The sequence below is a fragment of the Microbacterium sp. NPDC089189 genome (assembly GCF_040685095.1).
In the GTDB taxonomy this organism is placed as follows: domain Bacteria; phylum Actinomycetota; class Actinomycetes; order Actinomycetales; family Microbacteriaceae; genus Microbacterium.
This window is the reverse complement of sequence record NZ_JBFBHG010000024.1, coordinates 1-50654: the sequence shown is the minus strand read 5'-3', so window position 1 is coordinate 50654 and position 50654 is coordinate 1. Positions and strand designations below refer to the sequence as shown.

At 71.6% G+C, this 50654-nt stretch carries 42 protein-coding genes; 27 read left to right on the top strand and 15 right to left on the bottom strand.

Annotated elements, in window-relative coordinates; all coding sequences use genetic code 11:
* The 3 genes from rpoA to AB0N73_RS13435 form a co-directional block, all read left to right on the top strand.
* On the top strand, positions 1-738 hold a 738-nt coding region (rpoA, locus tag AB0N73_RS13445), incomplete at its 5' end, for a DNA-directed RNA polymerase subunit alpha (RefSeq protein WP_363564282.1).
* A gap of 44 nt (positions 739-782) precedes the next feature.
* Entirely contained in the window at positions 783-1418 is a 636-nt protein-coding gene (locus AB0N73_RS13440; RefSeq protein ID WP_363564280.1) for a TetR/AcrR family transcriptional regulator, read from the top strand.
* A gap of 268 nt (positions 1419-1686) precedes the next feature.
* The gene (locus tag AB0N73_RS13435) at positions 1687-9132 is read left to right on the top strand and encodes a leucine-rich repeat protein (RefSeq protein WP_363564278.1); all 7446 of its coding nucleotides are present in this window, start codon (positions 1687-1689) and stop codon (positions 9130-9132) included.
* 158 nt (positions 9133-9290) lie between these two features.
* Here the strand turns inward: AB0N73_RS13435 and AB0N73_RS13430 are convergent, their stop codons facing one another.
* Entirely contained in the window at positions 9291-10184 is an 894-nt protein-coding gene (locus AB0N73_RS13430) for an aldo/keto reductase (protein ID WP_363564276.1), read from the bottom strand.
* A 178-nt stretch (positions 10185-10362) separates the two neighbouring features.
* On the opposite strand from AB0N73_RS13430, the gene ddaH reads away from it, so the two are divergent.
* The 3 genes from ddaH to AB0N73_RS13415 all read left to right on the top strand — a co-directional run bounded on the left by ddaH (position 10363) and on the right by AB0N73_RS13415 (position 13295).
* Positions 10363-11229, top strand: coding sequence for a dimethylargininase (gene ddaH, locus AB0N73_RS13425; protein WP_363564274.1), 867 nt, complete (start codon positions 10363-10365; stop codon positions 11227-11229).
* On the top strand, positions 11226-12440 hold the full coding sequence (rocD, locus tag AB0N73_RS13420; protein WP_363564272.1) for an ornithine--oxo-acid transaminase: 1215 nt from the start codon (positions 11226-11228) through the stop codon (positions 12438-12440). Before ddaH ends, rocD begins: the two co-directional genes overlap by 4 nt.
* A 63-nt stretch (positions 12441-12503) precedes the next feature.
* Complete coding sequence (locus AB0N73_RS13415; RefSeq protein WP_363564270.1) at positions 12504-13295, top strand: IclR family transcriptional regulator; 792 nt, start codon at positions 12504-12506, stop codon at positions 13293-13295.
* Positions 13296-13299: 4 nt separating this feature from the next.
* Here the strand turns inward: AB0N73_RS13415 and AB0N73_RS13410 are convergent, their stop codons facing one another.
* From AB0N73_RS13410 to AB0N73_RS13385, 6 genes are read right to left on the bottom strand one after another with little or no spacing between them, the layout of a single operon-like run.
* Entirely contained in the window at positions 13300-14475 is a 1176-nt protein-coding gene (locus tag AB0N73_RS13410) for an acyl-CoA dehydrogenase family protein (RefSeq protein ID WP_363564268.1), read from the bottom strand.
* On the bottom strand, positions 14472-15341 hold the full coding sequence (locus tag AB0N73_RS13405; RefSeq protein WP_363564266.1) for an amidohydrolase family protein: 870 nt from the start codon (positions 15339-15341) through the stop codon (positions 14472-14474). The genes AB0N73_RS13410 and AB0N73_RS13405 overlap by 4 nt, the downstream gene beginning before the upstream one ends.
* On the bottom strand, positions 15338-16954 hold the full coding sequence (locus tag AB0N73_RS13400; protein WP_363564264.1) for an AMP-binding protein: 1617 nt from the start codon (positions 16952-16954) through the stop codon (positions 15338-15340). Before AB0N73_RS13400 ends, AB0N73_RS13405 begins: the two co-directional genes overlap by 4 nt.
* Positions 16951-17865 (bottom strand): SDR family NAD(P)-dependent oxidoreductase, encoded by a 915-nt coding sequence (locus tag AB0N73_RS13395; RefSeq protein ID WP_363564262.1) that lies wholly within the window; start codon positions 17863-17865, stop codon positions 16951-16953. The genes AB0N73_RS13400 and AB0N73_RS13395 overlap by 4 nt, the downstream gene beginning before the upstream one ends.
* Positions 17862-18317, bottom strand: coding sequence for a MaoC family dehydratase (locus tag AB0N73_RS13390; protein WP_363564260.1), 456 nt, complete (start codon positions 18315-18317; stop codon positions 17862-17864). The genes AB0N73_RS13395 and AB0N73_RS13390 overlap by 4 nt, the downstream gene beginning before the upstream one ends.
* Complete coding sequence (locus AB0N73_RS13385) at positions 18314-19459, bottom strand: alcohol dehydrogenase catalytic domain-containing protein (RefSeq protein ID WP_363564258.1); 1146 nt, start codon at positions 19457-19459, stop codon at positions 18314-18316. Before AB0N73_RS13385 ends, AB0N73_RS13390 begins: the two co-directional genes overlap by 4 nt.
* A 154-nt stretch (positions 19460-19613) precedes the next feature.
* On the opposite strand from AB0N73_RS13385, the gene AB0N73_RS13380 reads away from it, so the two are divergent.
* From AB0N73_RS13380 to AB0N73_RS13340, 9 genes are all read left to right on the top strand, one after another.
* Positions 19614-20156, top strand: coding sequence for a UGSC family (seleno)protein (locus tag AB0N73_RS13380; protein ID WP_363564256.1), 543 nt, complete (start codon positions 19614-19616; stop codon positions 20154-20156).
* Positions 20157-20158: 2 nt separating this feature from the next.
* Complete coding sequence (locus AB0N73_RS13375; protein ID WP_363564254.1) at positions 20159-21268, top strand: hypothetical protein; 1110 nt, start codon at positions 20159-20161, stop codon at positions 21266-21268.
* Positions 21265-21513: a hypothetical protein gene (locus AB0N73_RS13370; protein ID WP_363564252.1), complete on the top strand. Its 249-nt coding sequence runs from the start codon at positions 21265-21267 to the stop codon at positions 21511-21513. The genes AB0N73_RS13375 and AB0N73_RS13370 overlap by 4 nt, the downstream gene beginning before the upstream one ends.
* An 11-nt stretch (positions 21514-21524) precedes the next feature.
* On the top strand, positions 21525-22805 hold the full coding sequence (locus AB0N73_RS13365) for an aconitase X catalytic domain-containing protein (RefSeq protein WP_363564250.1): 1281 nt from the start codon (positions 21525-21527) through the stop codon (positions 22803-22805).
* Positions 22802-23215 carry a DUF126 domain-containing protein gene (locus AB0N73_RS13360; RefSeq protein ID WP_363564248.1) on the top strand — a complete coding sequence of 138 codons (414 nt, stop codon included), beginning with the start codon at positions 22802-22804 and terminating at the stop codon, positions 23213-23215. Before AB0N73_RS13365 ends, AB0N73_RS13360 begins: the two co-directional genes overlap by 4 nt.
* 110 nt (positions 23216-23325) lie before the next feature.
* On the top strand, positions 23326-24405 hold the full coding sequence (locus AB0N73_RS13355; protein WP_363564246.1) for an ABC transporter substrate-binding protein: 1080 nt from the start codon (positions 23326-23328) through the stop codon (positions 24403-24405).
* A gap of 23 nt (positions 24406-24428) precedes the next feature.
* Positions 24429-25262 (top strand): ABC transporter ATP-binding protein, encoded by an 834-nt coding sequence (locus AB0N73_RS13350; RefSeq protein WP_363564244.1) that lies wholly within the window; start codon positions 24429-24431, stop codon positions 25260-25262.
* A 4-nt stretch (positions 25263-25266) separates the two neighbouring features.
* Positions 25267-26127 carry an ABC transporter permease gene (locus AB0N73_RS13345; protein WP_363564242.1) on the top strand — a complete coding sequence of 287 codons (861 nt, stop codon included), beginning with the start codon at positions 25267-25269 and terminating at the stop codon, positions 26125-26127.
* Positions 26128-26193: 66 nt separating this feature from the next.
* Complete coding sequence (locus AB0N73_RS13340) at positions 26194-26979, top strand: IclR family transcriptional regulator C-terminal domain-containing protein (protein WP_363564240.1); 786 nt, start codon at positions 26194-26196, stop codon at positions 26977-26979.
* Positions 26980-26993: 14 nt separating this feature from the next.
* Here AB0N73_RS13340 and AB0N73_RS13335 read toward each other — a convergent pair whose 3' ends face one another.
* Both AB0N73_RS13335 and ilvD read right to left on the bottom strand, forming a co-directional pair.
* Positions 26994-28376 (bottom strand): FAD-dependent oxidoreductase, encoded by a 1383-nt coding sequence (locus AB0N73_RS13335; RefSeq protein WP_363564238.1) that lies wholly within the window; start codon positions 28374-28376, stop codon positions 26994-26996.
* Complete coding sequence (gene ilvD, locus AB0N73_RS13330; RefSeq protein WP_363564236.1) at positions 28373-30103, bottom strand: dihydroxy-acid dehydratase; 1731 nt, start codon at positions 30101-30103, stop codon at positions 28373-28375. Before ilvD ends, AB0N73_RS13335 begins: the two co-directional genes overlap by 4 nt.
* A gap of 90 nt (positions 30104-30193) precedes the next feature.
* Between ilvD and AB0N73_RS13325 the strand changes: the two genes are divergently transcribed.
* From AB0N73_RS13325 to AB0N73_RS13310, 4 genes are all read left to right on the top strand, one after another.
* Entirely contained in the window at positions 30194-31387 is a 1194-nt protein-coding gene (locus tag AB0N73_RS13325) for a Bcr/CflA family efflux MFS transporter (protein ID WP_363564234.1), read from the top strand.
* A 108-nt stretch (positions 31388-31495) separates the two neighbouring features.
* Positions 31496-33250 (top strand): circularly permuted type 2 ATP-grasp protein, encoded by a 1755-nt coding sequence (locus tag AB0N73_RS13320; protein WP_363564232.1) that lies wholly within the window; start codon positions 31496-31498, stop codon positions 33248-33250.
* Complete coding sequence (locus AB0N73_RS13315; protein ID WP_363564284.1) at positions 33244-34176, top strand: alpha-E domain-containing protein; 933 nt, start codon at positions 33244-33246, stop codon at positions 34174-34176. The genes AB0N73_RS13320 and AB0N73_RS13315 overlap by 7 nt, the downstream gene beginning before the upstream one ends.
* A complete protein-coding gene (locus tag AB0N73_RS13310) occupies positions 34173-35018 on the top strand; it encodes a transglutaminase family protein (protein WP_363564230.1) in 846 nt (281 codons plus the stop codon). The genes AB0N73_RS13315 and AB0N73_RS13310 overlap by 4 nt, the downstream gene beginning before the upstream one ends.
* A 30-nt stretch (positions 35019-35048) precedes the next feature.
* Here the strand turns inward: AB0N73_RS13310 and AB0N73_RS13305 are convergent, their stop codons facing one another.
* The 4 genes from AB0N73_RS13305 to AB0N73_RS13290 all read right to left on the bottom strand — a co-directional run bounded on the left by AB0N73_RS13305 (position 35049) and on the right by AB0N73_RS13290 (position 39938).
* The gene (locus AB0N73_RS13305) at positions 35049-35921 is read right to left on the bottom strand and encodes a sugar phosphate isomerase/epimerase family protein (protein ID WP_363564228.1); all 873 of its coding nucleotides are present in this window, start codon (positions 35919-35921) and stop codon (positions 35049-35051) included.
* Between the two features lie 15 nt (positions 35922-35936).
* Positions 35937-37364 carry a rhamnulokinase family protein gene (locus tag AB0N73_RS13300; protein ID WP_363564226.1) on the bottom strand — a complete coding sequence of 476 codons (1428 nt, stop codon included), beginning with the start codon at positions 37362-37364 and terminating at the stop codon, positions 35937-35939.
* A gap of 139 nt (positions 37365-37503) precedes the next feature.
* Complete coding sequence (locus AB0N73_RS13295; RefSeq protein WP_363564224.1) at positions 37504-39543, bottom strand: bifunctional aldolase/short-chain dehydrogenase; 2040 nt, start codon at positions 39541-39543, stop codon at positions 37504-37506.
* A complete protein-coding gene (locus tag AB0N73_RS13290; protein ID WP_363564222.1) occupies positions 39540-39938 on the bottom strand; it encodes an L-rhamnose mutarotase in 399 nt (132 codons plus the stop codon). The genes AB0N73_RS13295 and AB0N73_RS13290 overlap by 4 nt, the downstream gene beginning before the upstream one ends.
* A 197-nt stretch (positions 39939-40135) precedes the next feature.
* On the opposite strand from AB0N73_RS13290, the gene AB0N73_RS13285 reads away from it, so the two are divergent.
* From AB0N73_RS13285 to AB0N73_RS13250, 8 genes are all read left to right on the top strand, one after another.
* Positions 40136-40948 (top strand): DeoR/GlpR family DNA-binding transcription regulator, encoded by an 813-nt coding sequence (locus AB0N73_RS13285; RefSeq protein ID WP_363564220.1) that lies wholly within the window; start codon positions 40136-40138, stop codon positions 40946-40948.
* Between the two features lie 75 nt (positions 40949-41023).
* Complete coding sequence (locus tag AB0N73_RS13280) at positions 41024-42055, top strand: autoinducer 2 ABC transporter substrate-binding protein (protein WP_363564218.1); 1032 nt, start codon at positions 41024-41026, stop codon at positions 42053-42055.
* Between the two features lie 61 nt (positions 42056-42116).
* Positions 42117-43691 (top strand): sugar ABC transporter ATP-binding protein, encoded by a 1575-nt coding sequence (locus tag AB0N73_RS13275; RefSeq protein ID WP_363564216.1) that lies wholly within the window; start codon positions 42117-42119, stop codon positions 43689-43691.
* Positions 43688-44707 carry an ABC transporter permease gene (locus AB0N73_RS13270; protein ID WP_363564214.1) on the top strand — a complete coding sequence of 340 codons (1020 nt, stop codon included), beginning with the start codon at positions 43688-43690 and terminating at the stop codon, positions 44705-44707. The genes AB0N73_RS13275 and AB0N73_RS13270 overlap by 4 nt, the downstream gene beginning before the upstream one ends.
* Positions 44704-45804: an ABC transporter permease gene (locus AB0N73_RS13265; RefSeq protein ID WP_363564212.1), complete on the top strand. Its 1101-nt coding sequence runs from the start codon at positions 44704-44706 to the stop codon at positions 45802-45804. The genes AB0N73_RS13270 and AB0N73_RS13265 overlap by 4 nt, the downstream gene beginning before the upstream one ends.
* Before the next feature lie 2 nt (positions 45805-45806).
* Positions 45807-46583 carry a class II aldolase/adducin family protein gene (locus AB0N73_RS13260; protein WP_363564210.1) on the top strand — a complete coding sequence of 259 codons (777 nt, stop codon included), beginning with the start codon at positions 45807-45809 and terminating at the stop codon, positions 46581-46583.
* Complete coding sequence (locus tag AB0N73_RS13255) at positions 46546-47280, top strand: HAD family hydrolase (RefSeq protein WP_363564208.1); 735 nt, start codon at positions 46546-46548, stop codon at positions 47278-47280. The genes AB0N73_RS13260 and AB0N73_RS13255 overlap by 38 nt, the downstream gene beginning before the upstream one ends.
* Before the next feature lie 4 nt (positions 47281-47284).
* Positions 47285-48655 carry an FGGY-family carbohydrate kinase gene (locus AB0N73_RS13250; RefSeq protein ID WP_363564206.1) on the top strand — a complete coding sequence of 457 codons (1371 nt, stop codon included), beginning with the start codon at positions 47285-47287 and terminating at the stop codon, positions 48653-48655.
* 13 nt (positions 48656-48668) lie between these two features.
* Here AB0N73_RS13250 and AB0N73_RS13245 read toward each other — a convergent pair whose 3' ends face one another.
* Positions 48669-50054, bottom strand: a complete 1386-nt coding sequence (locus tag AB0N73_RS13245) for an MFS transporter (protein WP_363564204.1) — start codon at positions 50052-50054, stop codon at positions 48669-48671.
* A 5-nt stretch (positions 50055-50059) separates the two neighbouring features.
* On the bottom strand, positions 50060-50497 hold the full coding sequence (locus AB0N73_RS13240) for a MarR family transcriptional regulator (RefSeq protein WP_363564202.1): 438 nt from the start codon (positions 50495-50497) through the stop codon (positions 50060-50062).
* Between the last annotated feature and the right edge of the window lie 157 nt (positions 50498-50654).

The window sequence follows — 50654 nt, the reverse complement described above, 5'->3', positions numbered from 1 at the left end:
CTGAACATCAAGCAGCTCGTCGTCTCGAGCGAGCGTGACGAGCCCATCACGGCGTACCTGCGCAAGACCGGCGCCGGTGAGGTCACCGCCGCCGATATCTCGGCTCCGGCCGGTGTCGAGGTGCACAACCCTGAGCTCGTGATCGCCACGCTCAACGACACGGCTCGTTTCGAGCTGGAGCTCACCATCGAGCGCGGTCGCGGTTACGTGTCGGCGACTCAGAACCGTAACGAGTACGCCGAGGCGGGTCAGATCCCGATCGACTCGATCTACTCGCCGGTGCTCAAGGTCAGCTACCGTGTCGAGGCGACTCGTGCCGGTGAGCGCACTGACTTCGACAAGCTGGTGCTGGATGTCGAGACGAAGTCCTCGATCGCTCCGCGTGATGCCGTCGCGTCGGCCGGTCGTACGCTGACCGAGTTGTTCGGTCTGGCGCGCGAGCTGAACGTCGAGGCCGAGGGCATCGAGATCGGTCCCGCGCCGGTCGAGACCGTCCTCTCCAACGAGCTGTCGATGCCGATCGAAGACCTCGATCTGTCGGTGCGTTCACGCAACAGTCTGAAACGCGCGGGGATCCATAGCGTGGCGGATCTGGTCGTGCTCTCGGAGGCGCAGCTCGCCGGCCTGCGGAACTTCGGCCAGAAGTCCATCGATGAGGTGCGTGGCAAGCTGGCCGATCTGGGTCTTGCCCAACGGATGCCGCTCTCGGACGCCGACGGTGCGCTCCGGGCGGGCTGAGCGGCCAGACTGGACGCCCTGCATCCATCAACCGAGGAGGACACATGGTGCGCTACGCCGCCGATCATAAGAGCGCGACGCGGCGCCGCATCGTCGAACGCGCGGGTGCCCGGTTCAAAGCCGGCGGCATCGACGGGTCGGGGATCTCCGCGGTCATGGGCGACGCGGGCCTCACCAACGGCGCCTTCTACGCTCACTTCGACTCGAAGGATGCGCTGGTCGCAGAGGTTCTCGCCGACCAGCTGCAGGCCCAGCGGCACGTCTACGGCGATGGCCCGTTCGACCGTGCCGGCTTCGAACGGTTCGTGCGCCACTACCTGTCGGCGCAGCATCGAGACAACCCCGCCGATGGCTGCCCGACGGCGGCGCTCGTCGGCGAGGTCGCGCGGGCGGACGCGGCGATACGAGAGAGCTACACGCGCGGGCTGGTCGCCGTGATCGACGACATCGCGGTCATGCTGCCTCATGCCGACGAGGGCGCGAGGAGGGCGGCGGCGGCCGGCGTGTTCGCGTGTATGGTCGGCGCACTGCAGCTGTCGCGGGCGATCAGTGACCGCGCGCTCGCCGACGCCGTGCGCGCGCAGGGGGTCGCGAACACGCTCGCGCTGCTCGACCTGCACCGCGGCGTCGGTGCCGGAGGTGCGGCATCCACCGCCTCGGTCATCGACCCCGCCGAGTGACGCACCCCCTCCCGAACGCCGAGACAGCACTTTCGCGCCGAGACCGTGGGTTAAACCCGCCGTCTCGGCGCGAAAGTGCTGTCTCGCGGGTCCGGGCGGGCGCGGGTTCGGGGCGGCGCCGGGGGCGGATGGGGTGAGTTGCGGCGGGGGTGGGGGATGCGGTTAGCTTAGGTAAGCCTCACTTAACCTTTTGATGGAGGGTTGTCGTGCCGGCGCCTACGTGCGCCGCATCCGCACGGCGGGGCGCTCGACGACCGAAAGCACCGCTATGCCCTCCCTTCGCCGTTCCCTGCCCACGCGCGCCCTCCTCGCGGGTGCCGTCATCGTTCCGCTCGTCCTCGTGCCGAGCGTCGCCTTCGCCGCGGTGCCCGACGCGCCGGACGCCCCGGCGGCGACCCCGGCTCCGACCGGCACGGGCTTCACGGACGAGCAGCTGCTCACGCGGGTGGGTGAGGATGCTGCCGCCCGGGACGCCGGGATCGAGACGCAGGAGGAGGTCGTCTCGGGCAACGTGACGATCATCGTCCGCCTCGGCGACGGAGACGTCGGCATCCCGTGGTGGCAGAGCCTGTTCGGGACGAGCGGCGAGCAGCGGCGCGACCACGTGCGCGGCGAGGTGCGTCGGCTCGTCGACGCACTGCCCGACAGCATCCCGAGCGAGGAGCCGGGCGAGGCCGACTACTCCCCGGAGTTCGTCGAGGTCGCCGATTACAGCGAGGCGCTGGACGGCTTCGCCGTGACCGCGCCCGCCGCGCTGCTGGAGCGGATCGAGGCGCTTCCCGGGGTCGACGCGGCGTTCGTCGAACGCCTCACCGACGTGCCCGCGCCCATCGCCGTCGATGCGCCGGCGCTCGGCAACGCGGCGGCGCTGGGTATGACGCGGGCCGACGAGGCGTCGCAGACCGGCGCGGGCCAGGTCGTCGCCGTGATCGACTCGGGGCTCGAGGTCACGCACGAGGCGTTCTCGGGCGCGGTCGAGAATCCGGCGTTCAGCGAGGCCGACATCGCGGCGCTCGCCCCCACGCTGCCGACCGGCGCCGAGGGCGCGTACATCAGCGACAAGATCCCGTTCGTCTACGACTACGCCGACCGCGATGCCGACGTCGTGCCCGGCTCCAGCACCGACCTCTCGCACGGCACCCACGTCGCGGGCATCGCCGTCGCGAACGGCGGCGACCGCATCCGCGGCACGGCGCCCGGCGCGCAGCTGGTGATGATGAAGGTCGCCCGCGACGTCGACGGAGCGATCCCGGACTCGGCGCTGCTGGCGGCCCTCGACGACGCGGCCGTGCTCCGCCCCGACGTCATCAACCTGTCGCTCGGGGTGGACGCGGGCTTCTCGGACCCGGCGGGCACGGTCTTCGCCGACGTCTACCGCGAGCTCGAAGACCGTGGGGTCACGATCAACGCCGCCGCGGGCAACGCCGCGAGTTCGGCCGAAGGCAACGCGAGCGGCGTGGATCTCCCCTTCGCCACCGACCCCGACAGCTCGACCCTGAACGAGCCCGCCGCCTACGGCCCCTCTCTGGCGGTCGCCAGCGCCGACGCGGTCGAGGGGCTCGCGTACGTCACCGCGGCCGACGGGCGGGTCGTACCGTACGTCGAGGCGGCACACGCGACCGGGGGACAGGTCGCGTCGTTCTCGCAGCTTGCCGATGGCGCGTACGCGTACGTCGACGGCGGCACGGGGAGCCCCGCCGACCGCGAGCGGCTCGAGGCCGAGTACGGCCTCGACGGCTGGAGCGAGCGGATCATCCTGATCCAGCGGGGCGGGATCGGTGCCGACGGCGCGGGCATGACCTTCCAGGAGAAGATGGCGAACGTCGCCGACTGGCTGTTCCCGGCCGCCGTCGTCTTCCACGACGACGTGGACTCCGCGACGCTCGTACAGCCGGCGATCACGAGCGAATGGGTGCCCGCCACGATGATCTCCCGCGCCGACGGTGCGGCACTGCTGACCGCATCCGACCGCACGATCGAGGTCGTGCAGGGGAGGACGGGAGAACCCGGCGACGACTACCGCATGAGCGGTTTCTCGAGCTGGGGCGCCACCCCCGATCTGAAACTCAAGCCCGAGATCACCGCGCCCGGCGGTGGCATCCTCTCGTCGCTGCCCGGCGGCACCTACGGCGAGAACAGCGGAACCTCGATGGCGACTCCGCAGATCGCGGGGATCACGGCCCTCGTGCGCGAACGCGTCGCGAACGACCCGGCCTTCGCCGACCTCGACGAGCGGGCGCAGGCCGACGTCGTCGAACAGCTGCTGATGGGAACCGCGGTGCCCGTGGTCGATCTGGACGCGGGTGCGCAGGACGGCTCCCATCAGCTCCCGCCGCTCGTCTCCCCGCGCAAGCAGGGTGCCGGCATGGCGGATGCGGTCGCCGCGACCACGTCGCTCGTGTACCCGAGCGTCGTGGGCGCCGCGGACGCGTCGCGCCCCAAGGTCGAGCTCGGTCAGAGCGCGGACGGCGCATTCTCGTTCACGATCCGCCTCCGCAACGTCGCCGACGAGGCGCGCTCCTTCGGTCTGAAGACGGCCGCTCTCAGCGAGCAGATCGCCGACGGGCTGTTCCAGGAGCAGTCGCGCGACTGGGCCGGCCGTGGCATCCGCATCGACTACGCCGGTGACGAGGTCGCCGAGCAGGACGGCGGGATGGTCGTCGAGGTGGCGGCCGCATCCGTCGCCGAGGTGACCGTGTCGGTCAGCGTCGAGGACGCGTTCGCCGCGTACGTCGCAGAGAACGCGCCGAACGGCACCTTCGTCGACGGCTTCGTCGTCTTCGATGCGCTCGACGTCACCGAGTCGGATGCCGTGGACCTCTCGGTGCCGTTCCTCGGCTTCTACGGCGACTGGGGTGCCGCCCCGGTCTTCGACGCGACCCGCTGGAGCGGCGAGGCGCACATCTTCGGCTCGGCGCTCGTCAACTCCAACACGGGGATGCCGCTGGGCATCAACCCGCTGGACGAGATCGCCCTGGCGGACCCGACGTTCTCCGGCATCGACCCCGAACGCTTCGTCGTGTCGGCCCGGAGCTTCAGCAGTGCGCCGAGCTCGGCGCAGCCGGTGACCGGGACGCTGCGCAGCACCGACGGCCTGAGCTACGTCTACCGTGACGAGACCGGCGAGCCGGTGCGCACCTACGCGTTCGACGACGCCTACAAGTCGCTGTTCGATCCGCGGATCGGCGACGTGCTCTACGCCGAGGCGAAGCTCGGCGCCGCCGCGTTCACCGGTCTCGACGCGGCCGGCGAGCGGCTTCCGGCCGGCCGGTACAGCCTGGACATCAGCGCCACGACCGCGGGTCCCGGTGCGCGCGAGCACAGCCAGCAGTACGCCTTCACGTACGACCTCACGCCGCCGGTGATCTCGGATCTGCGCACCGAGGGGGATGCGGTGAGCTTCACCGTCACCGACGACACCTACCTCTCGGCGATCGACTTCCACGAGCCGACCTTCGGGGGATGGTTCTACCGTGCCATCGCGCCCGCCGCGGAGGACGAGATCGGCGCCGACGGACGGCGGGTGTACCGGTTCTCGGTGCCGCTCGCCGACATCCAGTCCGCCTGGACCGAGATGGGACTCGAGGGTCGCGTTCCGCAGACCGTGCCGCTGTACGCCTGGGACTACGGTCTCAACCCGAGCCGTCCGTCCAGCGCCGTCATGCAGCCGGTCGGCCTCGCCGGGCTGACGCTGAGCCCGTCCGCGCTGAGTCTCGTGCCGGGTCAGTCGGGCGCCCTCGTGCTCGGCGTCGAGCCCGCGGATGCGACCGACACCGCGGTGACCTGGGCGTCGTCCGACGAGGCCGTCGTGACCGTCGCCGGCGGAGCGCTGCGCGCCGTCGGTGCGGGTGAGGCGGTCGTGACCGCGACCTCGACGACGGATGCGGCGATCCGCGCCGAGGCCGTCATCACGGTCGCGCCCGTCACCGAGGCGACCGGCATCGTCCTCTCCGAGCAGAGCCTGGCGCTGGTGCCCGGATCGAGCGCCGAGGTGCGGGCGTTGCGCGCCGAGAGCCTCGGGCAAGCGGAGGTCACGTGGGCCAGCTCGGACCCGGAGATCGTCGTGGCGACCGCATCCGAGGACGGGGTGGGCGTGCTCTCCGCCGGCCAGGCGCAGGGCGAGGCGACGGTCACGGCCGCGGTCGAACGCGCCGACGGGTCGATCGCGAGCGCCCGTCTGACCGTGACGGTGCGCCCGAGTAACTACCTCGACTTCGACATCGACGAGAACGGCGTGCTGCGCGGTTACCGCGGGTCGGACGCGTTCGTCGAGATCCCCTCCGACGTCGTGGAGATCGCGGACGAGGTGTTCGCGGGACGCTCGATGCAGCGGGTCGCGATCCCCGCCTCCGTCGAGCGCATCGGCGCCCGGGCGTTCATCGAGACCCCGGTCCTCGAGGTCGTCACGTTCGAGGACGACGAGGAGGATCCGTCGCGTCTCGTCGAGATCGGCGAGGAGGCCTTCGCGCAGACGTTGTCGCTGCGCGAGATCGTGCTGCCGCGTGCGGTCGAGACGGTCGGCGCCGGGGCGTTCTCGTCGTCGACGATCGAGCGCGCCGTGCTGCCGGACGGCCTCACGGTCATCCCGGACGCGCTGTTCCAGACCAGCTCGCGACTCGCCGAGATCACCCTCTCTGACGACGTCACCGAGATCGGCGCCAACGCGTTCCTGACGGCGCCGATCAGCGCGCTCACCCTGTCGCACCCGGACGGCGGCGAACCGACTACCGGTCTGCCGTCCCGTCTCGTGCGCATCGGCGACGGTGCCTTCGTCGGCACGCAGCTGAGCGAAGCGGTGCTGCCCGACGGCGTGACCGAGGTGGGCTCCAGCGCGTTCGAGGGTGCGCCGCTGCGGCGCCTCACGCTCAACGAGCAGCTCGCCGCGATCGGTGGGAGGGCCTTCGCCGCGACGCGCATCACCGAGGTGCGGATCCCGGACGCCCTCGTCGAGGTGGGCGCCGGCGCGTTCGCGAACAACGCCGAGCTGCGCGAGGTGCGCATCGGGCGCGGCGTCGGCGAGGGGGACCTCATCGGTGCCTTCACGCAGACTCCGTCGCTGCGCGGGTTCGTCGTCGACGCGGATGCGGCGCACTACACCCAGCGGGACGGTGTGCTGTTCGACCGTGCTGCGCGCGTGCTCGTGGCCTACCCGGCCGCCCGCCCCGGCGGCGCGCAGGGCTACGCCGTGCCGGACGGGACGGAGCGGGTCGCCGCCCAGGCGTTCTTCGCCTCGCCGTTGCGCACCGTCACCCTTCCGGCGTCGCTCGTCGCGATCGACAGGGAAGGATTCGCCGAGTCGCGGCTCACCGAGCTCGTGCTTCCCGACACCTTCCAGACCGTCGGCGACTCGGCGTTCCGAGGCAACGGCGATCTCGCCCGCGTCGACCTGGGCGGCACGGTTGTGGTGGGTGCCAGCGCGTTCGCGACCGCGGCCGCGCTCACGGATCTCGACATGCGCCCCGACCTGGCGCGGCTCACCGAGATCCGGGCGAACGCCTTCGCCGAGCTTCCGCTCACCGCGATCATCCTGCCCGACTCGGTCACGACGCTCGGCGAGCGCGCGTTCATCAACAACCCGGGGCTGACCACCGTGCACATCGGCGCGGGCCTCACCCGGATGGACGACGCGATCTTCACCGGCGCCAACCAGCTCTCGACGCTCACCGTCTCCGAGGCGAACCCGGTCTACGTCGCGGATCGCAACGTGCTGTACGGGCGTGAAGACGACGGGCTCCACCTCATCCTGTCGCTGCCGACGAACACCTTCACCGAGTACGAGGTGCTCGCCGGCACGGTGCAGATCGACCAGCAGGCGTTCCGCAACAACACGCGTCTCGAGCGGGTCGTGCTGCCCGAGGGGCTCAAGCGCCTCGACGTCGGCGCGTTCAACTCGGCGAGCAGCCTGGCGGAGGTGGTGTTCCCGGACAGCCTCGAAGACGTGAACGGGCTGTACTTCACCGACCTCGCCGTCGCCGACTTCGGCACGCGGATCGTGTCGATCGCCGACAACGCGTTCATGGGACGGATGCCCGACCATGTGATCGTCCGCGGGGGGCAGGAAGGCTCGTTCGTCGACTCGATGCACTTCGCGGACACGGTGCACCGCTCCGCCTACTTCGGTCCGGGGATGACGCGGGTCGCGTACGCGTGGAGCCGCCTGCCCGAGGTGCTCGTCCTGCCGGCCGATCTCGCGTCGCTCGAGGTCGAGGCCTGGAACGGCGTCGCCGTCGGCGGTACGACCGTTTACATCGCGGCGGGCGAGGGGCGCACCGCCGAGCTCGTGGCGGAGGCCGCCGCGACACTCGAGGGGCAGCAGCTGGACGTGCGCGCGTACGAGCCGCTCACCGCATCCCTCGACTCCACCGCAACGGCCTTCCAGGCCGGTGACCGGGTGACGGTGACCGCGCACGTCGAGGGCGGCGTCGACGGTGTGCGGCAGGTGCAGCTGATCCAGGTGAGCGCAGACGGTGCGACGAGTCTCGTGCAGGACTGGCAGCCGGCCGTGGTCGACTCCGAGACGGGCGTCGCGTCGCTCGATGCGGCATGGACCGTTCCGGCCGGCGGCGGCACGCTGCGCGCCGTCGTGCGCGATGCGACCCAGCTGACCGCGTCCGCAGACCTCGGTTTCGCCGCAGCCCCCGTGCTGACGCGCGACCTCGACACGACCGAGCGCGTCGTCCTCCGCGGCGATGCCCTGCCGACCTACGACGTCGCGGTGGCCGAGCGCTCCGATGGCGCGACGGTGGCGTACCAGTGGCACGTCGACGGCGCTCCCGTCGCCGGCGCGACCGGCGCCGCCTTCACGCCGGAGGCATTGGATGCGGGGACGCACCGCATCCACGTCGTGGTCACCGCCTCGCTCGGTGCGCTGACGAGCACGACCGTGAGCGCGGTCGCGACGCTGCGTGTCGACCCTCGCGCGGTGACTCCGGAGCTCACCGCGGATCTGCCCGCCGAGCGCTCCTACGTCGTGGGCGCTGCGGCCGACCCGCTGGCGGTCGCCGCCCTCGCGCCCGACGGCGGCACGCTGTCGTACCAGTGGCTCCGTGACGGAGCGCCGATCGACGGTGCGACGGGGCCGAGCCTCGTGCCCGACACGGCCGCCGTGTCGACGGCGAGCTACTCCGTGGTCGTCACGAACACCCGCGGCGCCTCGCAGGCGACGACGACGAGCGCGGTGACGGTCGTCACGGTGACCGCCGCGCCGGGAAACCCCGGAAACCCGGGAAACCCCGGCACGCCGGGAACGCCGGGAACGCCGGGAACCCCGGGAACGCCGGGCGGGTCGCCGTCCTCGCCGTCGCTGCCCGGCTCGCTGCCGTTCCCGGGGGTGGCAGCGCTGACCGATGACGCTCGCGGCTCGATCGTGCTGCGCGAGACCAGCGCTCCGCTCCGCGGATCGGTGACCGTCCAGGGGCTGGATGCCGGTAAGGCGTACTACGTGTGGATGGCCTCGTCGCCGGTACCAGTCGGGTGGGTGACGGCGGATGCCACCGGTGCGGCCTCGTTCGTGCTGCCCCGTGCGGTGCCGGCGGGCGACCATCGGGTGGTCGTGCTGGCCGCGGACGGTTCGCTGACCGGCTGGGCGCCGCTACGGGTCGGTGACGCTCAGGCGCTGCCCGCGACGGGTGGGACGGCCCCCTGGACCACCCTCGTGGCGGGTCTGCTGATCGTCGCGATCGGGGTGATGGCGGTGCGCCGCCGCCGAGCCTGAGCCCCGGCATCCCTCGCGCCTGGTGGCCTCGCCGAGTGAGCACCCGTTGCGTGAGCGAGCATCCGATCGGGTGCTCGCTCGCGAAATGGGTGCTCACTCGCGGGGAAGAGCGGCGCGGCGCGGCACGGCACGGGCGCGGGGCGGGGGGATGCGGCGGGTCAGACCTCGAGGCCGAGGGCGGCGCTCGCGCGGGCGAGCTCGTCGGGGGTCAGCACCAGGTCGCCCGCGGCGGCGGAGTCGACGATGGATGCGGCGCGCCGGGCCCCGGGGATGGGGATGACGGTCGATCCGAGCGAGAGCTCCCAGGCGAGAACGGCCTGCTGCGCGCTGACGCCGTGCGCGGCACCGATCTCGGCGAACACGCCGAAGCGCTCGCCGACCGAACGCCCGGGGCCGCCGGTGCCGCCCAGCGGGCTCCAGGGCAGGAACGCGATGCCCTGCTCGTCGCAGTAGCGCAGCTCGTCGAAGCTGCCGGGATGACGCGGGGAGAACTCGTTCTGCACGCTCACGAGCCCGCCGTCGCCGAGCACCTGCTGGGCGATCTTGATCTCCTCGACGCTCGCGTTCGAGATGCCGAGCGCCTTGACCTTGCCCTCGTCCTGCAGCGTCTTGAGGTTCTCCATGATCTCGCCGTAGACGATCCAGCGGTCGGGACGGTGGTAGTGGTACAGGTCGATCACGTCGACGCGCAGGCGCCGCAGCGACGCCTCGACGGCGCTGCGGAGGTAGGGCAGCGAGCCGTCGCGGCCGAAGTCCGTCTCGGCCGAGCGGCGCGTGATGCCGCCCTTGGTGCCCACGACGATCGTCGACCGGTCGCCGCCCCAGCGCGCGAGAGCGTCGCCGATGATCTCCTCGTTGTGCCCCATGGTGTCCCAGCTGGGCGCGTAGATGTCGGCGGTGTCGATGAACGTGACGCCCGCGTCGAGGGCGGCGTGCACGGTGGCCACGGCGTCGTCGCGATCGGGCACCTGCTTGTCGCTGTTCATCGACAGGGGCATGGCGCCCAGGCCGATGGCCGAGACGGTGAACGGTCCGAGGGTGCGCTGCTGCACGGGGTCTCCTTCGACGGGGGTGAGCCTCCAGCCTGGCACGCGGCACGACGGCGCCGCAGTTCTTCGCCCGGCGCGTCCGGGCGTGCGAGAATGAGTGCCGGCGTGCCCGGGTCGTCGGCTTTCTGACAGCTCCGCCGGGCCTGTAGGACAGCGTCCGCCGCCGTGTCGAAGGAGCCGTATGTCCACCGCAACCGCCCCCGCCCGCATCGCCCAGCACCGCACCTACCTGATGTGCCGCCCCGAGCACTTCACGGTGAGCTACTCGATCAATCCGTGGATGGAGCCCGCCCGCCCCACCGACACGGCGAAGGCCGTGGCGCAGTGGCAGGTGCTTCACGACGCATACGTCGCCCTGGGGCACGAGGTGCTGCTCGTCGACCCCGTCGAGGGCGCCCCCGACATGGTCTACACCGCCAACGGCGGCTTCGTCATCGACGGCGTCGCGTACGGCCCCAAGTTCCGCTTCGTCGAACGCGCGGTCGAGGAGGAGCCGTTCATGGACTGGTTCGCCGCGAACGGCTTCCGCCTCGCGCGGCCGATCGAGGTCAACGAGGGCGAGGGCGATTTCCTGCTCGTCGGCGACGTCATCCTCGCCGGCACGGGGTTCCGCTCCACCGGCGACAGCCACCGCGAGGTCGGCGAGCTCTTCGGCCGCGAGGTGCTCTCGCTCACCCTCGTCGACCCGCGGTTCTACCACCTCGACACGGCGATCGCCGTGCTCGACCCCGTGCAGGGCCCGGGCGGCGTCGACAAGGCCAACATCGCCTACCTGCCCGGTGCGTTCGACGACGCGAGCCGTGCCGTGCTCGAGCAGCGCTTCCCCGACGCCATCCTGGTCTCGGATGAGGACGGCGACGTCTTCGGGCTCAACTCCGCCAGTGACGGCTACAACGTCTTCATCTCGCCCCGGGCCACGGGCTTCGAGGCGCAGCTGCGGGAGCGCGGGTACAACCCCGTGACGGTCGATCTGTCGGAGCTCCTTCTCGGCGGCGGCGGCATCAAGTGCTGCACGCTGGAGCTCCGTCGCGACGAGGCCGGCGCATGAGCGCGCTCGACGGCCCCACCGGCGACATCATCGCCGCCGAGGACGCCCACCTCTCACGCAACTACTCGCCCCTGCCGGTCGTCGTCTCGCGGGGCGAGGGATCGTGGGTGACCGACGTCGAGGGCAAGCGCTACCTCGACCTGCTCTCGGCGTACTCCGCGCTCAACTTCGGGCACCGGCATCCGGCGATCGTCGCCGCGCTGCAGGAGCAGCTGGGGCGGGTCACCCTCACGAGCCGGGCCTACCACAACGACCAGCTCGGAGCCTTCGCGGCCGGGCTCGCCGAGCTCTGCGGCAAAGACCTCGTGCTGCCGATGAACACCGGTGCCGAGGCGGTCGAGACGGCCATAAAGGTGGCGCGGGCGTGGGCGTACCGCGTGAAGGGCGTCGCGGCCGGGACGGCCGAGGTCATCGTCGCGGGCGGCAACTTCCACGGCCGCACGACGACGATCGTCGGTTTCAGCGACGACCCCGAGGCCCGCGGCGACTTCGGCCCCTTCACCCCGGGCTTCGTGTCCGTGCCCTTCGGCGACGCGGCGGCGCTCGACGCGGCGATCGGCGAGAGCACGGCGGCCGTGCTGATCGAGCCGATCCAGGGCGAGGCGGGCGTGGTGATCCCGCCCGAGGGCTATCTCACGGCGGTCCGCGAGATCTGCACGCGGCGCGGCATCCTGTTCATCGCCGACGAGATCCAGTCCGGGCTCGGACGCGTGGGCCACACCTTCGCGTGCGAGCGCGAGGGCGTCGTGCCCGACATGTACGTGCTCGGCAAGGCGCTGGGCGGCGGCATCCTGCCCGTCTCTGCGGTCGTGGCCGACCGCGAGGTGCTCGGGGTCATCCGCCCGGGCGAGCACGGTTCGACCTTCGGCGGCAACCCGCTCGCGGCGGCCGTGGGCCTGCGCGTGGTCGAGATGCTCGCGACGGGGGAGTTCCAGGAGCGCGCCCGCGTGCTCGGCGAGCACCTCGAGACCCGGCTCGCCGACCTCGTGGGGCACGGCGTCACGTCCGTGCGCGTCGCGGGACTCTGGGCGGGCATCGACATCGACCCGGCCTTCGGCACGGGACGCGAGATCGCCGAGCGCCTTCTCGCGCGCGGGGTGCTCGTGAAAGACACCCACGGTCAGACGATCCGCATCGCCCCGCCTCTGGTGGTGCGCTCGACCGAGCTCGACTGGGCCGTCGAGCAGCTCAAGCTGGTGCTCGCGGCCTGATCGGCGCGCACGCGCGGCGCGTCGCCCGTAGCGGCCGACGCCGCCATCGATGATGATGGAGCGATGGCGACGGCGCTGGAGGGAACGGGCGACGACGGCGCGCGCTCCCTGATCGACCGGGCCTTCGCCATCCTCGCCACCTTCCAGGGCGGACGTGTGCGGCAGTCGCTCTCCGACATCTCGCGTCGGACAGGGCTGCCCATCGCCACGTGCCATCGCATCGTCAAGCGCCTGACCGAGTGGGGTGCGCTGGAGCGCGACGGCGACGGCCGGTACAACATCGGTCTGCGGCTCTGGGAGACCGCATCGCTCGCGCCACGGTCGGTCGGTCTGCAACGACTCGCCCGCCCCTACCTGCTCGATCTCTACGAGACGACCGGCTACGCCGCGCATCTCGCGATCCGAGAAGGTCTCGAGCTCGTCTCGATCGAGCGACTGCAGAGCCCCCGACGACAAGTGCGCCGGCCCCTGGTCGGCAACAGGTATCCGCTGCACGCCACGGCGATCGGTCTGGTCCTGCTCGCCTACGCCCCCGACGACGTGCGCGCCGAGGTCCTCGCGCGTCCGCTCACCGCCTTCACCTCGCGCACCTACACCGATCCCGTGCTGCTGGAGCGCCTGCTCGGCGACATCCGTCGCAGCGGCTACGCGGTCAGTGACCGCCAGGTCGACAACGTCCACATCAGCGTGGCGGCGCCCGTCTACGCGGCTGACGGCTCGGTGGTCGCCGCCTGCTCGCTGGCGCTCACCGAGCAGGATGTGGACGGCAAGAACATGATCCACCTCGTGCGGCTGACGGCCACATCCATCTCGCGGCAGCTGGCCGCCGCGGGCTACGCGCGACCCGAGGCGTGACGGATCATCGGGTGAAGGCGCTCAGCCCCGTGACCGCGCGGCCGACGATCAGCGCGTTGATCTCGCGGGTGCCCTCGAACGTGTAGAGCGCCTCGGCGTCGCCGAAGAAGCGGGCGACGTCGTTGTCGACGCGGATGCCCTCGGCCCCGCAGATCTCCCTCGCGAGGGCGACGGTCTCGCGTGCACGGTCGGCGCTCCACCCCTTGACCAGGGCCGCCTGCATCTCGTCGGCACCGCCGTCGTGCCGGGCGTCCGTGATCGCGACCGCCAGCGCCAGGGTCGCCGTCGCATTGCCGAGCATGCGCGCCAGTTTCTCCTGCACGAGTTGGAAACCCGCGATCGGACGGCCGAACTGCCGCCGCCGCGTCGCGTAGGCGAGAGCCGCCTCGTAGGCGCCGATCTGCAGGCCCGCGGCGTTCCAGCCGACGACGAAGCGCAGGTCGGCGAGGATGGCCGACAGGTCGGCGAAGGAGTCGATGCGCTGCAGCCGATCGCTCTCGGGAACGCGCACATCCTGCAGCGTGATGTCGGCGTTTCGCACCATCCGCAGCGCGATCTTGCCGGTCACGTCGCGGACGGACACCCCCTCCGCCTCGCGGGGCACGAGGAACGCCTTGACGCGGTCGTCGGCGGTGTCGCGGGCGACCACGACGATCACGTCGGAGAGGGCGGCGTTGCCGATCCAGCGCTTGCGCCCGTCGATGCGCCAGGTGTCGCCCTCCCGCGTGGCCGTGGTCTCGAGCCCGCCGGCGACGTCGGAGCCGTGGTCGGGTTCGGTCAGGGCGAAGCATCCGGTGAGATCGAACGAGCGGATGCGGGGATCCCATCGCTCGACCTGCTCCGGTGAGCCGCCCCGGCGAACGAGCGTGCGGAACATGCCCACCTGCCCGCCGTAGAGCGTCCCGATGGACATGTCGAAGCGGGCGAGCTCGAGGTGGCGGAAGCCCACGTAGACCGGGCGCGGTTCGCCGTCCTCGGTGAGGATCGCGGGATCGTCCTCGAGGCGGAGGGCCGCGATCTCGCCGCGCAGGTGGGCGGGGCAGTGCGCGTCCTCCCACCAGGCGGCGAGATGCGGGCGGGCGCGCCTCTCCAGCAGCTCCCGGAGGTCGGCGAGCTTCGCCGCCTCGGCGGCGGTGAGGCGTGCGGCGTATCCGAAGACGTCGGTCGGCGCGGACGTCACGACAGCCCCAGCAGCCGGGCCGCGTTCTGCTTCACGATCATCTCGTGCACCTCGGGGGGCAGCTCCAGCGTCTGCACGTCGTTCAGCCAACGGTCGGGGGTGAGCGCGGGGAGGTCGGATCCGAACAGCATCTTGTGCTTCAGGTAGGTCCGCGCGGCACGCACGAGTGCCGGCGAGAAGTACTTCGGCGACCAGCCCGACAGGTCGATCCAGGTGTTGAGCTTGTGCGTCGCGATCGAGAGCGCTTCGTCCTGCCAGGGCACGCTCGGGTGCGCCATGATGACCTGCAGGTCCGGATGCCGCGCCGCCACGTCGTCGAGGAGCATGGGGTTCGACAGCGACAGGCGGAAGCCCCAGCCGCCGGGTGTGCCGGCGCCGGCGCCGGTCTGGCCGGTGTGCACGATGATCGGCACGCCGAGTTCCTCGATCGTCGTCCATAGCGGGTCGAACTCGTCGGCCGAGGGGTCGAAGCCCTGCACAGAGGGATGGAACTTGAACCCGCGCACCCCGAGCTCCAGCGCCTGACGGCGGGCCTCCTCGACGGCCGCTTCGCCCTGCAGCGGATCGACGCTGCCGAACGGGATGAGCACGTCGGCGTTGCGGTGGGCCCCCGCGGCCAGGTCGTCGATGCTGTTCGGGGCGTGGCCGAGGTTGGTCGTGGCATCGACGGTGAACACGACGGCCGCCATGCGGCGCTCGCGGTAGTAGTGCGCGGTGGCGTCGACGGTGCGCGGCGGCTCGCTGCTGCCGAAGTAGGCGGCCATCGCGGCCGTCAGCGCCGGCGGCGAGGCGGTTCGGCCGCTGTCGTCGATCTGCACGTGGACGTGCACGTCGATCGCGGTGACGGCGTTCAGATCGATGGTCATCGTGCTCCCTGCGTCCGTTCGGCCTGTTCGGCGGCGGCGTCGGCTATGACGCGCGCGAGTTCGATCTTGCCGGTCTGACTCCGCGCGAGTGTCGGCCGGACGAAGACGTGTCGAGGTTTCTTGTACCCGGCGAGACGCTCGTCGAGGTAGGCCGCGAGGGCGTCCAGATCGATGTCGACGCCGGCGGCGGGCACGATCATCGCCGAGACGACCTCCCCGAAGCGCGGATGCGGCAGCCCGAACACCACGGCGTCGTCGATGTCGGGGTGCGCGAGAAGCTGTTCCTCGACCTCGGCGGGGAACACCTTCTCGCCGCCGGTGTTGACGACCGCGCTGAGCCGACCGAGCAGTTCGATCGAGCCGTCGCCGCGCGCCCGGGCCCAGTCGCCCGGCATGACGTAGCGGTGCTCTCCGATCGTGGGGAACGTGCGCGCGGTCTTCTCGGGATCCCCGTAGTAGCCGCGGGGAAGAACGCCCCGGAACGCCAGGATGCCGCGCGCTCCGGCCACGGGCGGGACCTCGGTGAGCTGCTCGTCCAGGAGCACGGTGCCGGGGGTGAGCATGAGCTTGGCGGGCAGGTCGCCGGCCGCCCGCGTGATGCCGAAGGCGAACGGGCCGCCCTCGCTGGAGGCGAGCAGATCGACGATCATCACCTCGCCGTGCGCATGAAGGCGTCGCTTGACCTCGTCGCTGAAGCGCATGCCCGAGCTCATGATCGAGTCGACCGCGCCGAGCCCGCGTCCGTCGGCCTCGACCGCCTCGACCAGGGGCAGCGCCACGGCGTCGCCGGCCACGACGAGGCGGGTCACGCCGTGCGCGTGTACGAGGCGCAGCGCGTCGGCCACATCGAGGTGCGCGCTCTCGAGCAGGACGATCGTGCCGCCGAGGGCGAGGGTCCCCATCGTGGTGGACTGCGCGGTGCCGTGGAGCATCGGCGGCAGGGGGAGGGTCACCACGCGCGGCGTACGCGGGTCGGTGGCGATGCGCGCCGCCTCGGCGAGATCCTCCGGCGGCTCGATCCCGATCACGCCCCACGTCGATTGACGTCGTGCCTGCAGCAGGGTGTCCATCTCCCAGACGACGGCTTTGGGCGCGCCGGTGGTGCCGCCGGTGTACAGGCGAAGGTCGGCTCCGCGCGGCGCCGCGGCCGGCATCTCGCCTCCGGCGGCGATGATCGCGTCGTAGGACAGCGCGCCGGGGATCTCCTCGCCGCCGTCGTCGACCGAGATGAGCTGCACGGCGGGGTCGAGGCCGGCCACGGCGTCGGCGGCGACGGCCCCGAGCGAGGTCGGTGCGATGAGCACCTTCGCGTCGCAGTCCTCGAGCAGCGCCCGCACCTCGCCCGCCCGGTAGCGGTAGTTGATGGCGACGGGTGAGGCGCCGACGGCGAGGCACGCCCAGAAGAAGGTGAGGTACTCGACGCGGTTGTACAGCAGCAGGGCCGCGGCGTCGCCGAGCCCCACGCCGCTCTCGCGCAGGTGCCGGGCGAGCGCCCCCGCCTCCGCGGCGAACCGCGCGTAGTCGATGCGTCGCGTCGCCGTGACGATCGCCGTGCGCTCGGGGTCCGCCTCCGCGATCCGCGCCCACAGGTCGCTGTAGTGGATGCCGCTCATCCCTGCTCCCTCCGCGACGGCGGACCGGACGGCTGGGCCTGCGCGTCGAAGCGCTCCGCCCAGGCGCGATCGATTTCCTCCGCGCTCCACCCGCCGTCGCGATGGTCGGTGTCCAGCACCTGCGGGTGGGCGTAGAGGGTGAGGCGGTCGCCGCCGATCCCGATGGCCTGGCCCGTCACGTGCGCCGCGCGGGCCGAGGCCAGCCACACGACGAGGGGCGCCACGTCCTCCGGCGTGCCGAGCGCCTTCTCCCGGCGCAGTTCGCCGGGCACCGGGAGCCCGGCGAGATGGTCCTCGTAGGCCTGCGCGTAGGCGGGGATCGTCGCGGTCATGGGCGACAGGGCGGTGGGCACCACGGCGTTCACGGTGACCTCGGCTCGGGCGAGCTCGAGCGACCAGGTGCGGGCCATCGCCACGATGCCGGCTTTCACCGCCGCGTAGTTGGTCTGCCCGAAGCTGCCGAACTGCCCGGCCGGCGAGCCGATCAGGATGATCCGTCCGCCCTCGCTCTGCTCGCGCAGCAGGGATGCGGCCGCGCGGGCGCAGGTGAACGTGCCGCGCAGGTGCGTCTCGACGACGAGGTCGAACTCCTCGTCGCTCATCTTCCAGAGCACCCGGTCGCGCAGGACGCCCGCGTTGGCGACGAGGATGTCGAGGCGCCCGAAGCTCTCCACGGCCGTGCGGACGAGCTCCTCGGCCGCCGGCGTCGAGCCCACTGCCGCCACGGCCGCCGTCGCCGATCCGCCCGCGGCGCGGATCTCGTCGACGACGGCTCCGGCGGATGCCGCATCCACGTCGTTGACGACGACCGCCGCACCCGCCGCAGCGAGCGCGAGCGCGTAGGCCCGGCCGAGGCTCCTGCCCGCGCCCGTGACGATGGCGACCCGTCCGTCGAGTCGGATGCCGCTCATCGGAAGTGCCTCAGGATCAGCTCGGCCACGACCCCCGGTTTGGCGGAGCCCTCGACCTCGAAGGTGAGCGCGAGCGTGACCTGGATCGCGTCGCCGCGGTCCTCGACCTCGGCGATCCGGCCGACGAGGCGGATGCGCCCGCCCGACGGCGTCGGGGCGGGGAATCGGATGCGGTCGAACCCGTACACGATGCCGGCGCTGGCCCCGCTCACGCGGTAGATCTCGCGCAGCGGCAGCACGACCATGCTGAGGGTCAGCATGCCGTGCGCGATACGCCCGCCGAACGGCGAGGCGGCCGCGGCGGCCTCATCGACGTGCAGCGGGTTGTCGTCGCCGGTCAGATCCGCGTAGACGTCGATGTCGTCCTGCGTGATTGGCACCCAGGACGACGGGCCCAGCTCTCTGCCGCGCGCGGCGGGAAGGTCCTCGATCGCAATGGCGTCGGTCGTCATCGGGTCTCCTCTTCTCGGATACGTCGGGGGATGATGATGGCCCGGCCGGTGATCTCGCCCCGCGCGAGTGCCGCGTAGGCGGCATCCGCGTCCTCGAGATCGAAGCGGCGGGTCACGAGTCGGTCGGTGTCGAAGGCGCCGTCTGCGGCGAGGCGGACGACGGCGGGCAGGTCCTCGCGGGTGCGGGCGCCGAACGAGCCGACGATCTGCTGTCCGCGGCGCACGAGAGGGGTGATCTCCACCTGTGCGCGGGTTCCGGCGGCGGCGATGCCGATCGCCACGAGGCGCGCGCCGTCGGCAAGCATCCCGAGCCCCTGCTCCAGGGTCTCGGCGCGGCCCAGCGCCTCGAACACGACGTCGGCGCCGCCCGACAGGGCCCGGACCGCCTCGACCGGGTCCTCCACCGAGGCGTCGAGGGTGGCGGTCGCGCCGAGCTCGCGTGCGCTGCGGAGCTTGTCGGCCGCGATGTCGACGGCGATGACCTCGCGCGCACCCGCGGCGAGACACAGCGGGATGAGGCTCGACCCGATCCCGCCCACGCCGATGATCGCGACCGTCGACCCCTCGGCCACCTCGCCGGCACGGAACACGGCGCCGTAGGAGGTCAGCCCCGCGCAGCCGAGGATGCAGGAGGTCGCCGCGTCCAGTCCCGGCGGCAGCGCCGCCAGCGCGGAGACGGGGACGACGCAGTACTCCGCAAGCCCGCCCATCGAATACATCGCGAGGAAGGAGCCGTCGGGCATCCGCAGTCTGCTGCGCCCGTCGAACAGGGTCCCCTCCAGGCGATTGCGTCGGAAGAACTGCTCGCACAGATCGTCGCGTCCGCGCCGGCAGGCCGCGCACGTGCGGCAGGGCATGATGAACGCGGCGACGACGGTGTCGTCGAGCTGGAACGCCGTCTCGCTGCCGGGGCCGATGGCGACGATGCGTCCGCTGACCTCGTGGCCCATCACAGCGGGCCGCGGGAAGGCGACCTCGCCCTTGATGACGTGCAGGTCGGTATGGCACACGCCGCAGGCGATGACCTCGAGCAGCACCTCGTCGGGGCCGGGCTCCGGCACGTCGATCGTCAGCATCCGCATCGCCGCGCGATCGTCCTCGAGCACCGCGGCCCGCATCGTCGCGGGGATGGGCTTCAACACGGATCGTCCTCGTTCCTGTGGTCTGTGAGCATCCTGTCCGGTGGCCCCCGAGCGGGCACGCACCCTTCCGCGCAGTGAAAACCGCCCTGCTGTCGCCGCGACGGCGCGTGTCATCCTGACCGCCGCGTGAACCACACGACGAGGGGAGAGCGAGATGGCACCGCACGAAGCGCTGCTGGATCCGACCGGGATGAGCACGGGCACGGACGACGGCACACTGGCCGCGCGTCCGGTGAGCCTGCGCGATCTCCGGGTCGGACTGCTGGACAACACGAAACCCAACGCCACGATGCTGCTGGAGGAGATCGCCGCCATCCTGCAGCGTGATCACGGTGCGGGAGAGGCGACGCTGTACACGAAGGACTACTTCGGCACGCCGTTGGCGCCGTCGCTGCTCGAGCGGATCGCCGCCGAGAACGACATCGTGATCACAGCCGTCGGGGACTGCGGCAGCTGCTCGGCGGCTACCGTCGCCGACGGCATCATGTTCGAACGTGCCGGGGTGCCGACCGTCTCGATCACATCGGACTCGTTCTTCATGTCGGGCCGTGCGATGGCTTCGGTGCAGGGGTTCCCCGGTTTCGAGTTCACCGCCGTCGCGCACCCGATGGCGAGTCTGACGCAGGCCGAGGTGCACGAGCGCGCGGCCACGGTGATGCCCGAGGTCCTGCGGATCCTCGGTGTCGAGGAGGGATGACGATGACGCTTCTGACGGACGAGACCCCCACGGTCGATGCGGAACGAGTGCGCGCGCTGGTCGAGTACTACTACGAGAACGACTGGACCGACGGCCTGCCGGTCGTGCCGGTCACCGCCACGCTGCTCGACGAGTTCCTGGCCACGACCACGCGCGATCCCGACGACGTGCTCTTCACGATCGCGCACCTGAACCGTCGCATGACCGTCCGGCTGGCCGCGATCAACGCCGCGATGGCCGGATGCCGGGCGGACTACTTCCCGACGGTCGTCGCGGCCTGGGAGGCCATCGCGAAGGAGCCCCATCCGGCGCGCGGCATCTGGCAGTCGACGACCGGCACCGCGCCGATGCTCGTCGTGAACGGGCCCGTGCGCGAGCGGATCGGGCTCAACAGCCGCGGCAACGTGTTCGGATCCGGATTCCGCGCGAACGCCACGATCGGCCGCGCGATCCGACTCGGCTGCATCAACGTCTTCGGCCTGCACCCCCACAAGCTCGACCAGGCCACGCAGGGCACGCCGGCGAAGTACTCGGCCTGCATCGCCGAGAACGAGGAGCAGAGCCCCTGGGAGCCGTTGCACGTCGAGCACGGCCACGCGCCTGACGACGACGTCGTCACCGCGTTCGTCATCCGCTCGGTCGTGCACATCGAGGCCCGGCATACCCAGGAGCCGGAGCAGCTCGCCCGCGACCTCATCGACACGATCGCCCGCACCGGCGCGCTGATCCACGAGTACACGAGCGCCCTGCTGGTGCTGACACCGGAGCACGCGCAGGTCTTCGCGCGCGCCGGCTGGAGCAAGGAGGATCTGCGCACCTTCGTGTTCGAGAACGCACGTCGCAGCCGCGATGCGCTCGCCGCCGTCGGGAAGGACGCCCTGTCGCACAAGACGCGATGGCGACTGCCCGCGGCGCATCCCGACTCGATGCCCGACAGCGCGAGCACCACCGACGCGCCCGACACGGTCGCGTCGCTCCACAACGCCCGCTCCGTGCAGATCATGGTCGCCGGCGCCGACAACGCGGGCGTCTCGGCGGTCGTCGAGATCTTCACTCTCAACCCGCCGCGGGAGATCCCCTTCTCGCAGAGCGTGATCGGAGACCGGCCATGAGCGGCACGATGTCGGTCGACGACGCCCTTGCGCAGTTCACCGAGATGATGGCCACCGACGGCTACGTGCTGAGCTGGGAGAACTCGAGCCCGGATCGCATCGTGGTGCGGATCGCGGCGGGGGAAGGGGCGTGTGCGGACTGCCTCGTACCCCAGGTCGTCATGGAGGCGATCATGGGCCAGGCCCTGCAGCAGACGCCCTACGAGCTCGATCGCGTCGAGTTGCCCGAGGGCGCCGCGCACTGACGGGCCGCCCCATGCAGCTCACCGATGAGGAGAAGCGCATGCGCGACGGCGCCGAGGGCGACGCCGTCGCGGTCGCGATGGACCTGCTGATCCGATACGGCGATGCGCTCGAGGCCGAGCGACTCGTCGAGACCCGCAACGTCGCGGGGACGATGACCCAGCCCTCGCCGGCGAAGGCCGCGCTCGTCGCCGAGGGCGGGTGGGCGAAGGCCTTCGCCGTCATGAACCTCGACAGCGACCGGGAGCTCGAGATCCCCGACGTGCGGGTGCCGACCTGCCAGCTCCAGCACGGCTTCGCCGCCGATGCCGAGGGGCTCACGCGGTACCCGGCCGACAGCATCCGGTTGCAGGAGGACGCGGAGTCCTACTTCACCGCGCGCGGGGTGCGCGTGCTGGGCACCTGCACCCCCTACCAGGTCGGCAACCTGCCGGTCTTCGGCCAGCACTGTGCATGGATGGAGTCCTCGGCCGTCGTCTATGCGAACTCCGTGCTCGGCGCGCGGACGAACTGCGAGGGCGCAGCATCCACGGGTGCGGCCTCGCTGACCGGTCGCATCCCGTACTGGGGCAATCACCTCCCCGCCAACCGGCTCGCCACCCATCTGATCCGCGCCGACACCGAGATCTCGGGCTTTCGCGAGTGGGGGCTCCTCGGCTACTTCGTGGGCGAGCTCGTGCAGGAGGCTCGGCCCGCCGTGATCGGTGCGCTCGCACCGGCGTCGGATGCGGATCTCAAGCACTTCGGGGCGGCGACGGCCACATCCGGCGGTGTCGAGCTGTACCACCTTCCCGGCGTGACCCCTGAGGCGCCCACGCTCGAGGCGGCGTTCGGATCCGCGGATCCGCCCGAAGCGATCGAGTACGGCGCCCGGGAGCGACGGCAGACCTACGACACCCTCAATGCCCGGGGCGAGAGCACGGAGGTGGACTTCGTGCTGCTCGGGTGCCCCCACGCATCCCTGGCCCAGGTGCGCGAGATCGCGGGGCTCCTGGAGGGGCTCCGCCTCGCCGACGGCACCCAGCTGTGGGTCATGCTGCCGCGGGCGCTCGCCGTCGAGGCGCTGCGGCAGGGGTGGACGCGCACGATCATGCGTGCGGGCGGGCGGGTGCTCACCGACTCCTGCCCCGCGATGTCGCGCGCCGCCCCGCCGGGGACGCGGGTCATGGCGACGGACTCCGCCAAACAGGCGCACTATCTGCCGGCCATCCTCGGCATCGAGGCGTGGTTCGGCACCACGCGCGAGTGCGTCGACGCGGCGGTCACCGGCCGCTGGCGGGGCGAGCTGACGTGATCGAGCTGACCGGGCGCGGGATCGTCCCCGGACGCGCGCGGGCGCGGGCGCTCGTGACCCGGGATCCGATCTCGGGCTTCGGGGGGATCGACGTCGCCACCGGCACGGTGATCGAACCGCGTCACGAGCTGTTCGGTCAGTGCTTCACGGGGCGCGTGCTCGTCTTCCCCGGAGCGAAGGGATCGTCGGGGTGGTCCGGGTTCTTCCAGAGCACACGGCTGATGGGAACGGCGCCCGCGGCGATGGTGTTCGACGTGGTCACCACCAAGGCGGTGCTCGGGGCGATCGTCACCCGCGTGCCGACCGTCGTCGGCGCGTCGCCGGCGCCCCTCGACACGATCAGGACCGGCGATCTCGTCGACGTGGACGGCGACACCGGCCGCATCGTCGTGATCCGGAGCGATGGGTAGCGGTGCGTTCCGGTGAGTGGAAAGGTGGTTGGACCCCGGCGGACTGGTTCGCAGACTCGTCGTGTCGCTCGCAATGGCGTGAGCGGATCATCCCGACACAGGAGTCAGACATGATCACAGCAGTTCGTCCTTCGAGACGCCCCCGTCTCGCGCTCATGGCCGCCTCGCTCGCCGTAGGCGCCCTCGCGCTCAGCGGATGCGGCGGCGGCGCCGACACGGCGACCAGCCCGGGTGAGGGCGGCGAGCTCTCGAGCATGACGGTCGTCACGTTCCTGCCGCTGGAGTCGTTCAGCTTCGCACCCGAGATGTTCGCCTACTCGGGCGGCTACTTCGAGAAGCACGGTCTCGATGTCACCCTGCAGCCCGTGCAGGGCACCTCGGCCGCCATCCAGTCCCTGCTCGGCGGCGCGACGACGCTGACGCGTGCCAGCACCGTCGACGTGTTCCCCGCGATGGTCGACGGCCAGCCGATCCGTGCCGTCGGCACGATGGCGTACAAGTCGAACCTGCGCATGGTCTCCGTGGAGCAGGAGCCGATCACCGCCCCGAGCGACATGGAGGGGAAGGTGATCGGGATGGGATCGATCGGAGGCACGAGCGAGAAGCTGCTCGATCTCACCCTCGACGACGCCGGGATCCCCGCCGACGCGGTGACGCGTCAGGCCGTACCGGTCACGGCGGCGACCCTGGAGGTCGTGCGGCAGGGGCAGCTCGACGGATACATCGTCAGCCTTGACACGTCGCTCGCCATCGGCCAGCAGAACGCGGACGCGGTCGTCGACGACGCCGGTCTGGGCGAGGCGCCCGACATCCAGACCTGGATCACGACGGAGTCGAACCTCCAGGACGAGGCGAAGACGGCGCAGATCGAGGCGTTCATGGCGGCGATCCGCGAGGCGGTGCAGGACATGATCGACGACGCGCCCAACGGATTCGCCACGGTGCTCCAGACCCTCCGCGAGAGCGGCGACTGGTCCTTCCCGGCGCTTGAGGACGACGAGGTCGCGACGGCGGCGCTCGAGGTCTACACGACGCAGACCTGGGTGGATGCCGACGGTGGGGTGCCGCTGCTCGAGAACGACCTGGACGCCTGGCAGGCGACGTACGACACCTACGTCGATGCGGGGATGCTCGAGGGCGGGCACGACCCGGGGGACTGGATCACGAACGACTACGTGCCCGCCGGTTGAGCCGGGCGCGGAAAGGCATCGACATGAGCAACGACACCGTCCTCACCCCCGACGCGCACCTCGCCGAGACGGCCACGCAGCCCCGGCTGCGCATCCGCGGCGTCGGACGCGACTTCCAGACGCGCGCGGGCACCACCCGTGCCGTATCGGGCGTCGACCTCGACATCGAACGCGGCGAGTTCGTCGCCCTCATCGGACGATCGGGCTGCGGCAAGACCACGCTGCTGCGCATGATCGGAGGGCTGCTCGCGCCCACGGCGGGATCCATCGAGGTCGATGGCCGGCATCTCTGGCGCAACGGCCGCGTCGAACCCTCCGCCGTCACGCGCCTCGGGTTCGTCTTCCAGGAGAGCAACCTGTTCCCCTGGTTCTCCGTGCTCGACAACATCGCGCTGCCTCTCAAGCTCCGCGGGATGGGGAAGACGGAGCGTCGGGCCCGCGCCGCGGAACTGGCCGATCTCGTCGGGCTGCAGGGCTTCGAGCGGTCCTACCCTCGCGAACTCTCCGGCGGGATGCGGCAGCGAGCGGCGATCGCGCGATCGCTCAGCACGGAGCCCGATCTGCTCCTCATGGACGAGCCGTTCGGCGCGCTCGACGCGCTGACACGGGAGCGGATGAACCTCGAGCTGCAGCGGATCGTGCTGCAGACGACCTCGACGGTCGTCTTCGTGACGCACGACATCCCGGAGGCGGTCTTCCTCGCCGATCGGGTCGTGCACATGACGCCACGGCCCGGCCGCATCCGGCAGATCCTGACCGTCCCGGACGCGAAGCCGCGCGACATCGAATTGCAGACGACACCCGGATTCAACGACATCGTGCGAAGCCTCAGGCACGACCTCGACGAGGAGGAATGATCGCATGACCACCGTGCAGGCACCCCCGGACCAGCCCACGACGACCACCGTCGTCACCCTCGAGCGACGCCGCGCGCGAGCGCGCACGATGAAGATCCTGCCGTGGATCGTGACCCCGGCGCTCGTCGTCGTGATCGTCGGGCTCTGGCAGCTCTACGTCTCGGTGTTCGACGTCAACCCGTTCGTCTTCCCGCCGCCCGCAGCGGTCGGTGAGGCGTTCGTCGCCCTCCTCGCCGACGGCCAGACCTGGGCCGAGGCGGGTGTGACCGTGACCGAGATCCTGGTGGGCTTCGTCGTCGCCGTCGTCCTGGGCGTGATGGTGGGGGTCGTGCTCGGCAAACTGCCGTGGCTCGAAGTGAGCATCCGCCCCCTCATCGTCATCGCGCAGGTGGCGCCGAAGGTCGCCTTCGTCCCCCTGTTCGTCATCTGGTTCGGATTCGGGATCACCTCGAAGATCGTGCTCGCCGCACTTCTGGCGTTCTTCCCCGTCATGCTCAACGTGCTGCTGGGCGTGCGCTCGGTCGAGCGCGGACAGCGCGAGGTGATGCGCAGTCTCAACGCGTCGCGGGCGCAGACCTTCACCCAACTCGAGATGCGGAGTCTCCAGCCCTACCTGTTCGCCGGCATGGAGGTGGCGATCGTCCTCGCGACGATCGGCGCGATCGTGGGCGAGTATCTGGGCGGCAGTGTCGGGCTCGGTGCCATGGTCGTGCGAGCGATGAACTCCTTGGATGCGGCGCGGACGTTCGCGCTGATCCTGCTGCTGTCGCTCATCGGGCTCGTGCTCTATCTGATCGTCAACGAGGCGAAGCGGTTCTTCATCCCGTGGCACGAGTCGGTGTACGGCCTGCGCGAGAACCTCTGAGAACTCCGGACGCCGCCGTGCCCGCCGAGCGGGCGCGGCGGCGTTTCCCGTGGGAAGGTAGCGGATGTGACGCAGGACAGATCCCGGGACCGCATCCAGAGCGTGGAGCGCGCCGTGGCGGTCCTGCGGGCCTTCGGCGGCCACGACGCGACGTCGAGCGTGAGCGAGCTGGCGACGCGCGTGGCACTGCCCCGACCCGTCGTGCGCCGCATCCTGCTGACGTTCGAGCACATCGGCTACGTCCGCAGTGAGAACGGGCGCTGGTCGCTCACCGCCCGCATCCTCGAGCTCGGCGCCGGCTACTTCGCGGCGTCGTCGCTGGCCGAGATCGCTCAGCCCGCGATGGCCGACATCGTCGCCCGCACGGGGGAGACATGCAGCATCGGCGAGCTGGATCTCCCCGACGTCATCCACGTCGCGCGGGTCGAGGAGCGTCGCCCCCTTCCCGATGCGGTGCGCGTGGGCACCCGGCTTCCCGCTCATGCGACGGCGGTCGGGCGCGTCCTCCTCGCCGAGCTGCCCGAGGAAGAACTCGAGAGCTACCTCTCCCGCCCGCGGGAGGCCTACACGCCGGCCACGCTCGTCGACGCCGACGGGCTGCGTCGCCACCTCCGCGACGTGCGCCTGCGCGGCTTCGACCTGTCGATCGAGGAACTGCACCCCGGCATGATCGCTGCCGCGGTGCCCATCACGGTCGACGGGCGCGCCGTCGCGGGCCTCACCGTCTCGTCCACGACGCTGCGCTCGAACGCAGCGCTGCTCGAGCAGGCGGTCGTGCCCCTGCTCGCCGACGCGGCGGAGCGGATCGCGCGCGAGTTCCGCGCCGCGAACCCGGGGCGCTTCCGCGCATAGCCCCGGCGGACGCGTCAGCCGACGAGGGCGCCGCCCGCGGCGACCATCTCGTCGCTCGGTGTCTCCGTCCCGAGGTAGACGCCGTCCGCGCGAAGGCGCGTCTGCAGGGTGGTCGTATCGACCTCGCCGACGGGAACTCCCGCCGCGAGGGCCAGGTCGGCGGCCGTCCCCGCCGCCTGCCCCATGGCGAAGCACGGCCCCGTGACGCGCCCCGACGACTGGCCGCCTTGCGTCATCGACGCGCACCGGCCCGCGACGAGGAGATTCGGCACGACCTGCGGCACCAGCATCCGATAGGGCAGCTGGTTGAAGCCGCGGCTGTCGGCGGGGGCGAAACGGAACTCGACGTCGCCCGCCACGTGCGCCTCGACGGGCCAGCCGTTGACGCCGATCGAGTCGTCGAAGTCGGCGCAGCCGAGCACATCCTGTTCGGTCAACACATACTCGCCTCGGATGCGGCGCGTCTCGCGGATGCCGATCTGCGGCGCGATGTCGACGACGTACGAGTCCTCGAATCCGGGTGTGCGCTCGCGGATGAACGCGAAGGTGTCGCGTACCTGCTGCCGGCCCTGCAGTTCGCCGTGCGAGAGCTGCCGGACGTCGGTGCCGTCGACCGCCGAGCCGTCGTCGTTGCTCAGCTGCGTGAGGTTGGACCGCCACTCGAGCGGATTGCGCTGCGGCCTCACGATGGGCTTCTTGCGGGGGAAGCGGTGGGTGCCCGCGGCCTCCGCGTCCTCCATGAGCGAGCGGATGGTGCGCCAGGCGGCGCCCGCGCGCTCGGGGTCGACCCCGTTGATGCGGAACATGAGCGAGGGGTAGAGCAGATGCTCCGACCGTTCGAAGGGCGCGCCGGCCCACGCGGCGAGGTCGGCGTCGCCCGATCCGTCGATGAACACGGAACCGCGGACGGCCTGCCTGCCGGATTTGGACTCGATGACGACCGCGTCGATCCGGCTGTCGTCGCCCAGGACGACGTCGACGGCGGCGGCGTGGAAGAGGACCTCGGCTCCCGAGGAGACCAGGAGCTCGTCGGCGGCGATCTTGTAGGCCGAGATGTCGAACGCCTGCGCCATGATCCTGTCGGCGACGCTGAGATGCGGCACGTTCAGGCCGTCGAGGGCGACGAGCCGGTCGAGCAGGTCGTCGGTGATCCCTCGGATGACGCGGACGTCGACGCCCTGGACGCGGGCGTGCAGACCGCAGAAGGTGCTCAGCCCGCCCATGGTGCCGGCCCCGCCGAGGAACCCGTACCGCTCGATGAGCAGGACGGACCGGCCGGCGCGCGCGGCGGCGGTCGCGGCGAAGAGGCCGGCGGGCCCGCCGCCGACGACCACGACGTCGTACTCGCCGATGACGGGGATGCGGGCGGCGGGCAGTGTGATCGTCTGATCGGTCATGCGTCCTCCAGGGCCGGGGTCGTCGAGGGTGCGTCGTCACGGGGGCACGGTCCGGGTCGCGCGCACAGCACGGCCCCGCATCCGAGCGGCTGCACGAGCTGTTCGTACTGGTCGAGCACCCCGCCGCCGCTGTCGCGGTCGAGGGGAGGCCGATAGGGCTCGCGTGCGGCGAGCTCGGCGGGCTCGACCAGGAGATCGACCCTGCCCTCGGCCAGGTCGATGTCGATCAGGTCGCCGTCGCGCACCCGGCCGAGCGGGCCGTCGTCGGCCGCCTCGGGTGACACCTCCCCGATCGAGATCCCCTGGTTGACCAGGCCGCTGAACTGGCCGTCCGTCACGAGCGCCACGTCGTCGGCGAGACCTCGCGCGTGCAGCGCGAAGATGAACGCGGATGTGAGCCCCATCCCGGGCGCTCCGCGGACGCCGATCCCTCGGATCACGGCCACGTCGCCGCGGCGCAGGCGTCCGTCGCCGATCGCGCCGATGGCCTCCTCGCGGTTGCCGAACACGCGCGCGGGACCCTGGAATCGATGCGGACCGGGGTCGGGGACGGGACGCTTGGCCACCGCCCCGCCGGGAGCGAGCGACCCCCGCAGGACGGAGATGGCGGGGTCGGTGCCGAACGGATCGGCCAGCGGGCGGATCACGACGCCGTCGGCGGCCGGTGCCGCGGCGGCGTTCTCGCGAACGGTCGTTCCTGCCACGGTCTGGCGGTCTCCGTGGAGGAGGGGCAGCAGCTCCCGAAGGACGGTGGCCGCACCTCCGGCGTCGTCGAAATGCTCGATCAGGGCGGGCCCGTTGGGGCGCACCGCGGCGAGCAGGGGGGTCTGGCGGCCCAAGGTGCGGAAGAGCCCCCACACGTCGACGTCGACCCGGGACTCGATCGCGATCGCCTGGAGGTGCTTGATCGTGTTCATCGACCCGCCCACGGCGAGCATCGTGCGCACCGCATCGTGGACGGCATCGGCCGTGATGATCGCGCGGGGGCGTACATCGCGGGCGATGAGATCGGCCATCGCCGCGGCGGACCGGTGCACGCTGTCCCACATCCGAGTGCCGTTCGCGCGCACGGGCGAGGCCCCGGGCACGGTCATCCCGAGCGCTTCGGCGACGATGTGCATGGAGTTGGCGGTCGCCATCCCGGCGCAGACGCCGGGGCCGAGGATCGCATCGTCGGCGAGGTCGATGAGATTGTCCGTCGAGGTGCCCGTGACCGCGGCCTGAGCCGCGCGCAGGAACACCTCCTCGACGTCGGCCTCTCTGCCCTCCGCTTTGCCCGAGTTCTGATAGCCGCAGGGGATGATCACGGTCGGCACGTTGAGCCGCCCCGCCGCCATGAGATGTGCGGGCGTCGTCTTGTCGCACGAGCTGAGGCAGATCATGCCGTCGAGCAGGGCGCCTTCGACGGCTGCCTCGATGTCGTCGACGACGAGATCCCGGCTCGGAAGGATGTACCGGCCCGCACGCCCCGCGCTCGTGACGAAGTCGGAGGGCGCTGCCGTGCGGATCTCGAACGGCAGCAGGCCGTGTGCACGCAGCTCCCTCTTGAGCACGGGGACGATGTCGTCGAGGTGGGCGAAGCAGGCGGCGAGATCCGACGACGTGTTCACGATCGCGATCTTCGGACGCGTGAGCTCATCGGCGGGGATGCCGAGCGAGCGCCAGTGGGCCCGACGGGCGATCCCCAGCGCGGAGGTGGGCGAGAGGTTGCTGCGAAGTGCGGACATCCGTTGTCCTTTCGTCATCGTCGACAAAGTGTACGCATTGCGATGGAGTGAACGCAATGCGTACACTTGCGATGTGCGATCGCGAGCAGCATGACGACGCCGCGGCGGCTGACGCCGGGGCTCATCGCCGTGCTCGGTGCGCTGATGACGGCGAATCCGCTCGCGGCGAGCATGTTCCTGCCCGGCCTCGGCGCGCTCGTCGACGACCTGGACACCACGACAGCGGGTGGGCAGATGGTCTACACCGGCTTCCTCGTCGGCGTCGCGGCGGGGCAGCTCGTCATCGGCCCGCTCTCGGATGCCACGGGGCGTCGCCCCGCGCTGCGCTGGGGGCTGGCGCTGCTCACGCTGACCGCCGCCGCATCCGCCGTCGCCGGGTCGATCGAACTGCTCGTCGCCACCAGGGTCGGTCAGGGCGCGGGCGCCGCCGCGGTCGTCGTCGTCGCCCGCGCCGTCGTGTCCGATCTCGCCGTGGGCCGGCAGGCGGCACGCGCGTACAGCGTGCTCATGGGGCTGATCGGGGCGGGGCCGTTCGTCGCCCCTCTCCTGGGCGCCGCGGCATTGGCCCTCGGCGGATGGCGCGCCGGATTCGTCGCGCTGGCGGTGCTCTCGGGTGCTGCCCTCCTGGCCGCCTGGGTGTGTGTGCCCGAAACCCTCGAACGCGAGCGTCGCACCACCCTCCGGCTCCGGGCGATGGGGGCGCGCTACGGCCATCTGCTGCGTGATCGCCGCTACGTCCTGTCCGCGTTGGCGATGGCTTTCGGGTTCGCGGCGCTCGCGGTGCACTCGGCGGCATCCTCGTTCGTCGCGCAGGACATCCTGCGCACCGGGGCGTGGGGATTCGCGGTCATCTACGCGCTCTACGCGGCGGCCGTCCTCGTGGGCAGCATGGTCAACGCCGTGTTCGTCGGGCGTGTGGGCCCCGCTCGGATGATGGCCATCGCGCAGGCGGTGGGCCTGGGAGGAACGGGCGCGCTGCTCGCCTTCGCCCTCTGGGGACCGTTCACGCTGGCCACCTTCGTCGCCCCCGTGCTGGTGAGCGGCGCCGCCGCATCCGCCGTGCTCGCCAACGCGAGCGCGCTCACGCTCTCGCGGGCACGGGTCGCCGCGGGTTCGGGGGCCGCGCTCATGGGCGCCGGCCAGTATGCCGTGGCGGCGGCGGTCGCACCGATCGGCGGGATCCTCGGCGCGCACACCGCGGTGCCCATGGCCGCGGGGATGCTGGCCTGTCTCGCGGTGAGCGCGGTCTGCGCCCTGGCGGCGCAGCGCCGGCATCGCTCCTGATCGCCGCGTCGCGTCCGGCGGCAGGGTCGTCGTAGCGTGCGTGACCCCGCGATGTCCAGCGCGGGGCGGGAAACACACCGGCAACACGGGCCGCATTACTCTCGGAGCATGGGCGACCTCTTCGACGGCTACGGTTCCACACTCGCGCCGCGCAGGAACGCACAGGGCCTTCCCGCCTTCGACGAGATGTTCGGGCTGCCGACCTCTCCCGGCGACGCCGCGCAGTCCCGCAGCGCCTACCGCGAGCTCTACCAGGCGCTCGCGCGGATGACGCAGGAGGAGCTGCGCGGACGCACCGACTCGCTCGCCAGCTCGTACCTCGCGCAGGGCGTCACGTTCGACTTCGCGGGCGAGGAGCGCCCCTTCCCGCTGGATGCGGTTCCCCGCATCATCGACTACGCCGAGTGGTCCGAGGTCGAGGCGGGCATCAAGCAGCGCGTCCGCGCGCTCGAGGCGTTCCTCGACGACGCGTACGGGCGCCAGAACTGCGTGCGCGACGGGGTCATCCCCGCCCGCCTCATCGCGTCGAGCCAGTACTTCTACCGCCAGGCCTACGGCATCCAGCCGGCCAACGGCGTGCGCATCCAGGTGTCGGGCATCGACCTCATCCGCGATGAGCACGGCAAGATGCGCGTCCTCGAAGACAACGTGCGCGTGCCGTCGGGTGTCAGCTACGTGATCTCGAACCGCCGCGTCATGGCCCAGACGCTGCCCGAGCTCTTCCTCTCGATGCGGGTGCGCCCGGTGGGCGATTACCCCAACAAGCTGCTGGCGGCCTTGCGCGCGTCGGCCCCGCCCGGCATCGAAGACCCGAACGTGGTCGTGCTGACGCCCGGTGTCTACAACTCGGCGTACTTCGAGCACACGCTGCTCGCCCGCCTCATGGGCGTCGAGCTGGTCGAGGGGCGCGACCTGCTGTGCATGGGCGGCCGTGTCTTCATGCGCACGACCCGCGGCCCCAAGCGCGTGGATGTGATCTACCGCCGGGTCGACGACGACTTCCTCGACCCGCTGCAGTTCCGCGCCGACTCGATGCTGGGTGCTCCCGGCGTCATGCTCGCCGCGCGCATGGGCAACGTCACGATCGCGAACGCGGTGGGCAACGGCGTCGCCGACGACAAGCTGCTGTACACGTACACGCCCGACCTCATCCGCTACTACCTCTCGGAGGAGCCCATCCTCCCCATCGTCGACACCTGGCGGCTCGAAGACCCGGCGGCGCTCGAAGAGGTGCTCGACCGGCTCGACGAGCTCGTCGTGAAGCCCGTCGACGGCTCGGGCGGCAAGGGGCTGGTCGTGGGACCGGATGCATCGCCCGCCGAGCTCGAGACGCTGCGCAAGACCCTCCTCGCCGACCCGCGCGGCTGGATCGCGCAGCCGGTGATGATGCTCTCGACCATCCCCACCCTCGTCGAGGACGGCATGCGGCCCCGTCACGCCGACCTCCGCCCCTTCGCGGTCAACGACGGCGACGACATCTGGGTGCTGCCCGGCGGCCTCACCCGCGTCGCCCTCCCGGAGGGCGAGCTCGTCGTCAACTCGTCGCAGGGCGGCGGATCGAAGGACACCTGGATCGTGGGCGGCGCCGCCCCGGGCAAGGTCGAGTACGGGCAGGGCCAGGGGCTCGCCGGTCTCGTCGCCGACCAGGCGTCGACCGTCACGCAGGCGATCCCGATCATCACGCCCGCCATGGCCGCCGAGGCCGCGGAGTCGTCCGCGGCGGCCCCCGGGGCCGAGCCCGCCGGTGAGGACGTCGACCTGTCGCCGCACGACCGCCCGCTCTCGCGCGCCGAGCAGCAGGAGCAACAGCAGCAGACCGGGCCGGATGCGGCCGCGACCTCGGGCGGTGCGTCATGCTGCTGAGCCGCATCGCCGAGAGCCTGTTCTGGATCGGGCGCTACATCGAGCGCAGCGACGGCACCGCCCGCATCCTCGACGTGCACCTGCAGCTGCTGCTGGAGGACCCGTGGATCGACGAGGACACCGCGTGCCGCTCGCTGCTGTCGGTCATGGGGTCGTCGCCGCCCGACGACATCGAGAACGTCAACCGCGAGTACGTGCTGGCGCGCCTCGCCGTCGACCGGATGAACCCGTCGAGCATCCTCTACTCGCTCACCTCGTCGCGGGAGAACGCCCGCCGTGCGCGCGAGATCGTCTCGACCGAGCTCTGGGAGTGCCTCAACACGACCAACGCCCGGATGCCGCGGCGGCTGCAGACCGACAAGGTGCACGAGTTCTTCCAGTGGGTGCGCGAGCGCGCGGCGCTCGCCGTGGGCATCGTCGACTCCTCGACGAGCCGTGACGAGGCGTGGCAGTTCTTCACCCTGGGCCGCTCGATCGAGCGCGCCGACATGACCGCGCGGTTGCTCGCCACCCGCTCGCTCACCGAGGCCTCCGGTCCGTCGTGGACGACGATCCTGCGCTCGTGCGGCGCGTACGAGGCGTACCTGCGCACCTACCGAGGCATGCCGAGCGCCCGCAACGCCGCCGAGTTCCTGCTGCTCGACCGGCTCTTCCCGCGCTCGATCATCTACTCCATCTCACGCGCCGAGGAGTGCATCTCGGCGATCGACCCGCGCGAGGACCGCGTCGGTCACTCCAACCAGGTGCTGCGCGCGCTCGGCCGCATCCGCAACGACCTCGAGTATCAGCCGATCGGTGAGATCCTGACGGAGCTGCCCGCGCACATGCTGCGGGTGCAGACGGTCACGCGCGAGGCGTCCGACGCCATCCGCCAGCGGTTCTTCCCGACGCAGGCCGAGCCCAGCTGGATCGGAGAGACCTCATGAAGCGCCTGCGCATCGAGCACGAGACGGGCTTCCGCTACGGCGGCGACGTCTCGGCGTCCTACAACGAGGCGCGGATGCTGCCCGGCACCACCGACAGCCAGTTCGTGCTGAGCTCGTCGCTCGACATCGACCCGCAGACCGCCGTCAACACCTACGTGGACTACTTCGGCACGCGGGTGAGCTCTTTCGACGTGCTCTCGCCGCACCGCTCGCTCACCATCACGGCGCGCTCGCTCGTCGAGGTGCGCCCGCGTCCGATCGAGCACACCGGCATCACGTGGGAGAAGCTCGCCGTGGAGGCCGCCCGCAGCCTCGACACCGTCGAGCAGCTGACGCAGACCCGCCGCACCACGCCGCATCCCGAGGTCGCCGAGATCGCGGCGTCGATCGCCGCGCAGCACGACGATCCGGGCCGCGCCGCGCACGCGATCTGCGTGGCCATCGGCGACGCGGTCGAGTACATGTCGGGCGTCACCGGCGTGCACTCCACCGCCATCGAGGCGTGGGAGGCCCGCAAGGGCGTCTGCCAGGACATGGCGCACATCGCCCTCGGCGCGCTGCGCTCGGTGGGCATCCCGGCCCGCTACGTCTCGGGCTACCTGCACCCCAAGCCGGACGCCGAGGTCGGCGCCGCGGTGACGGGGGAGTCCCACGCGTGGGTCGAGTGGTTCGCCGGGGAGTGGACCGGGTTCGACCCCACCAACAACATCGAGATCGGCGACCGTCATGTGCTCGTCGGGCGGGCCCGCGACTACAACGACGTCCCGCCGTTGCGCGGTGTCTACGCCGGGCCGTTCAAGAGCACGCTCCACGTCAAGGTCACGATCACCCGGGAGGCCTGACGCACGGCATCCCGGGTGCGCGGGCTGCCGTCAGTGCAGCGCGATGGTCTCGACCGCCCGCTCGTGACCGCGCATGAAGGCGAGGGCGTGCCGGCCGAGATCCTCGTTGTCGTCCCAGAGGTTGCGCCACACCCCGAGCGTGTTGCTGAGGTGCGCGTCGACGACCGCGGTCGAGAACGACTCGAACACGATCGGCCCGTCGTACCCGATGCGCGCCAGCGCGCGGAACGTCGCGTCGAAGTCGACCGTGCCGGTGCCGAGGTAGCCCCGGTGGCTCTCGCCGATGTGCACGTAGCGCAGCACGTCGGCCGCATCCAGGAACGGCTCGAACAGCCCGGACTCCTCGATGTTCATGTGGTACGTGTCGAGGTGCAGGCCCACGTTCGCGTGGCCGATCTCGCCGACGTACGCGATGCCCTGGCGGGCCGTGTTGATGATGTTCGTCTCGTAGCGGTTGACGACCTCGAGCGCGAGCGAGACGCCGGCGGATGAGGCGTGGTCGGCCACGCGCCGCAGCACCTCGATGCCGTTCTGTCGCCCTCGCGCCGTGGCGGGAGCGTCGTGCTTGCGCATCGCGCCGTAGATGACGCCGACGAGGTGCTCGCCGCCGAGCTCCGAGATGACGTCGACCGCGCGGGTGAGCAGGCGCTCGCCGGCGGCGACCGCATCCGCATCCTCGCCGCTGATGTCGGTCGCGGCCGAGAGCCCGAGCGATGCGGCGATCGTGGTGCCGTGCTCGTCGAGCGCCGCACGCCCGGCGGTCACGTCGAACGCGAAGGGGTCCATGAGCGGCACCTCGAGCAGGTCGTAGCCCGCCTCCGCGTTCATGCGGACCGCGGTGCGGAAGCCGTCGGCATCGAAGCGCCCCGACCAGACCAGACCGTGCGAACCGAACTGCGACATGAGTCGTTCCTTTCCTCAGAGGTGCCGGGGCGTGTGACGCCGGGGCGTGTGCGTGCGGGCGACGAGCGCCCGCAGATCTTCGAGCGATCCGTCGATGAGGCCGGTGGCGCGGGCCTGCACGAGGAGATTCCCCAGCGCCGTCGCCTCGACGGGCCCGGCGAGCACCGGGAGCCCCGCCCGGTCGGCGGTGCGCTGGCACAGCAGCTCGTTGAGCGAGCCGCCGCCGACGATGTGGATGGTCTCCACCTCCACGCCGCCGATGCGTCCGGCGGTGCGGGCGGCATCCGCGAACGCCTGCGCGAGCGACTCGACGATGCTGCGCGCGAACTCGGCGCGGGTGCGGGGCGCGGCGAGACCGTGCTCGTCGCACCAGGCGGCGATCCGCGCGGGCATGTCGCCGGGCGGAAGGAAGCGCGGGTCGTCGACGTCGAAGACCGGGACCGTGGCGGCGTCCAAGGCCGCGGCGGCGCGGAGCAGCTCGGGCAGGTCGATCGTCTCGCCGTCGCGCTGCCAGTGCCGGGTCGTCTCGCTGAGCACCCAGAGGCCCATCACGTTGTGCAGCAGGCGCACGCGGCCGTCGACGCCGCGCTCGTTGGTGAAGTTGCCGGCGAAGGCGTCGGCGCCGAGCGCCGGCTCGTCGACCTCGACGCCCACGAGCCCCCAGGTGCCGCACGAGATGTACGCCGCGTGCGTGCGGTCCATGGGCACGGCCACGACGGCGGATGCGGTGTCGTGCGACCCCACGGTCGTGACCTGCACACCGGCGGGCGCGCCGATCTCGGCGGCGACCTCGGCGCGGAGCGTCCCGACCGCCGTCCCCGGGTCGACGAGGGGCGGCAGGATGCCCGCAGGTACCCCGATCGCGTTCGTGAGGCGCGCGCTCCACTCCTGCGTCGCGACATCCACGAGCCCCGTGGTGGAGGCGTTCGTGCGCTCCACGACCTCGGCGCCCGACAGCCAGAACGCCATCAGGTCGGGGATCATGAGCAGCCGGTCGGCGGCGCCGAGGAGGGGCCCCTGCACCTCGGCGGCGAGCTGGTAGACGGTGTTGATCGGGATGTCCTGCAGGCCGGCGAGGGCGAAGAGCTGCTCGGGGCGGAAATGCGCGCGCACCGCGGCCATGCCGGCGGTGGTGCGCTCGTCGCGGTAGTGGGTGGGATTGGCCAGCAGGCGTCCCTGGCGCAGCAGCGCGTAGTCCACGCCCCACGAGTCGACCCCGATCGAGCGGATGTCGGGGGCGACGCGGAACGCTTCGGCCAGGCCGTCGAGGGCGCCGCGCCACAGCGACAGCACGTCCCACTGCAGCGTTCCGGCGGCCACGACCGGCCGGTTGAGGAAGCGCCCGGTCGTCGTCATCTCGAGCGTGTCGGGTCCGACCCGCCCCAGCACGACGCGTCCGCTGGTCGCGCCGAGGTCGACCGCCGCGACGCGGCCGCCCGTCATGCCCCGGCCTCCGTCGCCGAGTGCACGACCTGCCGCCGGGCGCACGACATCCGCGCGTGGGTACGCCGTGCGCTCGGCGCGATGCCGTGCACTCGCGGGAGGGGGGAGCGGGGAACGGAGCGCGGGAGGGGAGAGCGGGTCATCGGAGGAAGGCGGCGGCGACGCCGGAGTCGACGGGGATGTGGAGGCCCGTGGTGCGGCCGAGTTCGGGGCCGGTCAGCACGTACACGGCGTCGGCGACGTTCTCGGGCACGACCTCGCGCTTGAGGATCGTGCGGTTGGCGTAGAACTGGCCGAGGTCCTCTTCCTTCACCCCGTAGGTCTTGGCGCGGTCGGCGCCCCATCCGGACGAGAAGATGCCCGAGCCCCGCACGACCCCGTCGGGGTTGATGCCGTTCACGCGCACCCCGTGCTCGCCCAGCTCCACCGCGAGCAGCCGCACCTGGTGGGCCTGGTCGGCCTTCGTCGCCGAGTAGGCGATGTTGTTGGGGCCCGCGAACACCGAGTTCTTCGACGAGATGTAGACGATGTCGCCGCCGAGCTTCTGCGCGATGAGCGCGGTCGCTGCGGCGCGCGAGACGAGGAACGAGCCCTTCGACATCACATCGTGCAGCAGATCCCAGTCCGCTTCCGTCGTCTCGAGCAGGGTCTTGGCCATCGACAGACCGGCGTTGTTGACGACCAGATCCAGGCCGCCGAAGGCGAGGACGGCGGCGTCGACGGCGGCCTGCACCGCCGCCGCATCCGTCACGTTCGCGGCCACCCCGATGGCGACGTCGGTACCGCCGAGCTCGGCGGCCGCGGCCTGGGCCTTCTCGAGATCGAGGTCGGCGATGACGACGCACGCCCCCTCGGCCGCCAGACGCGTCGCAATGGCCTTGCCGATGCCGGATGCGGCGCCGGTGACCAGCGCGATGCGGCCCTGGTGGGTCTTCGGCTTCGGCATGCGCTGCAGCTTGGCCTCTTCGAGCGCCCAGTACTCGATGCGGAACTTCTCGGCATCGTCGATGGGCGTGTAGGTCGAGAGCGCCTCGGCGCCGCGCATCACGTTGATCGCGTTGAGGTAGAACTCGCCCGCGACGCGCGCGGTCTGCTTGTTGGCGCCGTAGCTGAACATGCCGACGCCGGGGACGAGGACGATGAGCGGGTCGGCGCCGCGGATGGCGGGGGAGTCGGCGTCGGCGTGGGCGTCGTAGTACGCCTGGTAGTCGGCGCGGTACTCCTGGTGCAGCTCCTGCAGGCGCGCGATCGCCTCCTCCACCGGGGCATCGGCGGGCAGGTCGAGGATCAGGGGCTTCACCTTGGTGCGCAGGAAGTGGTCGGGGCAGCTGGTTCCCAGCGCCGCGAGCGCGGGCGCCTTCTCGGAGGCCAGGAAATCGAGCACCGCGTCGGCGTCCGTGTAGTGGCCGACCATCACGCGGTCGGTCGAGGCGAGCCCGCGGATGGTGGGGGCCAGCGCCGCGGCGCGCGCGCGGCGCTCGGGCTCGGGCAGCGCCTCGAAGCCCGCGCGCACGCCGCCGAACGGATCGGCAGCGCCGTGCTCCGCGATGTACGCCGCGGCCGTGTCGATGATCCACAGCGAGTTCGCCTGCGCCTCGTCGGACGTGTCGCCCCACGCGGTGATGCCGTGACCGCCGAGGATGCAGCCCACGGCATCCGGATTCGCGCGCTGGATCTCGCGGATGTCGAGGCCCAGCTGGAAGCCGGGACGACGCCACGGCACCCACACGACCTTGTCGCCGAAGATCTGCTGCGTGAGGGCCGGTCCGTCGGCCGAGGTCGCGATGGCGATGCCCGAATCGGGGTGCAGGTGGTCGACGTGCGCCTTCTCGACGAGCGCGTGCATCGACGTGTCGATGGATGGCGCCGCCCCGCCCTTGCCGTGCAGGCAGTAGTCGAAGGCCGCCACCATCTCGTCCTCGCGCTCGAGGCCCGGGTAGACCGCTTCGAGCGCGCGCACCCGGTCGAGCCGCAGCACCGCGAGCCCCGGCTCGGTGAGGGTGCCCAGGTCGCCGCCCGAGCCCTTGACCCAGATCAGCTCGACGTCGCCGCCGGTCACCGGGTCGGTGGCGGTGCCCTTGGCCGAGGTGTTGCCGCCGGCATAGTTCGTGTTCTTCGGATCGGCGCCCAGGGCGTTGCTGCGGGCGAGGAGGTCGACGACGGCGTCGGGCGTGCTCATGCGGTGTCCTTCGGTGAGGTGGATCCGGTCGGGAGGGTGCCGCCCGCGAGGTGCATGACCTCGGCGAGACGGTGGGCGTGTTGGTCGGCGCGACCGCCGATGCCGGCGAAGAACGGGGCCATCTCGGCTTCCCAGCGACCGGCCACGGGGGAGGCGGCGAGGAAGGCCTGCGCCGCGGCGTCGTCGTCGGTCTCGTAGTAGCCGACGAGACCGACGGTGCCGTCGCGCTCGTCGTCGCGATCGAGGAACAGGCTGTAGTTGCGCCGGCCGGCGCGGGCGATCTCGTCGCGCATCTCCGGCCAGACCTCGGCGTGGCGCGCGACGTAGGCATCGACGTGGTCCACGCGGATCCGCAGTCGGAAGCACACGCGGTGCGTGTCGGGGGATGTCGGCATCGTTGTCTCCGGTTCGGGGCACGGCACCGTGCTCCCAGATGCCGAACATACCGAGAGAGCTTTCGTGCGTCAATCACATCGGTTTCGAACGAAACCAATTTGTGATGCGAAAGTCGTTGACTCGGGTTTCGCAATGCAATAGCGTCCCTCAAACGCGACAACCTCATCGGCGAGGCGGTCGGAGATCAGGAGACACGGTGGACATCGACAGCGACGTGCGCATCGACGGCATCCTCGCCGCGCTCGAGCACCGCGGGCAGGTGTCGGTCACCGAGCTCTCCGAGGAATTCGGCGTCTCCGCCGTCACGATCCGCAAAGACCTGGTCGCCCTCGAACGCCGCTCGCTCCTGCAGCGGGTGCGCGGCGGGGCGCGGGCCTCGGCGCCCAAGGAAGAGGGATCGTTCGCCGACCGGCTCGGCCGGGGAGCGGGAGCCAAGAAGGCCATCGCCCGCCACGCCGCGTCGTTCGTGCGCAACGGCGACGTCATCGCCCTCGACTCCTCGACCTCGGCGTACTTCCTCGCTCTCGAGCTGCTCGACCGGCGCGATCTGGTCGTGGTGACGAACTCGCTGCGCAGCGCCACCGTGCTCTCGGAGGAATCGGACGCCACCGTCGTGCTGCTCGGCGGCACCGTGCGCCGTACCTCCGCATCGACCGTGGGCGACATCTCGGGTGTCCTGGTCGGCCGCGGCCGGATCGGGCGCGCCTTCGTCGGCGTCGCCGGTCTCTCGATCGAGCGCGGCCTGCTCGAGCTCTCCGCCGCCGAGGCCGAGAGCAAGCGCGCCATCGTCGAGTCCGCGCGGGAGGTCTTCGCGCTGTTCGACTCGGCCAAGGCCGACGCCTTCGGCCTCCACAGCTTCGCGGGCACCGACCGCGTCACCCGACTGATCACCGACTCCGGGTTCTCCGACACCGATGCCGCGCCCTGGCGCGACGCCGGTGTCTCGGTGGACCTCTGCCCCGCCGGCGCGGCTGCGCGCGGCGAGGACGGCGGCAACGCCACGCGGTGAGAAGACCGCCGGCGCGGGCGCCGGCACCTGTCACGGCGAGGGAGTCGTGGCATCCCTTCAGAGAGGAAGAGACACATGCGCAAGAAGCTCATAGCACTCGGTGCGCTGACGGTGGTGGCGAGCCTCGCCCTGGCCGGCTGCACGTCGCGCGACAGCGGCGACACCGGCGGTGCGGCGACCGGCGGCACCGACGACGGCACGGTCAGCGTGGCGTTCGTGCCCAAGCTGCAGGGCATCCCCTACTTCGAGGCGATGAACACCGGCGGGCAGAAGGCCGCAGAGGAACTCGGTTTCGAATGGCTCTACCAGGGCCCCACCACGGCGGATGCGGCGGCCCAGGCCGACATCGTCCGCTCGTACATCCAGCAGGGCGTGGACGTGCTCATCGTCGCCCCGAACGACCCCGACTCGATGGCTCCGCTGCTGCAGGAGGCCGCGGACGCCGGGATCAAGGTCGCCACGAGCGACACCGACGCACCGAACTCGGTGCGCGAGGTCTTCGTGAACCAGGCATCGGTCGACGGCATCGGCGAGGGTCTGACCGACGCTCTGCTGGAGGCCATGGGCGGCACCGGCAAGTACGCGATCGTCTCGTGCGGTGAGACCGCCGCCAACCTCAATGCGTGGATCGAGGTGCAGAAGTCCTACACGGCCGAGAAGTACCCCGATGCCGAGATCGTCGACATCGTCTACGCCGGTGAGGACCAGGCCGCCGCCACCGCGATGGCCACCGACCTGATGAACGCCCACCCCGACCTCACCGGTCTCGTCGGCGAGTGCACCTCGTCGGCCCCGGGTGTGGCCCAGGCCGTCCGCGACGCGGGCAAGATCGGCCAGGTCTTCACGGTCGGTCTCGGCACGCCCCAGTCGATGAAGGACTACCTCGACGACGGCTCCAGCTCCGCCTCCATCCTGTGGAACGTCGAGGACCTCGGCTACCTCACCGGCTGGGCGGGTCTGCAGCTGGCCGAGGGCACCGCGTTCGGCGACACCAACGACGTGAGCTCGTCGCTGCCGGCCGTGGAGTACTTCTCCGACGAGCAGCAGCTGCTGCTCGGACCGGCGCTGCGCATCACGACCGCGAACGTCGACGAATTCGACTACTGATCCGTCATCGTGCGGGGGCCGGACACCCGGCCCCCGCACCCCGGCAACGAACGGAACTCTCGTGCCCGAGGACCCCACCGCGACAGCGGCCACGCCGCGCATCGCCCTCACCGACATCAGCAAGAACTACGGCGGCGTCCGCGCGATCCGCCATGCCGACCTCAGCGTCCTGCCCGGCGAGGTGCACGCGCTGGTCGGCGAGAACGGCGCCGGGAAGTCGACGCTGATCAAGATCATCGCCGGCGCGGAGCGCGCCGACACCGGAGCCGTCGAGTTCGACGGGCGCGGTGTGAGCATCTCCTCGACGGGCGACGCGATCGCCCTCGGCGTGCAGACCGTCTACCAGGAGCCGCAGCTCTTCCCCGAGCTCTCGGTCGCCGAGAACGTCTTCGTCGGTCGGGAGCTCACCAAGGGCGGGCGTATCGACTGGTCGGCGCAGGCCGAGCAGATGCATGCCCTGCTGGCGACCGTCGGTCTTCCCGACCGCATCTCCACGGTCCCGGTCGGTCAGCTCTCGATCGCCGAGCAGCAGCAGGTCTCGATCGCCAAGGCCCTCGCCGCCGAGGCCTCCGTGCTGATCCTCGACGAGCCGTCCGCGATCCTCACGGACAGCGAGATCGAGGTGCTGTTCACCGTCATCCGCCGCCTCACCGCATCCGGGGTGTCGGTCATCTACATCTCCCACCGCCTCGACGAGCTGTTCCGGATCTCCGACCGGGTCACCGTCATGCGCGACGGCCGCACCGTCACCACGCGCTCGATCGACGACCTCTCGGTGCGTCAGATCGCCGAGCTCATGGTGGGCGGTCTCGTCGCGGAGTCCCGCCGCGAGGCATCCGCCACCCGGGGCGACACCGTGCTGCGGCTGTCGGGCCTGGGCAGCGGCGACCGCTTCTCGGGCATCGACCTCGAGGTCGCCGCGGGCGAGATCGTCGGCGTGTACGGCCTCATCGGCTCGGGCGCGGGCGACATCGCCGCGGCCGTCTACGGCATGGAGCCGGTCACCGAGGGCTCGCTCTGGTACGCCGGATCCGACCGCCGGTTCGCCGGCCCCCGCCAGGCCAAGCGCGTGGGCATCTCGATGCTCCCCGCCAACCGCTCGGCGCAGGGATCCTTCTCCTTCCAGCCCATCGCCTTCAACGTCACCGTCGGTGCGCTGCAGGTGCTGAGCGCCGTGCGCGGATGGGTGTCCGGGCGCAAAGAGCTCGCGATCGCCGACGACATGATCTCGCGGCTGTCGATCAAGACCCCGAGCGCGCGTCAGCCCATCTCCGCGATGAGCGGCGGCAACGCGCAGAAGGTCATCCTGGCCCGCCAGCTCGTGCAGCCGCCGCGGCTGCTGCTGCTCGCCGAACCCACGCAGGGCGTCGACGTCGGGGCCAAGGAGGAGATCCACCGGATCGTCTCGGGCCTGGCCGACGACGGCGCCGCCGTGCTCGTCACGACCAGCGACCTCGGCGAGGTGCTGCGCATCTCCGACCGCATCCTCGTGATGCGGGAGGGGCGGATCGCCGCCGAGTTCGGCCCCGACGCGACGCAGGTGCAGATCCTCGCGGCCGCCGCGGGCGACGCCCAGACACAGGAAGCGGCGGGCATCGCCCCCACCGAGACCTCCGAGAACGGAAGTGCATCGTGAGCACCGACCTCGCCCCGCCCGCCTCGGGCCCCGTCGTGCAGGCGACGGCGCGCCGCATCCTGCCCCCGGCCGTCACCGGCCAGGAGTGGGTGCTCGTGGGCGTCATCGCCCTGCTGTGGGTGCTGCTGGGCTTTGCCACCCCGGCCTTCCTCACCCCCGGCTCCATCCAGCCGCTGCTCGTCGCGGTGGCGCCGATCGCCCTCGTGGGCGTCGGCATGACCTTCATCATCCTCACCGCGGGCATCGACGTCTCGGTGGGCGGGGCGATCATGGTCTGCGCCGTGATCACGGCCAAAGTCATGGTCGGCGCCGATGTGCCCCTCATCGTCGCCGTCGTCATCGCGATGGTCACCGGAACGCTGCTGGGCCTTCTCAACGGCTTCCTCATCGCCTACGGCCGGGTGCACGCGATCATCATCACGTTCGGTACGGCCAACCTGTTCCAGTTCCTCGGGCTGCGCATCTTCGGATCGTCGACCGTCAACGGCATCCCCGCGACGCTCGAGGCGTTCGGGCGCGGCGAGGCGGGACGCACCTTCGGGATCCCGCACAGCTTCGCGATCACCGTCGTGGTCGTCGTGATCGCCTGGTGGTACCTGCGCTACACCCGCGGCGGCCGACACCTCTACGCCATCGGCGGCAACGAGAACGCGGCGCGGCTCGCCGGCGTCCGCGTGCGGCCCCGGGTGCTCAGCTCCTACGCCATCACCGGAGCCCTCGTCGGACTCGCCTCCTGCTTCATCATCGCGGCGGGCACCTCCTCGCTCGACCAGTCGGTGGGGGCGGGTCGCGAGCTCGCGGTCATCGCCGCCGTGGTCATCGGCGGCACGTCGATCCTCGGCGGTCGCGGATCGGTGGTCGGCACCCTGTTCGGCGCCATCCTCGTGCAGACCGTGCTCAGCGGCGTCACCCAGCTCGGCTGGCCCTCGCAACTCGGCTTCCTGTTCGTCGGGCTGTTCATCATCATCGCGGTCGGCACTGACCTGCTGCGCCAGAAGGCGAGGAAGAAGAAGTGACCACTCCCACCTCGACGCCCCCCAGCGACGCGACCACGGCGACCCACGTCGTCGAACGTCCGCGCTCGTGGGGAAGCCGCGCCCTGCAAGCCCTCCTGACCCAGCGCATCGTGCTGCTGGCGGTGCTGATCGTGCTGCTGCTGGGCATCATGACGGCATTGGACGCCGCCGGCCAGCTCGCCGGCGCCTACAACGCCGACTACCTCGCGGCCGCCCTCATCAGCGCGGTGCCCCTGGCGCTGCTCGGCCTCGCCCAGCTCATCGTCATCGCGTCGGGACGCGGCGGCATCGACCTGTCGGTCGGGTCGATCGTCTCGCTCACCGGCATCGTCTTCGGTTACCTGTACGGCATCGCCGAGCTTCCGCTCGTCGTCGCGATCGTGCTCACGATCCTCGCGGGAGCCCTCGCCGGAGCGGTGAACGGCATCCTCGTGTCGTACATCGGGTTCCCCGCGCTCATCGCGACGCTGGCGACGTTCTACATGTACCGCTCGCTCGCGCTGGTCGTGTCGGGGCAGAAGCCGATCAACTCGCCCGCCATCCAGAGCTTCTACGACGCCGCGCGGGCGGTCGAGCTGCCGGTGATCGGTGGCGCGCTGCCCCTCGTGCCGCTCGGGGTCTTCACGTTCCTCCTGCCGGCCGTCGTGATCGTGTGGATCGCGCTCAACAAGACGACCTGGGGCCGTCGGGTCTACGCGATCGGCACGAACGACGTGGCCGCGGTGTGGGCCGGCATCGGCAACAAGTCGACGCGGGCGAGCGCCTACGTGCTCTCGGGCGCCATCTCGAGCATCGTCGCGATCTACACCGTCGCGCAGTTCGCCTCGGCGCGGCCGGATGCGGGAACGAGCGGCAACGGCATGGCGCTGCCCGCCATCACGATCGCGGTCCTCGGCGGCGTCGCCATCACCGGCGGCATCGGTCGCGTGGCCGGTGTCGTGCTGGCGACGTTGCTGATCGTGTGGCTCAACGCCGGCATCCTGCTGCTCGTGCCCGGCAACGAGGGCACGCAGATGCAGCTGTTCGCGCTCGGTGCGGTGCTCGTGTTCGCGGCGCTGCTCAACGGCCTCACCAAACGCCGTTACGGAGGGATCTGACCATGACCGCCCGCTTCGCCCCCGACCTCGTCGGCGACGAGCTCGTCGCTCTCACCCGCCGCCTCGGCGAGCCCGAGCGGGATCTCGTCATCCTCGCCGAAGGCAACACGAGCGAACTCGTCGCCGACGACACGATCGTGGTCAAGACCTCGGGCGCCTCGATGCGCGACGCCACGCACGACGACTTCGTCGCCGTCGAGGTCTCGCCGTTGATCGCGCTGCTGCGCTCGGCCGACACCACGCAGGAGCAGGTGACCGCGGCGCTGGATGCGGGTGAGCGCGGCGGGGTGCGCGTGCGCGCCTCGATCGAGACGCTCATCCACGTCGCCGTGCGCGCCTTCGACCCCGCCCGGTACGTGGCGCACACGCATCCGACCGCCGTGGTGTCGCTGCTGGCCAGCGTGATCGCCGCGGAGTCGTTCGCGGCTCCGGTCTACTCGGACGAGCTGATGGTGCTCGGCCGGCCGCTGTTCGTGCCCTACGCGCAGCCCGGCATCGATCTCGGTCGCGCGTTCCTGGAGCGCCTCGGCGCGCACGTCGACGCGCACGGCGAGGTGCCCTCGCTCATCCTCCTCGGCAACCACGGGATCGTGGCGACGTCGCACTCGGCCTCCGGCGCCGAGGCGGTGTCGCTCATGGCGGTGAAGTCGGCCCGGGTGCGCCTCGGCGCCCTCCAGGCCGGCGGCATCGCGGGACTCGACGAGGCGGCGACCGCGCACTACTTCGACCGCGCCGACTTCCGTGAGCGCCGCCAGACGCTCTCGGGCACCGGGCGGTGACGTGGGCCTCGAGCGGCTGAGGCGCCCGAAAGCCGTCTTCATCGACGTCGGCGGACCCCTGTACACCGACGAGAACTTCCTGGTGGCGGCGATCACCGCCCTCGACGAGCTGCGTGCCGAGGGCGGTGACGGGCCCGTCGACCGCGCGGCGGCGCGCGCGCTCTACGACGCGTTCCGCAACGGCCGGGAGCCGTCGCTGCGCGGCGCGCTCGCCGAGAGGTTCCTCGGGTCCGCCGCCCGGCGCGGCGAGCTGCACGAGCGCACGCGCGCCCACTGGCAGCATCCGGCGGGAACCCTCTACCCGGATGCGCTGCCGTTCCTCGCAGCGGTCTCGCGGCACGCGACGATCGGGGTGCTGGCCAACCAGGAGGCGGGCGTGATCGACGCCCTCCGGCGCGACGGGGCCGGTGACCTCGTCTCGGTCTGGGGCGTCTCGGCCGTCGTCGGCCACGAGAAGCCATCGCCCGAGCTGTTCGCCTGGTGCCTGGATCAGGCCGGGGCCCGCGCCGACGAGGCCGTGCACATCGGCAACCGCTTCGACAACGATGTGGCTCCGGCGCATGCGCTCGGGTTCGGCACCGTATGGGTGCTGCGCGGCGAAGCGCCCGATGAGGCACCGCCGGCGCAGGCGGCGGTGGCGGATCTCGTCGTGCCCGATCTCGCGGGGCTGGCCGACGTGCTGTTCCCCGCGGAGTGACGCCGTGATCGCGGTCGGCATAGACCTCGCGACCGCCGGGGCCCGGGTGCACGCGATCGACGTCGACACCGGGGCGCCGCTCGCCGAGGTACGCGCGGCGCTCCCCGCCCCGGCCGAGCGCGCGGGCGTCCGCGTGCAGGATCCGCGCTACGCCGAGGTCGTCTCGGGGCTGCTCGATGAGCTGGCGGCCCGGCTCGGGGTGGATGCCGCGCGCGTCGCGGCGCTCGCCGCCACCGGCACCTCGGGCACCGTCGTCCCGGTGGACGCGGCGGGACGCGCGGTCGGCGACGCGGTCATGTACGACGACCGGTCGACGGCGGACGCCGAGCGCGCCCTCGCGGCGGGGCGAGCGCGCCCGGTGGGGATGCTGGCGCGGATCGCCGCGGTGCTGCGGCGGACGCCGGGGGCGGCGCCCGCATCCACCGTCGACGCGGTGCTCGCCGCGCTCGCCGGGCACGCCGTGCCGATGGACACCTCGCACGCCCTGAAAGCCGGGATCGACCCGGCGGTGCGCGCGTGGGACCTCGACGCCGTCGAGGCGGCGGGGATCGATCCCGCGCTCCTTCCCGCTCTCGTCGCCCCGCAGACGCTCGTCGGCACGGTCGCGTCCGGCCCCTTCGCGGGAGCCGCGCTCGTGGCGGGCATGACGGACGGCTGCACGTCGCAGCTCGCGACGGGCGCCGCCGGTGTGGGCGACACGGTGGGCGTGCTCGGCACGACCCTCGTGCTCAAGGCCGGTGCCGACCGGGAGGTCTCGGACGCGACGCGCGGCGTCTACTCGCACCTCTCGCCCGCCGGGGTGTGGCTCCCCGGCGGGGCGTCGAACGTGGGGGCGGCGGCGCTGGCCGCATGGCTTCCCGGGGTGGATCCCGCCGACCCGGCGCTCATCGCGCGCGCCGAGGCCGCAGGCCCCGCATCTGTCGCCGTGTATCCGCTGCCGGGCACGGGGGAGCGCTTCCCCCGCGCGGATCCCGACGCGCGCTTCGCGGTGATCGGCGGTCTCTGGGACGCCCTCGACGAGGCGGAGGCCTACCGCGCGCTGCTCGAGGGCGTGGCGCTCGTCGAGCGGTGGGGGCTCGACGAGCTGGCCGCGGCCGGCGTGCCCTCGCGGCGTCATGTGCTGAGCGGCGGGGCGTCGGTCAACCCGCTCTGGGCCACGATCCGGGCGAGCGCCCTCGGGCGTCCGGTGCAGGTCGCCCGCACCCGGGACTCGGGTCTGGGGGCCGCCGCCCTCGCCGCTGCGCACCTGACCGGCGAGACGGTGACCGCGGTGACCGCCCGCACGGCACGCCTCGGCCCGGTGATCGATCCCGATCCGCGATGGACCGCCGCGCTCGCCGACCGCTACGCCGCTCTCCGCGCCGCCCTCGGGTGAGCGGTCGCGCCGGTCAGCCGCGGGTGCGGCGGCTGCGTGCGGATGCGGCGACGCGGGCACGCACGCGCGTGCGACGGCGCGCGGCCGCATCCGGGATCGGGACGGGCGAGGTGACCGCGGCGACCTCGTCGCTGAACTCCTCGGGCGTGATCACCGGCAGGGGGCGGGTCTCGTCGACCGTCAGCGCGAATCGCCGGTCGGCGATCCGGTGCACCCGTCCCGAGGCGAGGAGCCAGGTCACGCCGATCGCGCAGGCCAGGATGCCCGCCGCCGCGCCGACCCCGATCGCCGCCCGCGGGCCCCATGCATCCGCCACCCATCCGACGATCGGGGCGCCGATGGGGGTCGCTCCCATGATGACCGCCATGTACAGCGCCAGCACGCGGCCGCGCAGGGTGGGATCGGTCGTCGTCTGCACGTACCCGTTGGCGGTGGTCAGCATCGTCACGGTGCAGAAGCCGACGAACACGAGCGCCGCGGCGTAGAGCGGATACGTCGGCATGAGCGCCGAGATCAGCGAGAACACGCCGAATCCGCCCGCGGCGATCATGACGACCCGCATCCGTGCCCGGTCGCGCCGGGCGGCGAGCAGTGCCCCGGCCAGCGAACCGATCGCGAGGATCGAGCTGAGCAGGCCGTAGCCGTCGGCGCCCTGGCCGAACTCGATGGCCATGGTCGACGCGAAGATCGGGAAGTTCATGCCGAACGCGCCGAGCAGGAAGACCATCGTGAAGATCACGAGCAGATCGGGTCGACGCGCCACATAGCGGAACCCCTCGCTCAGCCGCGCGGCACCCGTGGCGCGCACGCGCGGGACCAGCTCGCGCACGCGGATGCAGGCGAGGGCGACGAGCATGGCGAGGAAGGTTCCCGCGTTGATGAGGAACACCCATCCGGTGCCGACCAGCACGATGAGGATGCCGCCGAGCGCGGGACCGATCATGCGGGCGGCGTTGAACGAGGCGGAGTTGAGCGCGACGGCGTTGGCTGCGTTCTCGCGAGCCACCACATCCGTCACGAACGCCTGCCGCGCGGGTGCGTCGAAGGCGTTGGCGACGCCGAAGGCGAGGGCGAAAGCGAACATCATGGGCAGCGTCATGAGGCCCGCGAGCAGCAGCAGACCGATCGCGACGGCCAGCGCCATGAGCGCCGTCTGCGTGATCATCAGGAGCTTGCGGCGGTCGAAGCGGTCGGCGACCCAGCCGGTCGCGCCCACGAGCAGCAGCGGAGGACCGAACTGCAGCGCCATGGTGATGCCCATCGCCGTGGCGTCGTTGTCGGTGAGCTGGGTGAGCACGACCCAGTCCTGGGCGGTCGCCTGCATCCATCCGCCGATGTTCGACACCAGCGCGCCGGCGAACCAGACCCGGTAGTTGAAGAGGCGCAGTGAGCGGAACATCGCGCTCATCGGGTGGCGATCTCCCGCATGAGGGCGGCCGCGGCGGCGAGGGTTCCCCGGTCGTCGGTGCCCAGCGCACCCAGCACCTGTTCCAGCCACGCGTCGCGTCGGCGCACGGTCTCGACGACGACGGCACGGCCGGCATCCGTCACGGCGATGTTCACCTTGCGGCGGTCGGCGTCGTCGGTCGTGCGGGTGAGGTAGCCCGACTCCTCGAGACCGTTGACGGTGCGGTTCATCGAGGGCGCGCTGACGCGATCGCGCGCGGCCAGCTCGCCGAGCGTGTGCGGGCCATGGATCTTGAGGGTGGCGAGCACGGCGAACTGCGCGTCGCTCATGGTGTCGACGGCGCGTTCGGCCCGCAGGCGCCGCGCCAGCTGGAACGTCGCCATGCGTACATCGGATGCGGCCGCGGACAGGGGGGAGGTGTCCGGATCATTCATACGATCCTTAGCCTAGCTCATTAGCTGGGCTAAGGATCCGTTGTGGTCGGGCTGGGGTGCTGGCGCGTGGGCGACCTGCCGCCGAGTGCACGACCTGCCGCCGAGTGCACGGCCTCCGTACGTGTGCAAGCGGTGCACTCGGCGCGATGTCGTGCAC

Bases quoted from the DNA above. Each gene is read 5' to 3' on its own strand.
- AB0N73_RS13440 (WP_363564280.1), top strand. From the start codon at position 783: ATGGTGCGCTACGCCGCCGATCATAAGAGCGCGACGCGGCGCCGCATC.
- AB0N73_RS13435 (WP_363564278.1), top strand. From the start codon at position 1,687: ATGCCCTCCCTTCGCCGTTCCCTGCCCACGCGCGCCCTCCTCGCGGGT.
- ddaH (WP_363564274.1), top strand. From the start codon at position 10,363: ATGTCCACCGCAACCGCCCCCGCCCGCATCGCCCAGCACCGCACCTAC.
- rocD (WP_363564272.1), top strand. From the start codon at position 11,226: ATGAGCGCGCTCGACGGCCCCACCGGCGACATCATCGCCGCCGAGGAC.
- AB0N73_RS13415 (WP_363564270.1), top strand. From the start codon at position 12,504: ATGGCGACGGCGCTGGAGGGAACGGGCGACGACGGCGCGCGCTCCCTG.
- AB0N73_RS13405 (WP_363564266.1), bottom strand. From the start codon at position 15,341: ATGACCATCGATCTGAACGCCGTCACCGCGATCGACGTGCACGTCCAC.
- AB0N73_RS13400 (WP_363564264.1), bottom strand. From the start codon at position 16,954: ATGAGCGGCATCCACTACAGCGACCTGTGGGCGCGGATCGCGGAGGCG.
- AB0N73_RS13395 (WP_363564262.1), bottom strand. From the start codon at position 17,865: ATGAGCGGCATCCGACTCGACGGACGGGTCGCCATCGTCACGGGCGCG.
- AB0N73_RS13390 (WP_363564260.1), bottom strand. From the start codon at position 18,317: ATGACGACCGACGCCATTGCGATCGAGGACCTTCCCGCCGCGCGCGGC.
- AB0N73_RS13380 (WP_363564256.1), top strand. From the start codon at position 19,614: ATGGCACCGCACGAAGCGCTGCTGGATCCGACCGGGATGAGCACGGGC.
- AB0N73_RS13375 (WP_363564254.1), top strand. From the start codon at position 20,159: ATGACGCTTCTGACGGACGAGACCCCCACGGTCGATGCGGAACGAGTG.
- AB0N73_RS13370 (WP_363564252.1), top strand. From the start codon at position 21,265: ATGAGCGGCACGATGTCGGTCGACGACGCCCTTGCGCAGTTCACCGAG.
- AB0N73_RS13365 (WP_363564250.1), top strand. From the start codon at position 21,525: ATGCAGCTCACCGATGAGGAGAAGCGCATGCGCGACGGCGCCGAGGGC.
- AB0N73_RS13355 (WP_363564246.1), top strand. From the start codon at position 23,326: ATGATCACAGCAGTTCGTCCTTCGAGACGCCCCCGTCTCGCGCTCATG.
- AB0N73_RS13350 (WP_363564244.1), top strand. From the start codon at position 24,429: ATGAGCAACGACACCGTCCTCACCCCCGACGCGCACCTCGCCGAGACG.
- AB0N73_RS13345 (WP_363564242.1), top strand. From the start codon at position 25,267: ATGACCACCGTGCAGGCACCCCCGGACCAGCCCACGACGACCACCGTC.
- AB0N73_RS13335 (WP_363564238.1), bottom strand. From the start codon at position 28,376: ATGACCGATCAGACGATCACACTGCCCGCCGCCCGCATCCCCGTCATC.
- ilvD (WP_363564236.1), bottom strand. From the start codon at position 30,103: ATGTCCGCACTTCGCAGCAACCTCTCGCCCACCTCCGCGCTGGGGATC.
- AB0N73_RS13325 (WP_363564234.1), top strand. From the start codon at position 30,194: ATGACGACGCCGCGGCGGCTGACGCCGGGGCTCATCGCCGTGCTCGGT.
- AB0N73_RS13320 (WP_363564232.1), top strand. From the start codon at position 31,496: ATGGGCGACCTCTTCGACGGCTACGGTTCCACACTCGCGCCGCGCAGG.
- AB0N73_RS13310 (WP_363564230.1), top strand. From the start codon at position 34,173: ATGAAGCGCCTGCGCATCGAGCACGAGACGGGCTTCCGCTACGGCGGC.
- AB0N73_RS13305 (WP_363564228.1), bottom strand. From the start codon at position 35,921: ATGTCGCAGTTCGGTTCGCACGGTCTGGTCTGGTCGGGGCGCTTCGAT.
- AB0N73_RS13300 (WP_363564226.1), bottom strand. From the start codon at position 37,364: ATGACGGGCGGCCGCGTCGCGGCGGTCGACCTCGGCGCGACCAGCGGA.
- AB0N73_RS13295 (WP_363564224.1), bottom strand. From the start codon at position 39,543: ATGAGCACGCCCGACGCCGTCGTCGACCTCCTCGCCCGCAGCAACGCC.
- AB0N73_RS13290 (WP_363564222.1), bottom strand. From the start codon at position 39,938: ATGCCGACATCCCCCGACACGCACCGCGTGTGCTTCCGACTGCGGATC.
- AB0N73_RS13280 (WP_363564218.1), top strand. From the start codon at position 41,024: ATGCGCAAGAAGCTCATAGCACTCGGTGCGCTGACGGTGGTGGCGAGC.
- AB0N73_RS13260 (WP_363564210.1), top strand. From the start codon at position 45,807: ATGACCGCCCGCTTCGCCCCCGACCTCGTCGGCGACGAGCTCGTCGCT.
- AB0N73_RS13245 (WP_363564204.1), bottom strand. From the start codon at position 50,054: ATGTTCCGCTCACTGCGCCTCTTCAACTACCGGGTCTGGTTCGCCGGC.
- AB0N73_RS13240 (WP_363564202.1), bottom strand. From the start codon at position 50,497: ATGAATGATCCGGACACCTCCCCCCTGTCCGCGGCCGCATCCGATGTA.